This is a genomic window from Stenotrophomonas sp. RIT-551 (assembly GCF_026241915.1).
Lineage (GTDB): Bacteria > Pseudomonadota > Gammaproteobacteria > Xanthomonadales > Xanthomonadaceae > Stenotrophomonas > Stenotrophomonas bentonitica_A.
The window spans coordinates 1-55,504 of the sequence record NZ_JAPJIU010000006.1 but is presented as its reverse complement, the minus strand read 5'-3'; the positions used below and the strand labels follow the sequence as shown (position 1 = coordinate 55,504).

Sequence of the window (55,504 nt, the reverse complement as noted above, 5' to 3'; positions counted from 1 at the left end):
AGGGTGCGTTTCATGTACATCTCCTTGGGAACCTGGGGAAAAACGCCGGCGCGCCCCCAACGGGGTCAGGCCGGCGCCGGGCCGTTCAGTTGCCAGCGGGCAACCAGAGCAGCAAGGCCGCGCCCAGTGCGATGCGGTAGACCGCGAACGCCGTGAACTTGTGCGACTTGATGTAGCCCAGCAACCACTTCACTACGATGAAGCCGGTGACGACCGCGGCAAGGAAGGCCACGCCGACGTCGGTCCAGTTCTCACTGGCGAGCTTGCCGTCCTTGGCCAGTTCCAGGAAGGCATAGCCGCTGGCGGCGAACATGGTCGGGATGCCGACCAGGAACACGAACTCGGTGGCTTTCGCGCGGCGGCTCAGGCCGAACAGCATCGCGATGAAGATCGCCGCCGCCGACCGCGAGGTGCCCGGGAACACACCGGCCACCACCTGCGCCACACCGACCAGGATGGCGACCTTCCAGGTCACCTCATCGCGCTCGGGCAGGCGTGCGGTGTAGGCCTCCACCAGGATCATCCACAGGCCGCCGATGATCAGTGCCCAGGCCACCGGCGTGACCGTCTCCGGCAGTTCCCAGCCGGCCAGGCGGACCGGAAGGCCGACCACGGCGGTGACCAGGAAGGCGGTGCCGAGCTTGAGCACGTAATCGCGGTTGGCGCGCTCATGCAGGCCGGTCGCCAGGGTCCACAGCCGCTGCCGGAACACCAGCGTGATCGCCAGGATCGCGCCGGCCTGGATGATGATGTTGAAGAAGTCCGAGCGTGCGCCCAACCAGTGCTGGGCGATCAGCAGGTGGCCGGTGCTGGAGATCGGCAGGAATTCGGTGAGGCCTTCAAGAATGCCCAGAAGGAGGGCGGAGAGCAGGTCGGACATCGGGGGGGCTGGGGCTCGGAATGGGTGAAATCGGGAGGCAGCATAAAACATCCGCGTCCCGCACCAAATGTGTGCGTGGTGCAGGGCGTGCACTATTTTGGTGCGGATGGGCGTGCACCGCGGGGGCGGGCAGCCCAGTGAAATCAAGGGTTTGTGAAGTCTGAAAAGTTGGCACGGGGATTGCTCTATCCACTCAGGCAATCACCCATCTGAGGTTTCACCGATGTCCGTGGAAAATGTTGAGAAGCTGATCAAGGACAACCAGATCGAGTTCGTCGACCTGCGTTTCGTCGATATGCGTGGTATCGAGCAGCACGTCACCTTCCCGGTCAGCATCGTGGAGCCGTCGCTGTTTGAAGAAGGCAAGATGTTCGATGGCAGCTCGATCGCCGGCTGGAAGGGCATCAACGAGTCGGACATGGTCCTGCTGCCGGACCCGTCCAGCGCCTACATCGACCCGTTCTACGCCGACCCGACCCTGGTCATCAGCTGCGACATCCTCGATCCGGCCACCATGCAGCCGTACGGCCGCTGCCCGCGCGGCATCGCCAAGCGCGCCGAGGCCTACCTGAAGTCCTCCGGCATCGCCGAGCAGGCCTTCTTCGGTCCGGAGCCGGAGTTCTTCATCTTCGATTCGGTCCGCTTCGCCAACGACATGGGCCACACCTTCTTCAAGATCGATTCCGAAGAAGCGGCCTGGAGCACCGGTGACAAGTACGACGGCGCCAACAGCGGCTACCGTCCGGCCGTCAAGGGCGGCTACTTCCCGGTCCCGCCGACCGATTCGCTCCACGACCTGCGTGCGGAAATGTGCAAGACCCTGGAACAGGTCGGCATCGAAGTGGAAGTGCAGCACCACGAAGTGGCGACCGCCGGCCAGTGCGAGATCGGCACCAAGTTCAGCACCCTGGTGCAGAAGGCCGATGAACTGCTGCGCATGAAGCACGTCATCAAGAACGTTGCCCACCGCAATGGCAAGACCGCCACCTTCATGCCCAAGCCGCTGGTCGGCGACAACGGCAGCGGCATGCACGTGCACCAGTCGCTCTCCAAGGGCGGCACCAACCTGTTCTCCGGTGATGGCTACGGCGGCCTGAGCCAGCTGGCGCTGTGGTACATCGGCGGCATCTTCAAGCACGCCAAGGCGATCAATGCCTTCGCCAACTCCGGCACCAACAGCTACAAGCGCCTGGTCCCGGGCTTCGAAGCCCCGGTGATGCTGGCCTACTCGGCCCGCAACCGTTCCGCCTCGTGCCGCATTCCGTGGGTGTCCAACCCGAAGGCGCGCCGCATCGAAATGCGCTTCCCCGATCCGATCCAGTCCGGCTACCTGACCTTCACCGTGCTGATGATGGCCGGCCTGGACGGCATCAAGAACCAGATCGACCCGGGCGCACCGAGCGACAAGGATCTGTACGACCTGCCGCCGGAAGAAGAGAAGCTGATCCCGCAGGTCTGCTCCTCGCTGGACCAGGCCCTGGAAGCGCTGGACAAGGACCGCGAGTTCCTCAAGGCCGGTGGCGTGATGAGCGACGACTTCATCGACGGCTACATCGCGCTGAAGATGCAGGAAGTCACCAAGTTCCGCGCGGCGACCCACCCGCTCGAGTACCAGATGTACTACGCGAACTGAGCAACAGGTGACGATGACGAAGGATTTCCCTCCCACCCTTCGTCATCGTCGCCGCTTTTCCGGCTGGGGAGCCGGCAAGGCGACCATGTTGTAGAGCGGACCGTCGGTCCGCTGAAAAAGGTAGAGCGGACCGTTGGTCCGCTCCACCACCAGGGGCAAGAGAGACCGGACGCGTGTCATGGGCCCTTCCTCCCTCCCGCGTCACCGCTGGCGTCGCCCTTCGGGCGTCGGCAACGGCGTGGCCCATGCAACGTTCGGCGCAACGACCGGCGGCCATGTGCAAGTGGCCGCCGGTTGACCTGACATCGGCCCCACGCGGGCCGGTTCCATCCACCATCGGGATATGCGCATGAAACTGATCTCCGCCATCATCCGGCCGTTCAAGCTCGACGAGGTCCGCGAGGCCCTCTCCGACGCTGGCGTGTCGGGCATCACCGTGACCGAAGTCAAAGGCTTCGGGCGCCAGAAGGGCCACACCGAGTTGTATCGCGGCGCGGAGTACGTCGTGGATTTCCTGCCGAAGATCAAGATCGAGACCGTCGTGACCGACGATCGCCTGGAGGCCGTGGTCGAGGCCATCCAGACCGCGGCCGGCACCGGCAAGATCGGCGACGGCAAGATCTTTGTCACCGCGGTCGAACAGGTCGTCCGCATCCGCACCGGCGAAATCGGCGCTGACGCGCTCTAACCCCACTCGGAGCCCACAATGAAGACCTCTTTGTTCACCGGGTGGCAAGCCCGGTTCCATGCCGTGTGCCTGATGATGCTGCTCAGCGCGCTGGCCGTCGGTGCCTTCTCCAGCAGTGCACACGCCCAGGCCCAGGTCACCCCGGCACCGTCGGAGACGGTCGCGGTCGAGCCGCTGCCGGCCACGCCGGAAGCCACGGCCGCCCCGGTCGCTGAAGCCGCCGCAGCGGCCACGTTCGATCACGGCGATGTCGCCTGGATGCTCACCTCCACCTTGCTGGTGCTGCTGATGGTGGTGCCGGGCCTGGCCCTGTTCTACGGCGGCCTGGTGCGCTCCAAGAACGTGCTGTCCATCCTCAGCCAGATCCTGGTGGTGTTCTCGCTGGTGCTGATGCTGTGGGTGGCCTACGGCTACAGCGCGGTGTTCAGCCAAGGCAACGCCTTCTTCGGCTCGTTCACCGAGTTCGCCTTCCTCAAGGGCTTCGGCCCGGATACCGTCGGCAACACGCCGATCGCCGGCCTGCCGGATTATCTGTTCGTCGCCTTCCAGTCGACCTTCGCCGGCATCACCACCGCGCTGATCGTGGGTGCGTTCGCCGAGCGCATCAAGTTCAAGGCCGTGCTGCTGTTCTCGGCCCTGTGGTTCACCCTGAGCTACATCCCGATGGCGCACATCGTGTGGGGCGGCGGCTATCTGGGTGAGATGGGCGCGATCGACTTCGCCGGTGGCACCGTGGTCCACATCAATGCCGGCGTGGCCGGCCTGGTCGGCGCGTACTTCGTCGGCAAGCGCATCGGCTACGGCCAGACCGCACTGAAGCCGCACAACGTGCCGTTCACCTATATCGGCGCGATGCTGCTGTGGGTGGGCTGGTTCGGCTTCAACGCCGGCTCGGCGGCCGCCGCCGACACCGTCGCCTCGCTGGCCTTCATCAACACCATCCTCGCCACCGCCGCCGCGGTGCTTGGCTGGACCCTGGTCGAAGCGGTCAGCAAGGGCAAGCCGTCCGCGCTGGGCGCTGCCTCCGGCGCCGTCGCCGGCCTGGTCGGCATCACCCCGGCCTGCGGCACCGTCGGCCCGCTGGGTGCGATCGTGATCGGCCTGGTCGCCGGCGTGGTCTGCGTCTGGGGCGTCACCGGCCTCAAGCGCCTGCTCAAGGTCGATGACACCGCCGATGTGTTCGGCGTGCACGGCATCGGCGGCATCGTCGGTGCGCTGCTCACCGGTGTGTTCAGCGCGCAGTCGCTGGGCGGCACCAAGGCCGACCTGGACATCGGCCACCAGGTCTGGGTGCAGCTGGTCAGCGTCGGCTTCACCATCGTCTGGTGTGCCGTAGCCACCGTGCTGATCCTGCTGGTGGTGCGCATGGTGTTCGGCCTGCGCGTCACCGAAGAAGCCGAGCGCACCGGCCTGGACGTCACCTCGCACGGCGAGTCGGCCTACGAGGCCTGATCCGCGCGCGATACCGCATTAGAAACGAGAGAGAGATGTTCTACCTTTGCCGGCGGCCTTCGGGTCGCCGGTTTTTTGTGGGCGCCTGCCGGGCATTACCGTGCTTTGGCAGCTGATCGTGCAATCACGCACAATGCAGGCATGCACGTGACCCGTACTTCCCTCGCACTGCTCGCCCTTCTGCTGCTCGCCGCCTGCGCCAGCACCGAGGTCCGCAGCCCGCTCGCCACCTGGGTGCCGTCGCCGAACCACAACGCGCGCGCGCCGGTGGTGATCGTGCTGCACCACACCGATCAGCATTCCGTGCAGCAGAGCCTGGACACGCTGCGCAGCGCCAACAGCGGCGGCAAGGTCAGTTCGCACTATCTGGTCGGGGCCGATGGCCACATCTACCAACTGGTCGGCGATGACCGGCGCGCCTGGCATGCCGGTCCCGGTCGCTGGGGGACGATCACCGATCTCAACTCGGCCTCGATCGGCATCGAGATCGACAACGATGGCGACACGCCGTTCGCACCGGCACAGATCGCGGCCCTGATCCGCCTGCTGGATGACCTGTGCACGCGCCTGCGCATTCCGCCCAGCCAGATCATCGCGCATGCCGATCTGGCGCCCTCGCGCAAGCAGGATCCCAGCCGTTTCTTCCCGTGGCAGCAGCTGGCCGAAGCCGGTTTCGGCGTATGGCCGCGCGCAGCCGATGGCCCGGCACCGGCCGGCTTTGATGCCTGGATGGCCCTGCAGGCCTTCGGCTACCCGATGGACGACCGGGCGGCCGCGGTCGGCGCCTTCCATCGCCGCTTCCGCGGGCGCGACGATCTTCCCGCAGATCTCGATGCCGAAGACGCCCGCATCCTGCACTCGCTGCTGCTGCAACAGGAACGCCGCCCATGAAGTCCGATTCCCTTCGCCACGCACTCAAGCACGCCGCGCTGTCGGGGGTCGGGTTGGCCATGTTGAGCGCCTGCGCGGTCGCGCCGCAGCGGCCTGCGTCATCGCCATCGACCGTGCCCACCAGCACCTACGCAAAGGCGAGTTGGAACGCATTGCCCGCCGTCGCGGACGCCGATCTGCAGGCCGGCTTCGCCGCCTGGCGCAGTGCCTGCCCGCGCCTGAAGACAGAGGCCAACTGGGCACCCACCTGCGCCGCGGCCGCCAAGGTTGCCACCACGCCGGCCGCCATCCGCCAGTTCCTGCAGGCGAATCTCGACGTCTATGCCCTGCGCGCCGGTGGCAACCGGGCCGATGGCCTGATCACCGGTTACTACGAGCCGATCTATGCGGGCAGCCTCACCCGCACCGCCCAGGCGGCGGTGCCGGTGTACGGCGTGCCCGACGACATGATCAGCGTCCAGCTCGAGAGTCTTTATCCCGAACTCAAGGGCAAGCGCCTGCGCGGACGCGTGGAAGGGCGCGTGCTCAAGCCGTATGACGATGCCGCGCGGATCGCCGCGAACGGCGTCAAGGCACCCGTACTGGCCTGGCTGACCAGCCCGATGGACCTGCAGTTCCTGCAGATCCAGGGATCGGGCCGCGTCCAGCTGGCCGATGGCCGTCAGCTGCGGATCGCCTACGCCGACCAGAACGGCCATCCCTATCGCCCCATCGGCCGCTGGCTGGTGGAGCAGGGTGAGCTGAAGCAGGCCGACGTCAGCATGGCCGCCATCCGCGCCTGGGCCGATGCCCACCCGACCCGCGTGCCCGAACTGCTGGCCAGCAATCCCAGCTATGTGTTCTTCACCCGCGGCCCGGACAGCGACGAAGGCCCGCGCGGCTCGTTGAACGTGCCGCTGACCGCCGGCTACAGCGTCGCGGTGGACCGCAACGTCGTGCCACTGGGCAGCCTGCTGTGGCTGTCCACCACGCGCCCGGACGGCACCGCGCTGGTGCGCCCGGTCGCCGCGCAGGACACCGGCGGTGCCATCACCGGCGAAGTGCGCGCGGACCTGTTCTGGGGCACTGGCGATGCGGCTGGCGAGCTGGCCGGGCACATGAAGCAGAAGGGTACGATCTGGATGCTGTGGCCGAAGGGTGTGGCGTTGCCGAAGGCGCCTGACAAGAGCGAGTGACACCGATGGATGAACTGCAGCGACTCCAGCACTGGTATCGAAGGCAGTGCAACGAGGACTGGGAGCATACGTTCGGGGTCACTATCGACACCCTTGATAACCCCGGCTGGCACGTCTGCATTGATCTCATCGAGACGGAGCTTGAGCAAAAGCCCTTTGCATCGATCAGCCGCGGGGACTCGGAAGATGATGCCGACTGGATTATCTGCACGGTTGAGAAGTCGCAGTTTGTAGCGAGCGGTGGTATCGGGAACCTGACTGAGTTGCTTGGTGTATTTCTCAGCTGGGCTGAGGCCTAGCGATCGATTGCCCGGAGGATTCATGAAGGTCAAACGCATCATCGCCAACATCGCCGCGTCCGATCCGGCCGCCGCGGACAGTTTCTATAGGGACATCCTCGGCCTGGCGCTGGTCATGGATCACGGCTGGATCCGCACCTATGCGGGATCCGCGGATATGACTGTCCAGGTGAGTGTGGCGTCCGAAGGCGGCGCCGGTACCGCCGTGCCCGATCTCTCCATCGAGGTCGACGATCTGGACGAAGTGCTTCGACGGGTGCACGCGGCCAACCTCCCCATCGCCTATGGCCCAGCCAGCGAACCGTGGGGCGTGCGTCGGTTCTACCTCCGCGATCCGTTGGGCCGGCTGGTCAACATCCTGCAGCATGCGTGAGCGAGGCAGGAAACCGGGATCAACAGGCCTGCCGTTTTGCACTACATTGGTGCAATGACCGCCGTGCTCCCGCCTCCCGCCCTCGACGCCCTCGGCACCCCGGTCGCCTGGGCCGACGCCAGCGGCCGTGTGGTGGGCTGCAATCCTGCGTTCGCGCGCTGGCTGGGCGTGAGCGTGCGCCGCCTGCTGGGCCAGCCGCTGGCCTCGCTGGAGGCACAGGGCGATGCCCTGGCCCACTTCCTGGCCCGCGATGAGCGCGACACCCTGCGTCTGCACCGGCTGGCCCTGGCGCTGCCGGGCGATGCGCCCCGTTTTGCCGAGGGGTGGCTGAGCCGCTGGGACGAGGGCGGCTGGCTGCTGGAGGCGCATCCGGTCGATGAGTTCCCGGGGTTGGACCCCACCCAGGCGCTGCCCAGCGCACTCAGTGCCGCGCTCAAGGGCCTGGCGCACGAGCTGCGCAATCCGCTGGCCGGCTTGAAGGGCGCGGCCCAGCTGCTGGCGCGGCGCAACGCGCAGCGCGATCCGGACGAGCGCGAACTGATCGAGCTGATCGGCTCGGAGATCGAGCGCCTCAACGGCCTGCTCGAGCAGCTGCTGTCGCCCGCGCCGGCCGCGCCGCACGCACCGCTCAATATCCATGCCTCGCTGGAGCGCGTGCTGCGGCTGGCCGAAAGCGAAGGTGGCTGGGCGGTCCGGATCCAGCGCGATTACGATCCCAGCATTCCCGAGTTCGATGGCGATGCCGACCGCCTCACCCAGGCCGTGTGGAACCTGGTCCGCAATGCGATCCAGGCCGGTGCGGGCACCGTCACCCTGCGCACGCGCGTGGAGCACGGCGTGCGCATCACCGATCAGCTGCACCCGCTGGCGCTGCGGCTGGAAATCGCCGATGACGGCCGTGGCGTGCCCGAAGACCTGGCCGAGCACCTGTTCCTGCCGCTGGTCAGTGGTCGTGCCGAGGGCACCGGGCTGGGCCTGGCGCTGGCCCAGCAGGTCGCGCGCGAGCACCGCGGCACCCTGACCTACCGCTCGCGCCCGGGCCACACCGTATTCACCGTGCTGCTGCCGATCGGGCAGGGCACCCCCGCCGAGGACACCGCCGCCCATGGCTGACCAGGTCGATACCACCGCCCAGCGCATCTGGGTGGTCGACGATGACCGCGCGGTGCGCTTCGTGCTGTGCACCGCACTGCGTGAGGCCGGGTACCGCGTCGAAGGGTTCGACGGCGCGGCGGCCGCCTTGGCGATGCTGTCCGAACAGCCGCCACCGGATCTGCTGTTCACCGATGTCCGCATGCCCGGCGATGACGGGCTGGTCCTGCTGGACAAGCTCAAGGCGGCGCATCCGCAGCTGCCGGTGATCGTGATGTCGGCCTATACCGATGTGGCGAGCACGGCCGGCGCCTTCCGCGGTGGCGCGCAGGAATTCCTGTCCAAGCCGTTCGATCTGGATGATGCGGTCGCGCTGGCGCAGCGGGTGCTGCCCGCGCCGGATGTCACCCTGGCCGAGCCGAGCGAGACCGCCAGCACGACGCCGCCCGATCAGCGTCCGCAGCTGGTCGGCGATACGCCTGCGATGCGCGCGCTGTTCCGCGCGATTGGACGCTTGGCGCAGGCACCGCTGTCGGTGCTGATCAATGGCGAGACCGGCACCGGCAAGGAGCTGGTCGCGCATGCGCTGCACCATGAGTCGCCGCGCGTGCAGGGCCCGTTCGTCGCACTCAATACCGCGGCCATTCCGTCCGAACTGCTGGAAAGCGAGTTGTTCGGCCACGAGGCGGGCGCGTTCACCGGTGCCCAGCGCCGCCACATCGGCCGTTTCGAACAGGCCAATGGCGGCACGCTGTTCCTGGATGAAATCGGCGACATGCCGTTGCCGCTGCAGACGCGACTGCTGCGCGTGCTGGCCGAGGGCGAGTTCTTCCGCGTCGGCGGGCGTGAGCTGATCCGCGTGGATGTGCGCGTGATCGCCGCGACCCACCAGGACCTGGAAACGCTGGTGGCGCAGGGTCGCTTCCGTGCCGACCTGCTGCACCGGCTGGATGTGGTGCGGCTGCGGTTGCCGCCGCTGCGCGAGCGTCGCGACGACATCGCGCAGCTGGCCGAGACCTTCCTCGCGGCCGCGGCACACAAGCTGGATACGCCGCCCAAGCGGCTCACTGCCGCCGCGCTGCAGGCGCTGCGCGAACACGATTGGCCCGGCAACGTACGGGAGCTGGAAAACGTGTGCTGGCGCATGGCCGCGCTTGCCGCCGCCGACAGCATTGGCGTGGCCGACGTGGACAGCGCGCTGCACCGCAGTGCCGGTGCGCCGCGCGCGCGCAGTGCCGGCGATCCGGGGCAGTGGGAAACGCTGCTCTCGGCGTGGGCGCGCCAGCGACTGGCTGAAGGTGCCGAAGGCCTGCACGCCCAGGTGCGTGACCGGGTCGACCAGGCCCTGCTCGAAGCCGCCCTGCAGATCACCCACGGCCGCCGTGCCGAGGCGGCCGCGCGGCTGGGCATGGGTCGAAACACGCTCACCCGCAAGCTCGGCGCCGGGCGCCGGCGCGGCGGATGAACCGCATGTCCACACCGCGTGTGCGCCATGTCCGGGCCGCTTTCATGGCCTGTGGACGAGCACACGGTTAGTTTGCAATCAAGGAGTCTTCCCATGCGCAGTTCCCATGTCGTCCTCGCTGCGGCGATCGCGGTCGGTCTGGCCGCCTGTGGCAGCACGCCGCCGCCGCGTCCCGCCGCCCCCATCGTGCCGGTGGTCAGCACCGCGCAGATGGCAGAGGCCAATCTGTCGCCCGCCTCGGCCAGCCTGGTCAGTGGGCGCCTTGCGCTGGTTCCCGATGCACGTGGCGTACACATCACCGGTGTCATCGGGGGCCTGCAGCCGCTGCAGGTGGCCGGGTTCCACGTGCATGAGCGCGGCGACTGCAGTGCGGTCGATGCCAGCAGCGCCGGTGCGCATTTCAATCCGGCCGGGCAGCCGCACGGCCGCAACAGTGCCGGCGCGCACCACGCCGGTGACATGGACAACCTGCGTGCCGATGCGCAGGGACGCGTCAACGTCGACATCCGCCTGCCAGCGGTTACCCTTGGCGGCGGCGCAGCCACCGATATCGCCGGGCGTGCACTGATCGTGCATGCCAATGCCGACGATTACCGCAGCCAGCCGGCCGGCAACGCCGGCGCCCGAATTGCCTGCGGCGTCATCCGGGTCGTGCGCTGATCGCGCCGTCCCACGACGCCGTTTCTTCCAACGCTACCCGCAAGGAGATCCACATGCGCCTGATCCACACCACGCTGTTCGCGGCCATTGCCGCGCTCGGCCTGACCGCCTGCAACAAGCCGGCCGACACCACCCCGGAAGCCACGCCGGCTGCCGAAGCCACCGCGTCCCAGCCGACGGCCGAAGCGACCCCCGAGGCACCGCCGGCGATGACCAGTGAGGCCCATGCCAACCACACTGCCAGTGCCGACCTTGCGCCGACCCAGGGCAATGACGTCAAAGGCAACGTGACCTTCAGCATCGTTGACGGCAAGGTTCATGTGAAAGGCCAGGTCAGCGGCCTGAAGCCGAACAGCGAGCACGGCTTCCACATCCATGAGAAGGGCGATTGCAGCGCGCCGGACGGCGCCAGCGCCGGTGGCCACTTCAATCCGGGCAAGGAAGACCATGGCAGCGTCGCCAGCGAACCGCATCACGGTGGCGACATGCCCAACATCAAGGCTGATGCCCAGGGCAACGCCGTGGTCGACGCCCCGGTCTCGACCAACGTCAACATCGGCAAGGGCGATGATTTCGACATCATTGGCCGCGGCCTGATCGTCCATGCCGACGCGGACGACTACAAGACCCAGCCGACCGGCAATGCCGGCGCACGCCTGGCCTGCGCGGTGATCAAAGCGGCCCCGTAACCCGGGCCGTATCTGACGAAAAACGCCGGCGAACGCCGGCGTTTTTTTTGAACGTTGGTCGAGCCACGCCATGCGTGGCTGCCATGAGCGATATCGATTTTCCCGAGGAGCCGGCCAGCGGCCGGCACTACCGTCAGCGGGCCAGCAGCTCGCGCGCGTCCTGCCCGGCTTCGCAATGTACGAACAGCACCGGCAGGCCGTGCGCTTCCAGCACGGCGGCCATCTGCCGCTGGCGGATCAGGTACTGATCGTAGATGCCCTGCAAGCGATCACAGTCGCCGGTGCCGTGGTTGTAGTACGCGCACCAGCCGGCGGGATCGAACAGCGCCATACGCACTTCGCCGTCAGCGTATCGAAGCAGCGGCTCCGGCGCGGCATCCAGCCACTCTTCCACGTGCGGTGCCATCAGTGCGGTTTCGATCAGCGGCCACAGAATCGCCAGGCCCTGGTTGTCGTACTGCATCGACATCATCGCGGCGAGATCATTCACCGTGAAATAGCGCGCGTGTTCGATCTGCGCGCCGAAGGCGTTCTGGGCCTGCAGCGCGGTATCGGCCTGCGCCATGCCCTGGGCCAGCAGCACGTCTTCCAGCGCCTCGGCCACGGCCTGGGTCTGGGCGACTTCAGTGCCCGTCAGCAGGAACGGGACGACCCGCAGGCCGCCGCCGGTGAGGCTGGCATCAGCCTGGAACGGCAGCGGTACGTCGCCATCGGCGCCGGCACCAAAGGCCAGCACGCGCGGGCCCTGGTTGCGGCCCGGGGCGCGCATCTGCAGTTCTTCCAGGCGCCGGTGCACCGGCCAGCCCGGACGCAGGATTTCCGCCGGATCGAAGTGGGCGCCGGCGAACACGAAGTCCAGCCCGCTGACGCCGGGCACCAGCTTGGCCAGATCGCGGCCGACGCGTTCGGCCAGTTCACCAGCCTGTTCGGAGGACAGCGCGGCATGGCGCGGGGCGTCGCCGCCGGCCAGTTCCAATGCCAGTACGCCAATGGCATTCATGCCGTGGTCGGGTTTGCTCATGGTTTCACGGTTGGCCCATCACAGGGCGGCAGCTACACTTGGCCCCATTATGCCTGCTCCTTCGTGCAGGCCATGTTGCAGACACCCCTCCCATGCCAGGTATCTCCATGCCCAACGCCCGTCCCGTCGCCATCCTCGGCGGCGTCCGCATTCCGTTCTGTCGCCAGAACACGGCTTATTCGGACGTCGGCAATCTCGGTATGTCGGTGCGCACACTCGGTGCGCTGGTCGAGCGCTTCGGCCTGCATGGCCAGCAGCTGGGCGAAGTGGCGATGGGCGCGGTGATCAAGCACTCCAGCGACTGGAACCTGGGCCGCGAAGCCACGCTGTCCTCGGGCCTGTCCCCGCTGACCCCGGGCATCACCATGCAGCGTGCCTGCGGCACCTCGCTGGATACCATCATCGCGGTGGCCAACAAGATCGCGCTGGGCCAGATCGACTCGGGCATCGGTGGCGGCTCGGACACCACCTCCGATGTGCCGATCGTCTACGGCAAGAAGCTGCGTGCGCGCCTGCTGGCGGCCAACCGCGCCAAGAGCACCGGCGACAAGCTCAAGGCACTGACCCGCGGCTTCAAGCTGAGTGAACTCAAGCCGGAATTCCCGGGCGTGGCCGAGCCGCGTACCGGCAAGAGCATGGGCGACCACTGCGAAGACATGGCCAAGGAGTGGAACATCTCCCGCGACTCGCAGGATGAGTGGGCGGTGTCCTCGCACAAGAAGCTGGCCGCCGCCTACGAGCGCGGGTTCTTCAACGACCTGATCGCGCCGTTCCGCGGCGTGGAGCGCGACAACATCCTGCGCGCCGATACCTCGCTGGAAAAACTGGCCACGCTGAAGCCGGCCTTCGACAAGGTCTCCGGCCGCGGCACGCTGACCGCCGCCAACTCCACCCCGCTCACCGACGGCGCCTCGGCGGTGCTGCTGGCCAGCGAAGAGTGGGCGCGCGCGCATGGCCATGAGCCGCTGGCGTACCTGCGTGATTCGCAGGTGGCGGCCGTTGATTTCGTACACGGCGAAGGCCTGCTGATGGCGCCGACCATCGCGGTGCCGGAGATGCTCAAGCGCAATGGCCTGACCCTGCAGGATTTCGATCTCTACGAAATCCACGAGGCCTTCGCTGCACAGGTGCTGTGCACGTTGCGCGCGTGGGAAAGCGAAGACTACTGCCGCAACCGGCTGGGCCTGGAGGCGCCGCTGGGCAAGATCGATCCGGCCAAGATAAATCCGCTGGGCTCCTCGCTGGCCACCGGCCACCCGTTCGCCGCCACCGGCGCCCGCGTGATCGCCACGGCGGCCAAGCAGCTGGCCGAACGCGGCGGTGGCCGCGCGCTGGTCTCGATCTGCACCGCCGGCGGCATGGGCGTGGTGGCGATCGTCGAGCGCTGATCGCCCCGCTGCATGGAACGAAGAAGGCCGCCCAAGGGCGGCCTTCTTTTTTGTATCCGGCGGAGGCGTACACCAGTCGGCTCTGGTCGTGCCGGCCGCTGGCCGGCTCCTCCATACCGTTTCGGGGAGCCTGCCTTTGCGGGGAACCCTCATTCTCCGGGACGCCGCATTCTCAGGGACCCCGCGTTGCCGGCCAGCGGCCGGCACCACCGGGAACCACGCCGCTGTTACGGCAGGCGCGGGTTGCCGAACGCGTCGCGTTCCACGTGCAGGCGATCTTCCTCGGCGTGCATGCGGCCCTGCTCCACGTGCAGGCGATCGTGCACCGGCGCCGGTTCACCCATCAGCGATTGCTCTTCGACGGTGGCGCGCTCGGGCACGATCGGGTCCAGCGGCGTCGCGGTCGCGGCACGGGCCAGCGCCACGCTGTCATCGCCGCGCTGCTGGCGCAGCGCATTGGCGAAGCACTGCGAGGCCAGCGCGGTTTCGCCGCGTTCCAGGAACAGCTCGCCCAAGGCTTCCCACGCGGCCGGGCCGGCACCAGCGGCAATCGCGCGGTGCAGGTAATCCTCGGCCAGGGTGTGCTGGCGCTGGCGGGCGGCAATGCGGCCCAGCGCCAGCAGCAAGGCCGGGCTGGAGGGCTGGGTGGTCAACCAGCGCTGCAGGTTGGCCTGGCGCGTGGCCAGCTTCTCCACCGGCATCTGGCCGTAGAGCGTCACCACCGATTCGTCCCAGCGCGTGTCCAGCGCCTGCTCCAGGTTCAGCAGGGCCGGTTCGTCCCAGTCCAGGGCAACCGCCCGCAGGGCATAGGCCGAAACCACGTCCGGATCGCTGCGCAGGGCCTTCGGCGTGGCCTCCCACTGCGCGGCCAGTGCGTTGACATCACCGGCCTCCAGCAGCGACTGGGCCGCCAGGCGGATTTCCAGTTCGGCCACGGCGGTGTCCGGCAGCACCTTCTGCTTGCGCAGCGCGCCCAGCTGCCCGTACGCCTCATGCGCGCGATCGGCACGGGCCAGTGCCTCGGTGCGCAGCCACAGGCCGCGCGGCGGCAGCGGCTGGATCGCGGCGATGTCGAGCACGTTGATCGCATCCACCGGACGCTCCTGTGCCAGCAAACGTTCGGCCTGCAGCAGGGCATGGCTGGTAGCGTCTTCGGCGGCCAGGCGCTGCAGATACTGGTTGACCGCGGCGTCGTCGTCGCGCGCCTGCGCGCTGCGCACCGCAGTGACCAAGGCGACAGCACTCACTTCCTTGTCTTCGGCGGCGCTGGTCAACAGCTTTTCCGCACGCTGCCAGTGGCCTTGTTCATGGGCCTGCAGGCCCTCGGTCAGGCGCGCACGACCCTGCTTGCGGCGGTAGCGGCCCCAGGCGCGGAACGGCGAGGCCAGCAGGCTCCACAGCAGCCACAGCACCAGCAGACCCACCAGCACCATCAGGGCGACCTGCGGCACGGTGGAGCGGTAGTCGGTGCCGCCGTAGCGGTAGATCACTTCGCCGAACTGCCGCAGCTGTTCGGTGCCGAGCCACTGTGAGGCGATCACGCCCAGGGCGACGGCCAAGAGCAGGACCACCAGAGATTGAAAGGGCTTCATCGATTACCTCCCGTTACGCATCGAGCGCAGTTGCTGCAGGGTGCTGCCCAGTTCGGGCAGCGATGGACGCAGCTCGCAGGCGCGTAGTTGATGCAGTTCAGCACGTTGCTCGCGCAGAGCAGGTGAATCCGGCCACAGCCGCGGCAGCCACAGCGCCACGCGGTCCAGCGCCTGCACGTAGCCGGGTTGATCGCCGCGCTCCACCGCGGCCCGCGCCAGGGTCAGTTCCAGCTGCAGCGAGTCCCACGCGGCCACCCGCTCGGCCTCGGTCAACGGGCCCTGCAGGCGGGTGGGGGTGATGGTCACGAACGGTGCCAGCACCTGGTGCCACCAGGGGCCGCCAACGGCGGTATCGGCCGGGGCGTCGATCTGCTCGGGCAGCGCGGTCAGCGCCTGGGCAAACCGACCCAGCCGTGCCTGGGTCTGCGCGCGCACCCCGGGGCCCAGTGCATCCACGGCATTGCGCTCCTGCATCAGCGCCTGCCGCAGGTTCAGATACTCGCTGCCCTGCACATCGTCCAACGAGGCGGCCGCCAAGGCGTACAGGCGTTTGGCGCCGTCGGCGTCATCGGCATAGGCCAGCCGCTGGCCGGCCTGGCTCAGCAACAGCTCGGCCTCTTCCAGCTGCAGCGCCTGGGCACCGTGGCGGGTGCTGTCGGCCAGCTTGGCCAGGTTCTCTTCAAGCAGGGCGTTGCGCTGGCTCAGGCCGAGCATTTCATCGCGCAGCACCCGGTTGGTCGCGGCGGCGTCCTGCACGCGCTGGGAGGTCGAGCGCTGATCGCGGCGCAGCGCCTCGACACTGTCCACCAAGCCCTGCACCTGCAACTGGGCATTCTCCTCGCGCACACGCTCCTGCGCCTGTCGCGACTGCCACTGCGTCCAGCCCCAGGCACCGCCGCCGGCCAGCACGGCCAACGCCGTGACCGGCACGATCCAGCGCAGGGGGCGGCGCGGAGAGGAAGGCGAAACAGGGTCATTCATACGGGCATCCTTGTCGCGCGCGCCGGGCAATCCGCTTGGCTGGCGAGCGACGTGGCGCACAGCATCGCCCGCCGCCCGAGCCGCCTGCAAGGCCGCTCCGGCGCCCTGTTCAGGAAGATGCGGGCGGGATGAGCGCGGCGTGTGCAGCGGCAACCAGCTGCGAAGGCAACGGCCCTGCCGCCAGCTGCACCTGCCCGAAGCCGACCGCGCGCGCCTGCGCGGCCAGCCGCTCGCTGGCGGCCACCACGAGGGCCTCGCGCAGGGGGGCCTGCAGATCGTCCGGCAACTGCGCCAGCAGCAGGGTCAGTGCCTCGCCGCTGCTCAGTGCCAGCACCCACGGCGTGGCCGCGTGCCGCAGCCGCTGCAGCATGCGCGGCGCAAGGGGCAGCGCACGGCGGACATAGACGTTGGCCCGCAGCAGCCGGGCACCGCGTTGCTCCAGGGTCTGCGCGATCACCCCGCGCCCGCCGGGCGCGGTCACCAGGCCGGCGCGCAGGCCATGCAGATCCGCCAGGGCCGGCAACGCGAGCAGGCCCTCGCTGTCCATTCGCGCCGGCGCGGCGACGCCCTGTGCGCCCTGCCGGTCCAACGCCGCCGCCGTGCCGGCGCCCACCGCAAGCCACTGCCCCGGGTGGGGCGCGGCCAGGTCCACCAGGCGCGCGGCCGCCTTAACCGCCGCCGGGCTGCTGAAGACCACCCGCTCGGCCGCCAGCGCGGCCTCCAGCGCGGCGCGCGTGGCCGTATCAGCGCAGGCCTGCAGCGCCCACGGCGAGAGCGCGATGACGCGCGCCCCGGCGGCAGCGGCCGCACGCCGCAGCGGCGCATGCTGGCCACGCGGGCGCAGCGAGATCAGGGTCCAGGGCGCGACTTTCGTTTCGGTGTTCATTGCGGGCATTATGCGAGCCCTTCGATGTGACGTGATCAACCAGATGTCCGCAACCGATTCCCTGCCGGCGCAGTTGTCCGCGCTGCAGCATGTCCTGGATGCCATGCCGCCGGTGGCGGCCATGCAGATCCGTGTCCACGACTATCGCGACGGCGTCCTGCACATCCATGCCCCGCTGGCGGCCAACGTCAATGACAAGGGCAACGCCTTCGGTGGCAGCCTGGCCTCGGCGCTGACCCTGTCCGGCTGGGCCCTGGTGACGCTGCGGCTGCGCCTGGCCGGGTTCGATGCCGATGTCTACGTGGCCGACAGCCACATCCGCTACCTGGCGCCGGTCTACGGCGATCTGCATGCGCAGGCCCAGGCCGATGCGGAAACCGACTGGGACAGCTTCCTGGCCACCTTCGCCCAGCGCGGCAAGGCCCGCATCAGCCTCACCGCCCGGCAGCCGGGCGAGGGCGACAAGGCCGCCGCTGAACTGAGCGGCCGTTTCGTGGCCTTCGCCAGGCGGTAGGATGGGCGCCTTGCCTATTGGGGAATTCGCATGCGTCGTACGCTTCAGATCCTGCTGCTGGCATTGCTCGCGCTGACCAGCGTGAGTGCCCTGGCCGCCGAGCAGAAAACCACCCGGAAGCAGCGCAAGGATCTGGAGGAAACCCAGATCAAGTACGACGCCACGATGCGCTGGGGCACCGTTGAAGACGCGTTGCCGTACCTGGACCCGGAATACACCCGGGTCCACCCGCTGACCGACCTGGAACTGCGCCGCTTCGAGCAGGTGAAGATCTCCAGCTATCGCGCCAGCGACAACGTGCCCATGCCCGATGGCCGGGTGGGGCGCACCGCCGAGGTGCGGGTGATCAACAACAACACACAGGCCGAGCGCACGGTGCGGGTGCGGGAGATCTGGCGCTGGGACGCCGAAGACAAGCGCTGGCTCCAGGCCAACGGGCTGCCCGACCTCTGGCAGGACCGCTGACGCCCGCCCACACGGGGCTGGACGCCGATTCGCCCGCATGTGCGACAATCGGCGCCCGCTTATCGACCCGTGATCTTAGTGAATTACGAAGAGTTGCTGGCCTTTGCCGGCCGAAACCCGATGTTGTCGATGGCCCTGGTCGGCCTGACCGTGGCCATCATCGTGACCGAAGTCCGCCGTCTGTTCCGTGGCTTCAAATCGCTCAAGCCGGCGGAACTGACCCAGCTGATGAACGCCGGTGGCGCCATCGTGGTCGATCTGTCCTCGAGCAGCGATTTCGAGAAGGGCCATATCGCCGGCAGCCGCAATGTGCAGCCGAGCCAGTTCGGTCCGGAGCACAAACTGGTCGCCAAGGCCCAGCAGAGCCCGGTCGTGCTGGTCTGCCGCAGCGGCAACGCCTCCGAGACGGCCGCCAAGGCCTTGAAGAAGGCGGGTTTCACCCAGGTCAACGTGCTCGATGGCGGCATCCCGGCGTGGCAGCAGGCCGAGCTGCCGCTGGTCAAGGGCCGCAACTGATCCCGTCGGATTGCAGCGCACGCCTTGTACGCGGCGCACAGCGCCCCCATCGCAGGGCATGTAACAATCCGTTTTTACAGCATTCATTTTTGGAGCAACAGGAAATGTCCGAAGAGAACACCAACGGCGCCGTCGCGCCGGTCGACGCCGCCACCGGTCCCTCGTTCACCGTCGAGAAGATCTACGTCAAGGACGTTTCGTTCGAATCGCCGAACGCTCCGGCCGTCTTCAATGACGCCGTGCAGCCGGAACTGCAGCTCAACCTGAACCAGCGCGTGCAGCGCCTGGGCGAGAGCGCCTTCGAAGTCGTGCTGGCCGTGACCCTGACCTGCAAGGCCGGCGAGAAGACCGCCTATGTGGCCGAAGTGCAGCAGGCCGGCGTGTTCGGCCTGGTGGGCCTGGACCCGCAGTCGATCGACGTGCTGCTCGGCACCCAGTGCCCGAACATCCTGTTCCCGTACGTGCGTTCGCTGGTGAGCGAGCTGATCCAGGCCGGTGGCTTCCCGCCGTTCTTCCTGCAGCCGATCAACTTCGAAGGCCTCTACGCCGAAACCCTGCGCCAGCGCCAGGAACAGGGCGAGACCTCGCTCGCCGATTCCGAGCCGGCCGGCAACGCCTGATCGGCGCTGCAGTCGTACGGATGAGCAACCACGCAGACAAAATCGCGGTTCTCGGCGCCGGCTCCTGGGGCACTGCCCTGGCCAGCCTGCTCGCGCGGCACGGTCACCCGACCGTGCTGTGGGGGCGCGATGCGGCGATGGTCGAGGCCATCGACCAGCGCCACGAGAACACCCGTTATCTGCCGGGCATTCCGCTGCCCGAGTCGCTGCGCGCGACCACCGACCTGGCCGCTGCCGTCAAGGACGCCGCCTGGATCCTGGTGGTGGTGCCGTCGCACGCCTTCGGTGAAACCGTGCGTGCACTGGCGCCGCTGCGCCCGGCTGATGCCGGCGTGGCGTGGGCGACCAAGGGCTTCGAACCCGGCTCCGGTCGGTTCCTGCACGAAGTGGCGCGTGAGGTCCTCGGGCCGGACGTGCCGCTGGCCGTGGTGACCGGCCCGTCGTTCGCCAAGGAAGTCACCCAGGGCCTGCCGACCGCGATCACCGTCCACGGTGACGCGTCGGACTTCGCCCAGCAGGTGGCCGATGCCATGCACGGCCCGGCGTTCCGCGCCTACACCGGCGATGACATGGTCGGTGCCGAGCTCGGCGGCGCGATGAAGAACGTGCTGGCCGTGGCCACCGGCGTTGCCGATGGCATGCAGCTGGGCCTCAACGCCCGTGCCGGCCTGATCACCCGTGGCCTCAACGAAATGCTGCGGCTCGCCGCGGCGATCGGTGCCAAGCCGGAGACCCTGATGGGGCTGGCCGGCCTGGGCGATCTGGTGCTGACCTGCACCGGCGACCTCTCGCGCAACCGTCGGCTGGGCCTGGCCCTGGGCCGTGGGCAGACGCTGCAGGATGCGGTGCGCGAGATCGGCCAGGTGGTGGAATCGGTGCAGACCGCCGATGAAGTGATGCGCCAGGCGCGGCGTCATGGCATCGACCTGCCCATCTCCGACCGGGTGCGCGCCGTGCTGCACGGTGAGCAGACCCCCGAAGAAGGATTGCGTGCGTTGTTGGCACGCGAGCAGAAGCCGGAGTATCCGGACACGCTGTTCAAGTGAGGCACCCAGAACCCCGGCAGATGCCGGGGTTTTTTTTGGGTCTTCGTCCATCCTTTTCAGGCGCGACGGCGGACGGGTCCGGCGCTGGGACAGCCAGAACGAAACAACCCGGCACGTGGCCGGGTTGTTTCGTGGCGTACCGACGAGGGTGTCGCCATGCCAACCGCAAAAAAAATCGCGACGGCCGTGCAGGTAGAGCCGACCGCTGGTCGGCTGCTGTAAAAGTGAAGCCCGGCGTGAGCCGGGCTTCATGGCGCAGGGGAGAGAGACCGCGCCATCCAACAACGTACCGCGGTGTTGCGTAACGCGTATTACCAGGTGAAGCGCGGACCAACGAACCATTCCTTGTCGCCGCCCTTGGCCAGCTTCACTTCGCCGGCCAGGCCCCAGTTCTGGTTGAGCTTGGCCTGGGCGCCGACGCGGCCGTAGAACTCGCCGTCCGGATTGATGCCGTGCTTCTTGCTGTAATCCTCGTAACCGGCCATTACGTAGCCTTCGAAGTTCGGGGTGAACGCGCTGCGCACGCCGACTTCGGTGGAGTAGCCGTTGAAGTCCGGGCCGTGCTTCGGGTCGAACTTCTGGTAAGCAACGCGGGCGACCAGATCGGTGGTCGGGGCGATGCCGTAGTTGTAGCCCACACCGACGCGCCACTGGTCGACGTCGTTGCTGCCGCGCTTGGTTTCCTGCGCGTTGTAGTCACCGAAGACATGGAAGTTCGGCGCCACGGCGACCGAGCCCTTCACCGCCCAGCCATCGGCGTCGCCGCCCTTGGCATCGGTGTTCACGTAGCCGCCTTCGACGTAGTTGTACGACAGGCCGTCGGTTGCCGACGCAGCGAACGGCAGTGCAGCGAGCAGACCCAGAGCAAGCAGGGAAGTCTTCATTTTCGGGAACACCTTTTTATTTTTTGGTTTTGTCCGCCAGCAGAGGGAGGGGGAATCGCTGCTGGCGACAGGTGTGAATTATCCGTTAGTCACCCGAATTAGCCCTGAATATCAAACTGAGCAGTACATAAATGAAGCGGCGATATCGGGAACTCTTCGTTCGCTATCTGCTACGCACGCGCACTCCGTCTCATGCGTAACGCGCACACACGACAGGACACCATCGCGATGACGTGCATCGCATGCGTATCGAAGAAAAAAGAGCGCGCGTCCGCAGGCGGACCGGGATCAGCGTTCGCCGTCGCGAAGGTAGTCGAACAGCTCGGCGTCGCCCTTCAGCCCGAGCTTCAACATCGCATCGCCTTTCTGGCGGCTGATGGTGCTGACGCTCTTGTGCAGATGGAGGGCGATCTCCTTGACCGTCATGCCGCTGCCGAGCAGCCGCAGCACTTCCACTTCGCGTGGCGACAAGGGACGGGCTCCGCCTTCCTCGACACTCTCCGTGCCGATTGCGTCAATGCGTTCCTTCAGCGACAGGCTGACGTAGGGCACGCCGCGCTGCACGGTCTGGATCGCCAGCGGCAGCTCATCCATCGAGGAGGTCTTGTCGACCAGGCCAAGCACGCCGGTCGCGACCACCATGCGCAGGATCGCCAGGTTGTTGGACACGCTGAGCATCAGCACCGGCAGCTCGGGAAAACGCCGGCGGATCATGGCGATCATCGCGAAGCCATCGGCCTGCGCGCCGCCGGGCATGGAGTAATCGGTGACCAGCACATCGCACTCGTGGTCGCCCAGTACGGTCATCAGCTCGGCCACGGTACTGGCCTCGGCCACCACCTGGCCAACGCCGCTGGACTCGATCACGGCCTTCGTGCCGATCCGTACGACCGGATGGTCATCGGCGATGATAATGCGCAGGGTCATGGACTAGTATTGCCTGTGAGGCAGCCGTCGGGCCGTGCCGGGATGGGGATGTCATTCTACGGAGATCAGGCAGCATGCGTACCCACGTCATTCGCTGGCTGGTTCTGTTCGTGCTCGCGATGGCGACGGGCATGCAGGTATCCGCAGCTGCGTCACCTCCCTTGCCCCCCCACCAGAGCGAGTGGCTTGGCAGGCACCCTACCATCATCCTGGGCATGTACGACAGCGGTTGGCCGCCGTTCGAGTCCATGCAGAACGGCAAGCCGGTCGGCCTCGGCTACGACTACCTCAGCCTGCTGACCCGGCAGCTGGGAGTGCAGGTGCAGGTGCGGATGTATCGCGACTGGACCGAGGTCCTGGAGGCGGCATGCCGGGGCGAAGTCGATGTGGTGATGAACATCACGCTCACTGCCGATCGCACGCGCTGCATGGTCTACACCCGCCCCTACGCCCGGGCGCCACTGGCGCTGGTGGGCCGCCCCGGCGAAACCCGGGCATCGTCTGATCCTGACCTGCGCGGCCTGCGCGTGGTCACCGAGCGTGAGTTCGTCACCAGCGACGAAGTACGCTCGCGCTTTCCCGGCGCCCGGCGCGTGACCGCGGCCAGCACCACCGCCGCATTGGCCATGGTCGGCAGCGGCGAGGCCGACGTCTACATCGGCAACGCGTATGTGGCCACGACCCTGATCGCCGAGCGACGGCTGACCGATGTCAGCCTGCTGCGCCCCAGCGACCTGCCACCGGAGCGGCTGCACTTTGGTGTGCCCAACGCCAAGCAGCCCTTGGCTGAAGCGCTGGACATGGGCCTGGCCGCGCTCAACGAGGCCGAGCGCGAGCGCCTGGAACGGCGCTGGCTCCCGACCCCGCGATGGTCGGTGCAGTCGCAGGTGATCCTGGGCAATGCGGAGAGGCGTGTCCTGGCCACCCCCCTGCGCCTGGCCTTCGCGCCGAACGCGGCACCGCTGGCCTTCATCGACAGTGCCGACCGGCCCAGCGGTGTCTCGGCCGAGTACCTGCGCCTGCTGCGCACGGTAGGGGCGCAGCTCACGCGGGTGCCGGCGCACGACTGGTTCGATGTGCGCGAGCAGCTGCGCCGTGGCGAGGTCGACGCGATCATGGGCATCCCCAACGATTCGAACTACCTGGGCGACGGCTGGGTGTTCAGCCAGCCCTTCATCACCGTTCCCAACGTCGTGGTGACGGCCAGTGGCAGTGCGTCGGTGCTGGGCGTGCCCGATCTGGATGGCCGCAGCATCCTGCTGTCCGATCCGGAACGGTTGCGCGGGTATGTCCTGCAGCAGGCCCCCAATGCGCGCATCGTGCCCGCGCGCAGCGCCGAACTGGCGCTGTCACGGCTGGCCAAGGGAGACGCCGATGCGTACATCGGCAACCTGGCCGTCATCGATCGCATCGTGCGTGATCACTATCCCGCGCAGCTGCACGTGGCAGCGCCGGCGGGATTCAGCGATCGCCTGTCGTTGGCGGTCAAGCGCCAGTACGCCCCCCTGGCCACCACGTTCGACCGCCTGCTGGTGAACATGAGCGCGCGCGAGCACGAAGCGATCCGCAGCGACTGGTTGTCGGCCGAGTACCGCAGCGATCTGGACTGGCGCGCGACCGCGCGCTGGGCGGTGCCGCTGGCCCTGGTGCTGCTGACCGCACTGCTCGTCCATGGGTGGGGGCACTGGCGCCTGCGCAGTGAGGTAGCGATGCGCCGCCGTGCCGAGCAGCGCCTGGCCGACGTCACCGACAACCTGCCGGCGATCGTCTACCAGGGCCGTCGCGAACGGGATGGCCGGTTGTCGCTGCCGTACATCGCCGGTGACACCGAAGCGCTGTTCGGGCTCACCGCGGCCGAGGCGATGGCCGATGAAAGCGCGCTGATCGCGCGCATCGACGAGCGTGATCGCGCCAATGTGCGCCAGGCCCTGGAAAGCGCCACGCGGGACTTCGCCCCGGTGGACATGGAATTCCGCACCCGCCCAGGGGGCATGCTGCGCTGGGTGCGTTCGCGCGCGCTGCCCTACGACGCCGAGGACGGGGTGCTGCTGTGGAGCGGCTACTGGATCGATGTGACCGAGGCGCGCGCACAGGCCGACGCGCTGGCGCTGGCCAAGGCGGCCGCCGAGCGCGCCACCGCCGCCAAATCCGAATTCCTGGCCACGATGAGCCACGAGATCCGCACGCCGATGTCCGGCGTGCTGGGCATGGTGGAGGTGCTCTCGCACACCTCGCTGGATGGCGAGCAGCGCCGCATCATCAGCGTGATCGAAGACTCGGCGCAGATGCTGCGGCAGATCCTCGATGACCTGCTGGACTACTCCAAGATCGAGGCCGGCGCGCTGTCCCTGCAACCGCATCCGGTCGCGCTGCGCGCATTGGTTGGCAACGTGCAGCAGCTGCTTGCCCCGCAGGCGGTGGCCAAGGGGCTGGAGCTGCAGATCCAGATCGACGACGCGCTCGCGGCCATGCACCTGGTCGACGGCATGCGCCTGCGGCAGATCGCATTCAACCTGCTCAGCAATGCCATCAAGTTCACGCGCGCCGGCGAAGTCGGCATCGCGCTGGAGGTGCTCGACGGTGATGCCGACGGCGCGCAGCAGCTGCGCCTGACCGTTCGCGATACAGGCATCGGCATCTCGCCCGAGCAGCGCGAACGGCTGTTCGCGCCGTTTGTACAGGCCGACGCGGCGACCAGCCGCCAGTACGGTGGCACGGGGCTGGGGCTGAGCATCTGCCAGCGCCTGGTGGCGATGATGCACGGCACGCTGACGCTGCACAGCGTCCCCGGCGAGGGCACGCGCGTGGAGGTGCTGCTGACCGTACCGGTGGTGCCGGTGGACGAACAGCCCAGTGCCGCCGAAGAACACACGCAGGCGGTGCCGTTGCCGGCCGCATTGCAGCAGCGGCGCATCCTGATCGTGGAGGACCATCCCACCAACCAGGCGCTGATGGGGTGGCGCATGCAACAGCTGGGCCTGCCACACGTGCTGGCCGAGAACGGCGAACAGGCACTGGCGCTGCTGGCGCGCACCCGATTCGACCTGGTGCTGACCGACTGCCGGATGCCGGTCATGGACGGCTATGCCATGACCCGCCGCATCCGCGAGCAGGAGCGTGACCGCGGCGGTGCCCGGCTGCCGGTGATCGCGCTGACCGCCAGCGCGATGGAGGGCGATCTGCAGCGCTGCCGCGAGGCCGGCATGGACGATCTGCTGGCCAAACCGGTGGCACTGGGCGCCTTGCGCCAGGCACTGCTGCAGTGGCTGCCGGACGGGGATGGCCCCCTGGCCGGCGCGGAGCAGGCACCGGGTGCGGATGACGCGCCGCCGGACCGGGCCGCGCTGGTGCGCCGGTTTGGCTCGGAGCACGTGGCCGGCGTGCTGATCGAGAGCCTGTGCACGGCCTCGGCCGAAGATCTGGTGAAGCTGCAGGCAGCCCTGGATGCGCAGGCCGGGCCGGCACTGGTGAATGTGCTGCATCGGCTGGTGGGGGGGCTGGCAACGCTGGGCGCCGACGCGCTGGCGCTGCAGGCGCGCAGCCTGATGGAACGCGTCGACGACGAAGGCGTGGCGGCGCACGCCGAGGCGGTCAGCGCATTCGATGCGGCGTTGCGCGCTTATCTGGTGCAGCTGCAGGCGTCCTGACCGGCGCCCTGCCGGTCAGCGCTGCTGCTGCAGATATTCGATCACCTGCCGCCGGCGCTCCGGGTCAGCGGTGGAGTTGACCATGCGCGTGCCCGGCACCGCCTGCGTGGGCGAGCGCAGGAACGCATCGAGGGTCTGTTCGTTCCAGGTCAACCCTGCATCGCGCATCGCGTTGGAATACGGATAGCCGGCGACGCTGCCGGCACGGCGGCCGATCACGCCATGCAGGTTCGGGCCGAACCGATGCACGCCACCCGGACTGACGGTGTGGCAACCGGCACAGATCGCAAAGGCGCGCTGCAGGTCCTGCTGATGGGCCTGCTCCGGCGTCTGCGGGGTGCGCGAACACGCCGCCAGCAGCAGGCAGGCCAGTAACGGCAACGTCGATCGGAAAGCAGGGGCCATGGCGCCACGGTCACGTCCAACAGGACGCTCAGGATAGCCAGCGCGGCGATGCCTGCCGCGCCTGATCGCCTGCGACCGGTGGTCGCAGGCCATGCCGATCACATGCCCGAGTAGTTCGGGCCGCCGCCACCCTGGGGGGTCACCCACACGATGTTCTGGGTCGGGTCCTTGATGTCGCAGGTCTTGCAGTGCACGCAGTTCTGCGCGTTGATCTGCAGCTGTTCGTGTCCATCGCTGCCGACGAACTCGTACACGCCAGCCGGGCAGTAGCGCGCTTCGGGACCGGCGTACTCGGCCAGGTTGATCCGCACCGGCACGCTGGCGTCCTTGAGGGTCAGGTGGCTGGGCTGGTCTTCGGCGTGGTTGGTGCTGCTCAGGAACACCGAGCTGAGCCGGTCGAAGGTGAGCACGCCATCCGGCTTGGGATAGTTGATTTTCGCATGCTTGGAGGCTGGCTCCAGGCAGGCATGGTCGGGGGTGCTGTGGCGCAGCGTCCACGGCGGATTGCGGATGCCCAGCTTGGGCAGCAGCCACTGCTCGATGCCGGTCATCAACGTGGCCACGGTCTGGCCCTTCTTGAACCACTGCTTGAAGTTCTTGGCCTGCTGCAGCTCGGCATGCAGCCAGCTGGTCTCGAACGCCTGCGGATAGGCGCTCAACTCATCGTGCTGGCGATCGGCTACCAGCGCATCGAAGGCGGCATCGGCGGCGAGCATGCCGGTCTTGATCGCGGCATGGCTGCCCTTGATCCGGCTGACGTTGAGATAGCCGGCCTCGCAGCCGACCAGCGCGCCACCGGGGAACACCGTCCTGGGCAGCGACATCAGCCCACCGGCGGTGATCGCGCGGGCGCCGTAGCCGATGCGCTTGCCCCCTTCCAGGTGCTTGCGGATGTCCGGGTGTGTCTTGAAGCGCTGGAACTCTTCGAACGGGCTCAGCCACGGGTTCTTGTAATCCAGGCCGACCACATAACCGATCGAGACCTTGCCGCCCTCGGCGTGATACAGGAACGCGCCGCCGTAGGTGTCGTTGTCCAGCGGCCAGCCGGCGGCGTGCACCACCAGGCCCGGCTCATGCTTGGCCGGATCGATCTGCCACAGCTCCTTGATGCCGATGCCATAGGCCTGCGGATCCTTGCCGGCATCGAGCTGGAAGCGTGCGATCAACTGGCGGCCGAGATGGCCGCGCGAGCCTTCGGCGAAGATCGTGTATTTGGCGTGCAGCGCCATGCCGCGCTCGAACGCGGGGCCGGGCTGACCGTTCTTCTCGATGCCCATGTCGCCGGTGGCCACGCCGATCACCGCACCGTCCTCGCTGTACAGCACCTCCGCCGCGGGGAAGCCGGGGAAGATCGCCACTTCCAGCGCCTCGGCCTGCTGCGCCAGCCAGCGGGTGACCTCGCCGAGGCTGACGATGTAGTTGCCTTCGTTGTGGAAGCACTCCGGCAGCAGCGCGTTGGGCGTGCTGCGCGAGCCGGTTTCATTGAGGAACAGGAATTCGTCGCGGGTGACCTTCTGCTTCAGCGGTGCGCCGCGCTCGGCCCAGTCCGGGAACAGTTCGCTCAGTGCCCGCGGATCCATCACCGCACCGGAGAGGATGTGCGCACCGGGTTCAGAGCCTTTCTCCAGGATGCACACCGACAGCTCGCGGCCGGCCTCGATGGCGCGCTGGCGCAGCCGGATCGCCGTGGCCAGGCCAGCGGGACCGCCACCGACGATCACCACATCGAATTCCATCACTTCACGCGGGGGCAGGACGTTGATTTCTTCGCTCATGGGGCTGCGTAACTCGTGGGTAGTGCCGCGGGTTGAACGGCGGCGGTTGCCTGGGAATCGCGCGTGTCACACCACGGCGAAACGGTGGATCAGTGCGCCAGAGTACCGGCACGGCGCATTTAAGCCTAGATCGCCGACGATGACAGCGGTGTCGCCGCGCGTTCGATACCAGGATGCTGCGGCGCAGCATCCGCGCTGCCCCGCCGTCCCTTGGCCGCTTCGCGCACAACGACCACAATGGGGGCCTGTTCCACCGCCACCTGCCGGGATGCCATGTCACTGAATCCGTTCGATCTGTTCGATATCCGTTCGCTGCTCAGCGAGGAGGAGCGCGCGGTGCAGGCGACGGTGGCGCGATTCACCGATACGCGGGTGCTGCCGATCATCGGCGATGCGTTCGACGACGGGCGCTTCCCGGACGAATTGATTCCCGAGATCGCCGCGCTGGGCCTGCTCGGCTCCAGCCTGCCCGAGCAGTACGGCGGCGGCGGGCTCAATGCGGTGAGCTACGGCTTGATCTGCCAGGAGCTGGAGCGCGGCGATTCGGGCCTGCGCAGTTTCGTTTCGGTGCAGAGCTCGCTGTGCATGTACCCCATCCATGCCTACGGCAGCGAAGAGCAGCGCCTGCGCTGGTTGCCGGACATGGCCACCGGCAAGGTGATCGGCTGCTTCGGGCTTACCGAGGCGCATGGCGGCTCCGATCCGGCGGCGATGAAGACCCGCGCGGTGCGCGATGGCGGTGACTGGCTGATCAACGGCAGCAAGATGTGGATCACCAGCGGACCGGTGGCCGACATCGCGATCGTGTGGGCGCATACCGACGATGGCATCCAGGGCTTCGTGCTGGAAAAGGGCATGGCCGGGTTCACCACGCAGGAGATCAAGCACAAGATGAGCCTGCGCGCCTCGCTGACCGGTGCGCTGTTCTTCGACAACGTGCGCGTGCCCGACCGCAACCGCCTGCCGAACGTGCAGGGGCTGAAGGGGCCGCTGGGCTGCTTGAACCAGGCGCGCTACGGGATCAGCTGGGGTCCGATCGGCGCTGCGCTGGCCTGCCTGGATGAAGCCCTGGGCTATACCAAGCAGCGGGTGCTGTTCGGCCGGCCGGTGGCGGCCACGCAGAGTGCGCAGATCAAGCTGGCCGACATGGCGCGGCGGATCACCACCGCACAGCTGCTGGCCCTGCAGCTGGGGCGCCTGAAGGACGCCGGCCAACTGCAGCCGCAGCAGGTCAGCCTGGCCAAGTGGAACAACTGCCGCATGGCCATCGACATCGCGCGCGAATGTCGCGACCTGCTCGGCGGCGCGGGCATCACCACCGAGCACGTGGCGATCCGGCATGCACTCAATCTGGAATCGGTGATCACCTACGAGGGCACTGAGACGGTGCACCAGCTGGTGATCGGCCGCGAGCTGACCGGGATCAATGCGTTCTGAGGTCACCTGACCAACGGTCAGGTGCTACACAACGGTCAGGTGCTACACCAACGGTCAAGTGCTACACCAACGGTCAGGTGCTACACGGCCGGCAGGTGCCTGTGTCTCCGGTAGGTGCCGACCGTTGGTCGGCACGGCATCTTATTCCCCGCCGGCAAACCCGTTCTGGCGCCATGCCTCGTACATCACCACGGCGACCGTGTTGGACAGGTTGAGGCTGCGGTTGTCCGGTCGCATCGGCAGGCGCAGGCGGCGGCCGTGGGGCAGGCTGTCGAGCAGGTCCTGGGGCAGGCCGCGGGTTTCCGGGCCGAACAGGAAGGCATCGCCGTCTTCGAACTGCTGGGTGTCGTAACGCACGCTGCCGCGGGTACTCAGCGCGAACAGGCGCTTGGGCGCAATGACCTGCAGGGCGGTGTCCAGATCAGGATGGACCTGCAGCCGAGCGTATTCGTGATAGTCCAGGCCGGCGCGCTTGAGCTGCTTGTCGCTCAGGTCGAAACCGAGCGGCTCGATCAGGTGCAGCCGCGCGCCGGTGTTGGCGCAGAGGCGGATCACATTGCCGGTGTTCGGCGGGATTTCGGGTTGGAACAGGACGACATGGAACGTGGGCGTGGCAGTCATCGGCGAAGTGTACGCCGTGGCTGCGGAAGACCGCAGCTGCGGCTTACTGGCGGATCAGGGTCGTGGCGGCGGCGGCGGCGGTTTCCAGGGCCAGGGCCTGCAGGTCGGCAGCCGACGGACGCACCTGCAGGGTCGGCAGGTTGATGATCACTTCGTTGGCCACGGCAGTGGCGGCAGCGGTGAAGGTGGCGACGTAGCCGCGGTCGTTGGTCTGTTCGGCAGCCAGGGCCTGGCGCTGTTCGGCGGTCGGACGCACTTCCACGGCGGCCAGGGTGGTGACGCGGCGGTTGGCGGCCAGTTCGGCGCGGTACTCGGCGATCAGGCCAGCGGTCGGACGGACTTCCACGACGGCCAGGGTCGGGATGTCGCTGGTGCGCTCAACCTCGGCCTGGGCGATCTGGTCGGCCGAGGGGCGGACCTGCACGGTGTCCAGGGTGACGATGGCGGGGGCGGCCTGCACCGACGAAGCAAACGCGGAACCGGCGGCAAAGGCGATGGCGATGGCGAGAGTCTTGGTGTTCATGGCGAGGTCCTGTTTAGTGTTGGTGATCAGTGGTGTGGTAGTAGGGTAGTACACCGATTCGGGGCGTGCAAGAACAATTTCACTATTCTTGTTTTTGTTCAGCATCCAGTCAGTTTCGGTTTGATCCTTGTTTCCCTTGCCATGTACCAAGCAGGTCGCGTGCCAACTTTTACGCATTGATTTCAAAGGTTTTTTTGCGAAGTAGCGGTGTCCGATGTCCGGACACGTGTCCGCCGCAGGGCCGCGGACCGTCCGCCCGGCCGCGTGCGGCCACGCTCGGATGTGCGGTTCGTGGCGGATCCGCCGCCATCGGCAGGTCAATGACTGTTGGCCGATGCCTTTTGCCCGGGCGGCGCGCTAGCATCCGGCTTCACTTTCATGACCAAGGAACCGGAATGACCGTCCAACTTCGACCGCGTGCCGCGCTGCTGGCTGTAGCGCTTTCCGCCGCCCTGGGCTCGTTCGCGCCGGCACCGGTCCTGGCCAAGCCGGCCACGGCGGCCAAGGTCGACATTCCGTTCGAACAGTTCACCCTGCCCAATGGCCTGCGCGTGGTGGTGCACACCGACCGCAAGGCGCCGATCGTGGCGGTGAACATCTGGTACCACGTGGGCAGCAAGGACGAACCCGCCGGCCGCACCGGCTTCGCGCACCTGTTCGAACACCTGATGTTCCAGGGCAGCGAGAACCACGACGGCGAATACTTCGAGCCCTTCAAGCAGGTTGGCGTGACCGGCCAGAACGGCACCACCAATACCGACCGCACCAATTACTTCGAGAACGTGCCAACCACCGCGCTGGACATGGCGCTGTGGATGGAGTCCGACCGCATGGGGCATCTGCTCGGGGCGATCGACCAGGCGGCGCTGGACGAGCAGCGCGGCGTGGTCCAGAACGAGAAGCGCCAGGGCGAGAACCAGCCCTATGGCCAGGTCTGGGAAAAGCTGACCCGCGCGATGTATCCGGCCGGACACCCGTACCACCACAGCGTGATCGGCTCGATGAACGATCTCAACGCCGCCTCGCTGGACGACGTGAAGACCTGGTTCCGCACCTGGTACGGCCCGAACAATGCGGTGCTGGTGCTGGCCGGTGACATCGACGTGGCCACCGCGAAGGAAAAGGTCGCCAAGTACTTCGGCGACATCCCGGCCGGCCCGAGCATGGCCCAGCCCAAGGTGGACGTGGCCAAGCGCGAGAAGAGCACGCGCGAAGTGATGACCGACAAGGTGCCGCAGGCGCGCATCTACCGCGCCTGGAACGTCGCCCAGGTCGGCACCACCGACATCGACCAGCTGCAGCTGTTCGCGCAGGTCCTTGGCGGTGCGAAGTCCTCGCGCCTGGACCAGCGCCTGCTGCACCAGGACAAGCTGGTGGACAACATCAGCGCCGGCGCCTACAGCTCGCAGCTGGGCTCGAACTTCGTGATCATGGCCAGCGTCAAGCAGGGCGTGGACCCGGCCAAGGTCGAGGCGATCATCGATGAGGAAGTGAAGCGCCTGGCCAAGGACGGTCCGACCGCCGACGAGCTGAGCCGCGGCAAGACCGCCTTCCGCGCCGGCTTCATCCGCGGCATCGAGCGCATCGGTGGCTTCGGCGGCAAGGCCGACGCGCTGGCCGAGTGCACCGTGTACGAAGGTGACCCGGGCTGCTTCCGCAAGTCGCTGGCCACCATCGATGGGGCCACGGCCGCGCAGGTGCGCGATGTCGGCGCCAAGTGGCTGGGCGTTGGCGATCACACCATCGTGGTCGAGCCGGGCGCGCGCGTTGCCCTGGCCGAACTGCCGTCGGAAACGCCCAAGCCGTTCACCGTGCCCGCCGTGGATCCGCGCTTCACCACGCTGCCCAAGCAGGTCGACCGCAGCACCGGCGTGCCGCAGACCAAGACCTTCCCGGACCTGAAATTCCCCGAACTGCGCCGCGCCACGCTCAAGAACGGCACCCAGGTGATCCTGGCCGAGCGCCATGACATCCCGGTCGTGCAGTTCAGCTATGAATTCCCGGGTGGCTTCACCGCCGACCAGGGCCGCAAGTCCGGCACGGCCAACTTCACCATGGGCCTGCTCACCGAAGGGGCCGGCAAGCTCGGCGCGCTGCCGTTCGCCGATGCGGCCGATGCACTGGGCGCCAAGCTCGATGCCTCCGCCTCGCTGGACAGCACCAGCGTGTACCTGTCCGCATTGAAGGAAAACCTGGCCCCGTCGCTGGCCCTGTATGCGGACATGCTGCGCCAGCCGCGCTTCGACCAGACCGAGATCGACCGGGTCAAGGCGACCTGGATCGCCGGCATCCAGCAGGAGAAGGTCAACCCCAGCGCGGTGGCGATGCGGGTGATGCCGACCCTGCTGTACGGCGCGGGCCATCCGTATGCGATCCCGTTCACCGGCAGTGGCAATGAAGTGGACATCCAGTCCATGACCCGCGAAGACCTGGTCGACTTCCACCGTGACTGGCTGCGCCCGGAGCAGGGCACGCTGATCGTGGTGGGTGACACCACGCTGAAGGAAATCGTGCCGCTGCTGGAGCGCCAGCTCGGCAACTGGAAGGCCGAAGGTCCGGCGCCGGAGGTCAAGGCGCCGGTGGATGTGGCCCGTCCGGCGCATGCCCGCGTGTACCTGATCGACCAGCCGGGCGCGGTGCAGGCCAATCTGTTCGCCAGCCAGGTGGTGCCCTCGTCCAGGGACCCGGGTTCGACCCGCTTCGATATCGCCAACGGCGTGCTCGGCGGCGACTTCACCTCGCGCCTGAACATGAACCTGCGTGAGCAGAAGCACTGGTCCTACGGGGCCGGCAGCAGCGCCAGCAACACCCTGGGCCAGCGCCCGTGGGGCGCCCGCGCGCCGGTGCAGATCGACAAGACCGCCGAGGCCATGCAGGAGATGCAGAAGGAAATCGCCGAGTTCGCCAGCGGCGCCAAGCCGGCCACCCCGTCCGAAGTGGCGCGTATCCGCAACATCCAGAACCTGAGCCTGCCCGGCGCCTATGAGACCGCCAGCGCGGTGATGGGCACCATCAGCGGGATCGTGCGTTACCAGCGCCCGGACGATTACGTGGTCCAGCGCAAGGCCGAGATCGAAGCGATGACCCCGGCCCAGGTGCAGCAGGCCGCGGCCACGCTGGACCCGAACGCGCTGACCTGGGTAGTGGTGGGCGACCTCAAGCAGACCGAGGCCCCGGTGCGTGCGCTCAAGCTTGGCCAGGTGCAGGTCATCGATGCCGAAGGCAAGGTGGTCGACGCCCCGGCCACTCCGGCCACGCCGGCTGCCGCGGCACCAAAGGCCCGGTGACGCCCAACGCTGGCCGGCCACCGCGCCCGCCAGCCGCTCAGGTGCCGGGGACCCACCCGGCACCTGATCACCCCCGATTCAGTTGTTTCCCGCACACTCCCTTACGTATTCCAGCCAGGCCTTGCCCATGCGCATTCTGCTTCTGTCCGCCCTGATCCTCAGCGTTTCCGCCTGCACCTGGGTGCCGATCGAATCCTCCGGCAAGACGGTCCGCGTGCTGCCGGCCGGTGCGGTTCCCAGCGGCTGCCAGAGCAAGGGCGAAGTGGTGGTGACCGTGAAGAGCAAGGTGGGCTTCTACAACCGCAACCCGCTGCGCGTGCAGGAAGAGCTGGAAACCCTGGCCCGCAACGAGGCGCCCAGCGCCGGTGCCAATGCCGTGCAGGCCTCGGGCCTGCCCGCCGATGGCAGCCAGCGTTTCCTGGCCTTCCAATGCCCGCCACGCTGAACCCTTCACCCCACGCCCGGACCATACGCCCGGGCGTGAATTCGTAAAGGTGCGGTGAAACCCGTGCCGGCTTACAATAGCGCCCCCTTCGCCTGAGCCTTGGCGCTAACTGATGCTCTTCAAGAATGTCTCGATCGCCGGCCTGGCGCACATCGACGCGCCGCACACGCTGACGTCCAAGGAAATCAACGAACGGCTGAAGCCGACGCTGGATCGCCTTGGCATCCGTACCGACGTGCTCGGCGATATCGCGGGCATCCACGCCCGCCGTCTGTGGGATGCCGACATGCTGGCCTCCGACGCCGCCACGCTGGCCGCCCGCAAAGCCCTGGAAGACGCCGGGATCGGCGCCGACAAGATCGGCCTGCTGGTCAACACCTCGGTCAGCCGCGATTACCTGGAGCCGTCCACGGCCAGCATCGTCTCGGGCAACCTGGGGGTCGGCGACGAATGCATGACCTTCGACGTCGCCAATGCCTGCCTGGCCTTCATCAACGGCATGGACATCGCCGCCCGCATGCTCGAACGCGGCGAGATCGACTACGCGCTGATCGTCGACGGTGAAACCGCCAACCTGGTGTACGAGAAGACCCTCGAGCGCATGGCCCTGCCGGGCGTGACCGCCGATGACTTCCGCAACGAGATGGCCGCCCTGACGCTGGGCTGCGGTGCCGCGGCGATGGTCATGGCGCGCACCGAGCTGGTGCCCGATGCCCCGCGTTACCGCGGTGGCGTGACCCGCTCGGCGACCGAGTGGAACCAGCTGTGCCGCGGCAACCTGGATCGCATGGTCACCGACACCCGCATGCTGCTGATCGAAGGCATCAAGCTGGCGCAGAAGACCTTCGTCGCCGCCCGCGAAGCACTGGGCTGGGCCGTGGAGGAACTGGACCAGTTCGTGATCCACCAGGTCAGCCAGCCGCACACCGCCGCCTTCATCAAGAACTTCGGGATCGACCCGAAGAAGGTGATGACGATCTTCGGCGAGCACGGCAACATCGGCCCGGCCTCGGTGCCGATCGTGCTGAGCAAGCTCAAGCAGCTGGGCAAGCTGAAGAAGGGCGATCGCATCGCGCTGCTCGGCATCGGCTCGGGCCTGAACTGCTCGATGGCCGAAGTGGTCTGGTAATCCATTGGCCGCAGCCTGCTGCGGCGTTGCTTCCGGGGCCGTGTCTGCCGCGCCGGAATTGAACATCAAGGGCCGGTTCTGCCGGCCCTTTTCACAGGTGCGATTGAATGCCCCAGCTGCCCGGTTACCCCGCCCATCCGCACCGCTTCCAGGTGCGCCCCGGCCTGTCGATGAGCTATCTCGACGAAGGCCCGCGCGATGGCGAGGTAGTGGTGATGGTCCACGGCAACCCGTCGTGGAGCTATTACTGGCGCACCCTGGTGGCCGGCCTGTCGGACAAGTACCGCTGCATCGTGCCGGACCATATCGGCATGGGCCTGTCGGACAAGCCCGATGATGCGCACTACGACTACACCCTGCAGTCGCGCGTGGATGACCTGGACGCGCTGCTCGCGCACCTGGGCATCACCGGCCCGGTGACCCTGGCCGTGCACGACTGGGGCGGCATGATCGGCTTCGGCTGGGCGCTGTCGCACCACGCGCAGGTCAAGCGCCTGGTGGTGCTCAACACCGCCGCCTTCCCGATGCCGGCCGCGAAGAAGATGCCGTGGCAGATCGCGCTGGGTCGCCACTGGAAGATCGGCGAGTGGCTCATCCGCACCTTCAACGCCTTCTCCTCCGGTGCTTCGTGGCTGGGCGTGGAACGGAAGATGCCGGCGGACGTACGCCGCGCGTACGTGTCGCCGTACAACAGCTACGCCAACCGCATCAGCACCATCCGCTTCATGCAGGACATCCCGCTGTCACCGGCCGACAAGGCCTGGTCGCTGCTGGAGCGTTCCGGCCAGACCCTGCCCAGCTACGCCGACCGTCCGGCGTTCATCGGCTGGGGCCTGCGCGACTTCGTATTCGACCATCACTTCCTGAAGGGCTTCCAGGCCGCGCTGCCGCAGGCGCAGGTGCACGCCTTCGAGGATGCCGGGCATTACGTGCTGGAGGACAAGCACGAGGTCCTGGTGCCGAAGATCCGCGCCTTCCTGGACGCGAATCCGATCTGATCGGCTGCCCCATCCCCGGTAGAGCCGACCGTTGGTCGGCTGCTTCCGCCCCCGCGCCCTGACCCCGGCGCCCCCAACTACGCCGCGATCGGTGCCTGCGGCGCCGGCGAATTGCCGTTGTCATCGGGATGATCATCATCATTGCCCGCCTCGTCCCGCCAGCGCCAGTCGGCCAGGGTCAGCGCCGGCATGCCGTGCGCGATGCGCGCCTTGTCGCACTGCGGGCTGGCCTTGCCGTACTCCCACGAGGCGTCCACCTCACGGCACACGCTCGGGCGGTTGGGGTGGATGCTGCAGCGCGAATACACCCCGATCTCCGCATCCAGCGCCACGCAGTAGACCGGCTTGGACAGGGTGCCGCGCATGCACAGCCGGTGCGGGTCCAGCACCTGGGTGAGCTCGTGCGGGACGCCCCCCGGGGTGACCTCGTCCGATTCCATCCAGTGGAAGGCCACACGGTACTGGGTGCAGCAGGCGCCGCAGGTGAGGCAGGGATGGGGCATGGGGCACCGGCCTTGGGCGGCAGCGAAGCAGGAGGGAAGGGCGCGAATTTTCCACGCCAACGGCCGGCGCGCAAGATTTTTCTGCAGCGGCGACAATGAACGGATGAACAGCGCCATCAATATCGCCGCGCGCCTGCCCGAGCTGGCCCGTGAACGCCCCGACCAGATCGCCATCCGCTGCCCCGGCACGCCCGGGCCCGGCGGCATGGCGCGCTACGACGTCACCCTGGATTACCGCACCCTCAACGCCCGCAGCGACGCGATGGCGGCCGGTCTGGCCGCGCACGGCATCGGCCGCGGCGTGCGCGCGGTGGTGATGGTGCGGCCCTCGCCGGAGTTCTTCCTGCTGATGTTCGCGCTGTTCAAGAACGGCGCGGTGCCGGTGCTGGTCGACCCGGGCATCGACAAGCGCGCGCTGAAACAATGCCTGGACGAGGCCCAGCCGGAGGCCTTCATCGGGATCGGCCTGGCCCACGTGGCGCGCCTTGCGCTGCGCTGGTGCCGCTCTGCACGCCTGCTGGTGACCGTTGGCCGCCGCTGGGGCTGGGGTGGCACCACCCTGGCCCGGCTGGAAGCCCAGGGCGCCACGGTGGCGCCTGCGCTGGCCCCAACCGATGGCGAGGACGTCGCGGCGATCCTGTTCACCAGCGGCTCCACCGGCGTGCCCAAGGGCGTGGTCTACCGCCACCGTCATTTCGTGGGCCAGGTCGAACTGCTGCGCGCCGCCTTCGGGATGGAGCCGGGTGGGGTCGACCTGCCGACCTTCCCGCCGTTCGCGCTGTTCGATCCGGCACTGGGGCTGACCTCGGTGATCCCGGACATGGACCCGACCCGGCCGGCCCAGGCCGATCCGCGCAAGCTGCATGACGCGATCAACCGCTTCGGTGTCACCCAGCTGTTCGGCTCGCCGGCGCTGATGCGGGTCCTGGCCGATCACGGCCAGCCGCTGCCGAGCGTGCGCCGGGTCACCTCGGCCGGCGCACCGGTGCCGCCGGACGTGGTCGCGCGGATCCGACGCCTGCTGCCCGACGACGCCCAGTTCTGGACCCCCTACGGCGCCACCGAGTGCCTGCCGGTGGCGGTGATCGAAGGTCGCGAGCTGGAGAACACCCGCCAGGCCACCGAGGCCGGCGCCGGTACCTGCGTCGGCCGCGTGGTCGCGCCGAACCAGGTGCGCATCATCGCCATCGATGACGCGCCGCTGCCGGGCTGGTCGCAGGCCCGCGAGCTGGCCGCCGGCGAGGTCGGCGAGATCACCGTGGCCGGTCCGACTGCCACCGACAGCTACTTCAACCGCCCGCAGGCCACCGCGGCGGCGAAGATCACCGAGACCCTCGCCGACGGCAGCACGCGCGTCGTACACCGGATGGGCGACGTCGGCTATTTCGATGCGCAGGGCCGGCTGTGGTTCTGCGGGCGCAAGACCCAGCGCGTGGAAACCGCGCACGGCCCGCTGTACACCGAACAGGTCGAGCCGGTGTTCAACGCACTGGACGGCATCGCCCGCACCGCGCTGGTCGGCGTCGGCCCGCCGGGCCGCCAGCGGCCGGTGCTGTGCTACGAACTGCAGCCCGGCACCGTCGATTCGCCCGCCCTGGTCGAGCGCCTGCGCCGGGAAGTGGCGGCACACGCACACACCGCGCGCATCGCCCATTTCCTGCTGCACCCGGCCTTCCCGGTCGACATCCGCCATAACGCCAAGATCGGCCGCGAGAAGCTCGCGGTCTGGGCCACCGCGCAACTGGAGCAGCACGCATGAAGATCCTCGTTACCGGTGGCGGCGGCTTCCTTGGCCAGGCCCTGTGCAAGGGGTTGGTCGCGCGCGGCCACCAGGTGCTGGCGTTCAACCGCGGCCATTACCCTGCGCTGCAGGCGATGGGCGTGGGCCAGATCCGCGGCGACCTGGCCGATGCGCAGGCGGTGATGCACGCGGTGGCCGGGGTCGATGCGGTCTTCCACAATGGCGCCAAGGCCGGTGCCTGGGGCAGCTATGACAGCTACCACCAGGCCAACGTGGTCGGCACCGACAACGTCATCGCGGCCTGCCGCGCGCACGGCGTGGGCAAGCTGGTCTACACCTCCACGCCCAGCGTGACCCATCGCGCCACCCATCCGGTCGAGGGCCTGGGCGCCGATGAGGTGCCCTATGGCGAGAACTTCCAGGCGCCGTATGCGGCCACCAAGGCCATCGCCGAGCAACGCGTGCTGGCCGCCAACGATGCGCAGCTGGCTACCGTGGCGTTGCGGCCCCGGCTGATCTGGGGCCCGGGCGACCAGCAGCTGGTGCCGCGCCTGGCCGAGCGCGCCCGTGCCGGCCGCCTGCGCTTCGTCGGCGATGGGCAGAACAAGGTCGATACCACCTACATCGACAACGCCGCACTGGCCCACTTCCTCGCCCTGGAGCACCTGGCCCCGGGCGCGGCCTGCGCCGGCAAGGCGTACTTCATCTCCAACGGCGAGCCGCTGCCGATGCGCGAGCTGCTCAACAAGCTGCTGGCCGCCGTGGACGCCCCGCCGGTGACCCGGTCGATCAGCTTCAGGACCGCCTACCGGATCGGTGCGGTCTGCGAGCGGTTGTGGCCGCTGCTGCGCCTGCGCGGCGAACCGCCGATGACCCGCTTCCTGGCCGAGCAGCTGTGCACGCCGCACTGGTACAGCATGGAACCGGCGCGCCGGGACTTCGGCTATGTGCCCCGGGTCAGCATCGAAGAAGGGCTGCTGCGGCTGGCATCTTCATCGAACGCACAGGAATCCATCACTCCCTGAACACCGCGGGTTGGTGAACATGGACCCACGCCAACTCCGGCACGCATCAACGCGAGGGTCGACATGCTGCATTACGCCGTCATCTTTTTTGTCATCGCCATCATCGCGGCGGTACTTGGTTTCTCGGGCATTGCCGGCGCTGCCAGCAACGTCGCCTGGATCCTGTTCGTCGTCTTCCTGATCCTGGCGGTGGTGTCGATGTTCCGCAAGCGGACCTAGTGTCTGGCGCGTCCCACGCCACCTCTCTCCGGCGTGGGACGCGCTGCGGAAACCACGACGGCCTGACATCGGCGACGATGATCAGGCCGTCGTTGCGATGGAGCTGCGCAGATCGCGCTCGTGGGCATGCCGGGCCATCGCCAGTTCCAGCAGCCGCGTGATCAATGCGGTGTAATCCAGCCCGCTGGCGGCCCACAACTTCGGGTACATGCTGATGCGGGTGAAGCCGGGCAGCGTGTTGATCTCATTGATCACCACTTCCCCAGCCGGGGTCAGGAATACATCCACCCGGGCCAGGCCCGCACAGTCCAGCGCCTGGTAGGCCCGCACCGCGATCTCCCGGATACGGGACTGCTCGGCATCGGTGATGGCCGCCGGCACCACGATGTCCGCACCGCTTTCGCTGATGTACTTGGTGTCGTAGGAATAGAAATCATCGTGCACGACCACCTCGCCGCAGACACTGGCCTCGGGGTGTTCATTGCCCAGCACGGCGCACTCGATCTCGCGGCCGGTGATCGCTGATTCCACCAGCGCCTTGTGATCGAACGACAGCGCCAGCGCGAGTGCGGTGTGGAACTCCGCCTCGCTGCGGACCTTGCTCACGCCCACCGAGGAGCCCTGATTGGCCGGCTTCACGAACAGCGGTGTGCCCAGCTCGGCGACCAGCGTGGCGTAATCGGCCCCGGCCGCGCTGACCCGGTTGAAGCAGGCGAACGGCGCCACCGCCAGCCCGGCATCGCGCAGCAGGCGCTTGGCCACGTCCTTGTCCATCGCCACTGCCGAGCCCAGCACGCCGGAGCCGACGAAGGGCAGGTTGGCCATGCGCAGCAGGCCCTGCAGCGAGCCATCCTCGCCCAGCGTGCCGTGCACGATCGGGAACACCACGTCGATCTGCTCCAGCGCGGTGGCCGGATCGGTCGGGACCAGCTGCTGCCGCTCCAGGCCGGGCCGCACCGCCACCGCATTGCCCGAGCGGTGCAGCGCGATCCGTGCCGGGTCGCTGGCGTTGAGCAGGAAGTCGCGCGGGTCGCTCACGTGCCACTGGCCCTGCTTGTCGATCCCGATCAGGCTGACCTCGAACCGGTCCCTGTCCAGCGCATCGAGAATGTTCTTCGCCGATTGCAGCGAAACCTCGTGCTCGGCCGACCGGCCGCCGAAGATGATGCCTACCCGGGTCTTGCCCATGCCTGTTGCCGCTCCTGTCGCTGTGTTGGGGAGCCATAGCATGAACCGAGTCGGCTCCCGCGAAAACGCGTGTCCGGTGTCGATGTGGTGGGCACCTGGCGCATGGCCAGGCGTGATGCCAGCGGACGCCCGCCGTTCAAGGGCGCGCGGTAGAATGCGGTGATGGCCCGTTCCCTGCTCTCTTCCCTCAAGCCGCTGGCTGGCAATGCGCTGCAGCTCACGCTCAACCGCGCACTGGCGCTGGACCCGGACACCCGCAGCGCGCTGGCCGCGCTGGATGGCCGCCACATCGCCCTGACCCTGGAATCGCCCGCGCTGGCGATGCGGATCGGGGTGGACGGTGAGCGGCTCACGGTCGGCCCGGTCGATCCGCAGCAGGAGCCGGACCTGGCCGTGCGCAGCACGCTGGGCGGGGTGCTGGCCCAGCTGCCGTTCCTGGCCAACGCCCGCCGTGGCGGTGATGCGCCGGCCGGGCGGGTCAAGGTCTCCGGTGATGCCGAACTGGCCCGCCGCCTGCAGCAGCTGGCGACCCGTTTCGATCCGGACTGGCAGCAGCCGTTCGTGCGCGTGTTCGGCGAGGTGATGGGCGTGCAGATCGCCAACACCCTGCGCTCGGCACTGCAGCACGCGCGCCGCGGCGCGTCCGACCTGGCGCACAGCGCCGCTGAATTTGTCACCGAGGAGTCGCGCGACGTGGTACCCCGAGCAGAACTGGATGCCTTCCACGACGATGTGGACGTGATGCGCGACGACGTTGAACGCATGGCCGTGCGCGTCCAGCGCCTGCGGCAGGTGGGCGCATGAAGGCGATCTTCCGGGCCAGCCGCATCGGCCGCATCATCCTGCGCTACCGCCTCGACGATCTGCTCCAGGGCACCCCGGCCGAACGCTGGCTGCGCCTGGCAAAACCGTTCGTGCCACGCGCCTCGGCCGACATCGCCGCACAGTCGCGCGGCGCGCGCCTGCGCCTGGCGCTGCAGGACCTCGGCCCGATCTTCGTCAAGTTCGGCCAGATCCTCTCCACCCGCCGCGACCTGATCCCGGCCGATGTCGCCAACGAGCTCACCCTGCTGCAGGACCGGGTCAAGCCGTTCGATGGCGCCACCGCGCAGGCGATCGTCGAACGTGCGCTCGGCCGCCCGGTCAGCGAAGCGTTCGCCAGCTTCGATCTGCAGCCGCTGGCTTCGGCCTCGATCGCGCAGGTGCACGCGGCCACGCTGGCCGATGGACGCCAGGTGGTGGTCAAGGTGCTGCGCCCGGACATCGAAAAGCAGATCGACGCGGACATCGCGCTGCTGAAATCGGCCGCCGCGCTGATCGAACGCGCGCACCCGCGCGCCGACAAGATCCGCCCGCGCGAAGTGGTCGCCGAAGTCGAAAACACCCTGGCCGCCGAGCTGGATCTGCAGCGCGAAGGCGCCAATGCCAGCGTGCTGCGCCGCAACTGGATCGACTCGGACGATCTGTACGTGCCCGAGGTGATCTGGAGCCACACCGCCGAACGCGCGCTGACCCTGGAGCGCGTGTGGGGCATCCCGTCCGATGACATCGTCGCGCTGGACAAGGCCGGCATCGATCGCAAGGCCCTGGCCGCCAAGGGCGTGCGGGTGTTCTACACCCAGGTGTTCCGCGACAATTTCTTCCACGCCGATGCGCACGCCGGCAACATCTGGGTCGACACCGATCCGGCGCGCCGGGACAACCCGCGCTTCATCGCGCTGGATTTCGGCATCATGGGCCAGCTCTCCGAAGAAGATCAGTACTACCTGGCCGAGAACTTCATGGCCATCTTCAACAAGGATTACCGGCGCATGGCCGCGCTGCATGTCGAAGCCGGCTGGATGCCCAACAACGTGCGCATCGATGAGCTGGAAGCGGCCGCGCGCTCGGTGTGCGAACCCTATTTCACCCGCCCGCTGTCGCAGATCTCGCTGGCCGAGGTGCTGATCAAGCTGTTCCGGGTGGCCCAGCGTTACGAGCTCACGTTGCAGCCGCAGCTGATCCTGCTGCAGAAGACCCTGCTCAACATCGAAGGCGTCGGCCGTCAGCTCGATCCGGAACTGGATATCTGGGCGGTCGCACGGCCGGTGCTCGAACGCATCCTGCGCGAGCGCTACAGCCCGCGCCGCGTGCTCAAGGAAGTGCGCAAGCGCCTGCCTGAAATCATGACGCATACCCCGGACATGCCGCGCCTGGTCCATGCCTGGCTGCGCCAGCAGGTGGAAGGCGACCACGAACTGTCGATGCGCTCGCGCGATCTGGCGGCGTTGAACGTCAGCGTGCAGAAGCTGCAGAAGCGCGCGGTGGCCGCAATCGCCGGTGTCGGCCTGATGATCGTCGCTGCGGTGCTGTATGGCCTGCAGCCGGGCGGCTGGTACTTCGGCGATGCCCCGGTGTGGAGCTGGGTGACCGGCGCGGCGGGCGTGTTCTCGCTGGCCAGTGCCTGGTGGCGCCGATGAGCGCGATCGAGCTGCAGGCCGAGGCCATCGCCGAGGCGCCTGTTGCGCTTCCGCCCCTGCAACTGCTGCACCTGGACGACCAGCTTGCCGTGGTCAACAAGCCCGCCGGGCTGATGGTCCACGACAGCAAGCTCGCCCGCGGCGAAGACGACTTCCTCGCCGACCGCCTGCGCGAACAGCTCGGCAAGCCGATCTTCCTCGTCCACCGCCTGGACCGCGCCACCAGCGGCTGCCTGCTGCTCGCCTTTGATCGCGAAAGCGCCAGCGTGCTCGGCAAATCGCTGATGGGTGGCGACGTCACCAAGGATTATCTGGCGATCTGCCGTGGCTGGCCGGCCGACGAGGCCTTCACCGTCGACCATGACCTGGATGGCGGCCCCGGCAAGCCGGTCAAGAAGCAGGCGATCACCCACTTCCAGCGCGTGGCCGTGGGCGAGATCGCCATTCCGATGGGCGGGTTCGAGACCTCACGTTACGCCCTGCTGCGCTGCCAGCCGCAGACCGGCCGGTTCCGTCAGATCCGCCGCCACCTCAAGCACCTCTCGCATCACCTGATCGGCGACACCAGCCACGGCGACGGTCGCCACAACCGCAGCTTCCGCATGCAGGGCATCCACCGCATGCTCCTGCACGCCGAGCGCCTGCGCTTCCCGCATCCGGACGGCACGCCGATGGACATCAGCGCGCCGGTGGACGGGGAGTTCCGCAAGGCGATGGATCTGTTTGGCTGGGACGTGCGATAGCCGACCCACGGTCGGCTCTACTTCACGACAGCCGACCAACGGTCGGCTCTACTTCACGACAGCCGACCAACGGTCGGCTCTACCGGTTATTTTTTTGCCGGCGCCGGCTCATTGACGATCGCTTCCAGGTCCTTCTGCAGATCCACGAACAGCGGCTGCATCTTGGCCTGGATCGCCACCATCACGTTCTGCATCAGCGCCGGGGTCTTGTCCAACAGGCTCTGCCCGGCCGAGCTCTCATAGAACTCGGCCATCGCCAGCACGTCTTCCTTGCTGAAGGTCTGCTTGTACAGATCCACGTACATCGGCCGCAGTTCCTTCCACGACAACGCCTGGCGCACCGTCTGGCTGGTCCGCTGCTCGATCCGCTGCAGCTGGGCCTGCTGTGTCGCATCCAGCTGACGCTGCTGGGCCACCTGCTGGAACTGCTGGCGCTGCATCGCCTCGATCTGCGGCAGCATCGTATCGAGCATGCTCTGCGCGCGCGAGGCGGCCAGCAGGCGGTTGATGTCGGCATCCGACGGCGGCGCGGCCAGGGCCGGCGCGATCGCGGCCAGGCCCAGCGCGAGGGCCAGGGTGAAGCGGGTCAGGCCGCGGCGGGCCAGCGGGCGGATCAGTGACATGGCGGAGCATCCTGCGTTGCGTGGACTCCGGAGAATACCTGCGATGGCGTCATCAGGCCGTAATTGAGGACGTTATCGGCGACATCCGCGCACGTTGCAGTCACCCGGCCGACGGGTCCTCCCCTTACAATGCCGCCCATGGGCAACGGGCCAGTCACCATCAGCGCGCACCTGACGATTCCGGAGACGGAACTCGTCGAGCGCTTCGTGCGCGCCAGCGGTGCCGGTGGCCAGAACGTCAACAAGGTCTCCACCGCCGTCGAACTGCGCTTCGACGTGGCCGGCTCGCCTTCGTTGCCCGAGCCGTTGCGCGCGCGCCTGCTGGCCCGCCGCGACCGGCGCATGACCGGCGAAGGCGTGCTGGTCATCGATGCACAGCGTTTCCGTACCCAGGACCGTAACCGCGAGGACGCGCGCGATCGACTGGCCGCCTTCATCCAGGCGGGGCTGAGCGTGCCCAAGGCGCGCGTGGCCACCAAGCCGACCTACGGGTCGAAACTGCGTCGTCTGGACGCCAAAAAGGGGCGCGCGCAGATCAAGCGCGGGCGCACCACACGCAATTGGGAGTGATTGCTTGAACAACCGAAGTCCGCTGTTGCCGGTGGTTCCGCCGAACATGCCGCAGGTCAAACCGAACCGCTTCCTCCGCTGGCTGGCCCGCTGCACGCTGCGCCTGGGCGGCTGGAAAGTGACCGGCACCCTGCCGGACGTACCCAAGCTGGTCTTCATCATCGCCCCGCATTCGTCCAACTGGGACGGCTTCTGGGGCATGGCGGCGAAGATCGCACTGGGCATGCAGGTCAAGGTGCTGGGCAAAGCCTCGCTGTTCTGGTGGCCGCTGGGGCCGCTGCTGCGCAAGCTGGGCGTCATCCCGCTGGACCGCAGCTCGCCGCAGGGCACCGTGGAACAGGCGGTCAGCCTGATCCGGGGCTCGGACCGCCTGTGGTACGCGATCACCCCGGAAGGCACGCGCAAAGCGGTGCAGCACTGGAAGGCCGGCTTCCTCAAGATCGCGCGCATGGCCGACGTGCCGGTGCTGGCCGCGTACTTCCACTACCCCGAGAAGACCATCGGCATCGGCCCGTTGTTCCATCCCACCGGCAACGACGTGGCCGACATGGCTGCGATCCGCGAGTACTACCGCCCCTGGCAGGGCAAGACCCGCGGCACCGTCTGAACGCCGCCGGGCGGGCCGGACGGGGTAGCCCCCACGGCCCGCACAGCCACGCGCCACGACCGGCACATGCCGCCTGCGGGCTTTGGGAGTAGGGTGACCGGCTGTGGGATTTTCCGTCCCGCGCCCTCATCCAAGGAGCCCGTTTCATGTCGCGTACCGTAGTTTTGGCCGCTGCCATCAGCCTGGCGCTGGCGGCCTGTTCCGGCAAGGAGTCCACCCCCGTGACCGATACCCAGCCCGCCCCGACCCAGCAGCCGGCCGATGCGTCCGCCAACCCGCTGTTGAGCGCCAGCACGCTGCCGTTCCAGGCGCCGCCGTTCGACAGGATCAAGGACAGCGACTACCTGCCGGCTTTCAACGAAGGCATGAAGCAGCACCTGGCCGAAGTCCGCAAAATCGCCGACAACCCCGAGCCGGCCACCTTCGACAACACCATCGAAGCGCTGGAGCGCAGCGGCGAGACCCTGACCCGCGTGTCGCGCATCTTCTTCGGCCTGGTCCAGGCCGACACCAACGATGCACGCCAGAAGGTGCAGGAAGAAGTCGCCCCGAAGCTGGCCGAGCACCAGGACGAGATCAACCTCGACCCGAAGCTGTTCGCCCGCATCAAGACCATCTACGACCAGCGCGATGCGCTGGGCCTGGACCCGGTGCAGAAGCGCCTGGTCGAGCGTGACTACCAGGAGTTCGTGCGCGCCGGCGCGCAGTTGAACGATGCCGACAAGGCCTCGCTGCGCAAGCTCAACGTGGAAGAAACCACGCTGGCCACGCAGTTCCACACCCGTCTGGTGGCTGCGACCGCCGCCGGTGCCGTGGTGATCGATGACAAGGCCAAGCTGGCCGGCCTGGACGAGGATGCGATCAACACCGCCGCCGCCGATGCCAAGGCCCGCAACCTCGATGGCAAGTACCTGCTGCCGCTGCAGAACACCACCCAGCAGCCGGTGCTCGGCTCGCTGAGCGACCGCGAGCAGCGCGCCGCCGTGCTCAAGGCGTCGGAAACCCGTGCTGAAAAGGGCGACGCCAACGACACGCGCGAGACCATCCAGCGCCTGGCCCAGCTGCGCGCGCAGAAGGCCAAACTGCTCGGCTTCGAGAACTACGCCGCCTACAGCCTGGCCGACCAGATGGCCAAGACCCCGGCCGCCGCGCTCAAGCTGCTGACCGACACCGTGCCGGCCGCGACCGCCAAGGCGCGTGGCGAGATCAGCGAAATGCAGAAGGTGATCGACGCACAGAAGGGCGGTTTCAAGCTTGCTGCCTCCGATTGGGACTTCTACGCCGAACAGGTGCGCAAGGCGCAGTACGACCTGGACGAATCGCAGATCAAGCCGTACTTCGAGATGGACAACGTGCTGCAGAACGGCGTCTTCTACGCCGCCACGCAGCTGTACGGCATCACCTTCAAGCCGCGTACCGATATCCCCACCTACCATCCGGACATGAAGGTCTATGAAGTGTTCGACAAGGACGGCACCTCGCTGGCCCTGTTCTACACCGACTACTTCAAGCGTGACAGCAAGTCCGGCGGCGCCTGGATGGACGTGTTCGTCGAACAGGACGGCCTGACCGGTGCCAAGCCGGTGGTCTACAACGTGTGCAACTTCACCAAGCCCGCCGCCGGCCAGCCCGCGCTGCTGAGCTTCGATGACGTGACCACGATGTTCCATGAGTTCGGGCACGCGCTGCACGGCATGTTCTCGAAGGTGAAGTACCCGTCCATCGCCGGTACCAGCACCTCGCGCGACTTCGTCGAGTTCCCCTCGCAGTTCAACGAGCATTGGGCGCTGGACCCGAAGGTCTTCGCCAACTACGCCAAGAACTACAAGACCGGCGAGCCGATGCCGCAGGCGCTGGTCGACAAGATCCTCAAGGCCCGCACCTTCAACCAGGGCTATGCGACCACCGAGTACCTCTCGGCGGCCCTGCTCGACCTGGCCTGGCACACCCAGCCGGCCGACGCCAAGCTGCAGGACGTGGCGCCGTTTGAAGCGGCCGCGTTGAAGAAGTTCAAGGTCGACCTGCCGCAGGTGCCGCCGCGCTACCGCACCAGCTACTTCGACCACATCTGGGGCGGCGGTTATTCGTCCGGCTACTACGCCTACTTCTGGGCCGAAGTGCTCGACCATGACGCCTTCGAGTGGTTCAAGGAGAACGGCGGCCTGACCCCGGAGAACGGCCAGGTGTTCCGCGACAAGATCCTCTCGCGCGGCAACAGCGTGGAGCTGGCGGATCTGTACCGCGAGTTCCGCGGCAAGGATCCGTCGGTGGAGCCGCTGCTGGTCAATCGTGGCCTGAAGTAATCGCGGCATCCCGGTAGGTACCGACCGTTGGTCGGTACGCTTGCCACCGGTACACGCTGAAACGAAAACGGCAGGGGAAAACCCTGCCGTTTTTTTTGGGTTGCTGCTCCGCTGGGCCGGGTCGGTGGGGCGGGCACTGGGCCCCTATACCCTTTCCGGCGAATGTCCTCCGGCGTCGGCCTGCGGCCGCCCCCTCCCCCTTTATTTCGCCTCCAAGGGCATAGGGGCCCAGCGCCCGCCCCACCGACCCCGCGCATCACGTCCCCACGTGCACGCCTTCGGCGATCTCACTGCACCCCAGGTGATCCAGCGCGATCTCCAGCGCGTGCATGTAACTCTGCGCGCAGTAGCCGCGCGCCACGCCGATGCGCTGGCCCACATCCGCTGGCAGGCACGCCTCCGGTGCGCGCGCATCGTCGTCGTGCACTTCCACGTAGGCGTTGTGCAGATGCGGCAGCAGGCGCTGCAGGCGCGCGCTGTCCACGCATGCACCGGGATCGAGCAGGGTGACTTCGCCACGGCTGTGATCGGCCACGCGCAGGGCGTCCAGCAACTCCTGCTCCGAGCCGCACGCGCGGATCGCCACCGTGGTGCCCGCATCGATCGCGCGGTGCACCAGGGATTTCAGGACCAGCGCCGGCAGCGGCTGCGCGGTACGGATCAGCTGCCCGGCCGCTTCCGGCCCGCGGATGATGAAGATCGACATGGCTCAGCCCTCCACGGCCTGCAGGCGATGGGCGGCGATCGCCAGCGACAGGCGGCACGCGTCCTGGCGGCCGCTGCTGCACACCACCCGCGCGGCCGGGGCGTGCTGCGGATGCAGGTGCTCGTCCAGCGCGTCGTCGTCGTTGCTGGCCATCTCGATGTACGGCGCCGGCAGGTCCTCCAGCGCGGTGCGCAGCGCCTGGCCATAACGAGCCCACTGCGGTGCATCGACCGCTGCGGTGGCGATCAGGACCAGCGCCGGGCGGCTGCGCTGGGCACGCTGCAGACAGCGCACCAGCGCCGGCAGGGAGTCGCAGTCGCGGCAGGCCAGGCGGTGCCCGGCAACCCGCGCAGGCAGCGGCGACGCGTCCGGCACGGCGTTCGACGGTGTGTGCCGGATCAGCAGGATGGTCATGGAGCGTCTCTTCGGAGCGCCCTTCGGCGCGGTGTCGCCACGATGCGGCCGCGCCCCGTAAAACCGCGATGCCGACCGGGCGGCCCCTGCGTAAACAGTGCGTAGCTTTTTCAGCGCGGGGCAGGGAACTTGCCCGCCGTCCATTCGGTCACAGCCACACACTTCCTGGAGCGCCCGTATGGACACCCCCGCCGCCGCTGCCCCCACCGACCACCGCCTGCTGCGCTGGCTCAAGAAAGAAGCGCTGCCGCTGCTGGTCATGCTCGGCCTGCTCGCCGCGGCGCGCGACACCCTGGCCAACCACTACCAGGTGCCCAGCGGCTCGATGCAGCACACGCTGATGCCGGGCGACCGGGTGGTGGTGGACATGCGCGCCTACGGCGTGCGCCTGCCGTTCACCTCGGTGGAGCTGCTGCACACCGGCCAGCCGCAGCGCGGTGACGTGGCGGTGTTTGATTCCCCGCAGGACGGCACCCGGCTGATCAAGCGCATTGCGGCGGTCGGCGGGGATCGGGTCGAGCTGCACGACGGTCACCTGAGCATCAACGGCCGTCCGCTGGCCCAGGCCGGGGTGGGTGAGATCGAGGACTTCGGCCAGCATCTGGCGCAGCTGGATCTGGGCCAGGGCGGTGGCCCGGACATCACCGGCCTGACCGTACCCGCCGGGCAGGTGCTGATGCTCGGCGACCACCGCGGCAACAGTGCCGACGGCCGCTTCTTCGGCCTGGTCCAGGCCAGCGCGCTGTACGGCAAGGCCTCGCATGTTTACTACCGGCGCGGCGAAGGCTTGACCTGGCAGACGCTGTAATCCGGGTCGCGAACTGAATCGATATCTGCAACGTCTCGATTCAGACCTATCAGGTTATGGATCGACCTGCCGGTGCTGCCTATCCTGAGCGCTGACTCCTCGCTCCGGCCCACGTACGCGGGCCTTACCGGCATGAATGGCGACACCGCAGCGGTCCCCGACCGCAGCCCCCCGGCCACCACCAGCGCAGCGGCGGCCGGCGATCAGATCCAGCAGGGCACCCCGGCCTTCCGGCGCACGGCGGCCGCGCTGTTCCTGGCCGGCTTCTCCACCTTCGGGCTGCTCTACACGGTGCAGCCGCTGCTGCCCGAATTCAGTCGCCACTTCGGCGTCTCCGCGGCCAACAGCGCGCTGACCCTGTCGCTGAGCACCGGTCTGCTGGCGGTCTCGATGCTGATCGCAGGATTGATCTCCGACCGCATCGGCCGCCGCAGCGTGATGGTCGCGGCGTTGCTGGCGTCGAGCGTATTGTCTGTCGCCACCGCGATGGTGGATGACTGGACCACGTTGCTGGTGCTGCGCACGCTGCTCGGCATCGCGCTCAGTGGCGTACCGGCGGTGGGCATGACCTACCTGGCCGAGGAAATGGACAGCCGCGCGCTGGGCTTGGCGATGGGCCTGTACATCGGCGGCAACGCGATCGGCGGCATGAGCGGTCGTCTCATCGCGGGTATCGTGGCCGACCATTGGGGCTGGCGCTGGGGCATCGGCGTGGTGTCGCTGATCGCGCTGCTCAGTACCGTGCTGCTATGGATCCAGCTGCCGCCATCGCGCCACTTCCAGAGCCGCCGTGGCGGCCTGCGCGAACTGCCCGCGCGCTGGCGCAGTCTGTTCGGCGATCCCGGTCTGCCGTGGTTGTTCGCCACCGCCTTCGTGTTGATGGGCGTGTTCGTCACCCTCTACAACTACCTCGGTTTCCACCTGCTGGCACCCCCGTATGGCCTCAGCCAGACCGTGGTCGGTTTGATCTTCAGCGTGTATCTGGTCGGCACCTTCAGCTCGGCCTGGATGGGGCAGCAGGCCAACCGCCATGGCCGCAGCCGCGTGCTGGCGATCTGCTACGGATTGATCGCGCTGGGCATCGTGCTGCTGGCGATGCCGTGGCTGGGCTGCATGGCGGCCGGCATCGCGCTGGTGACGTTCGGCTTCTTCGGCGGCCACTCGGTGGCCAGCAGCTGGGTCGGCAGCCGCGCCGGTGCGATGCGCGCCGAAGCGTCCGCGCTGTACTTGTTCGCCTACTACCTGGGCTCCAGCGTGGCCGGCGTGCTCGGCGGCGTGTTCTACACCCGCTGGGACTGGCTGGGCGTGTGCGGCTTCGTCGGCGTACTGACCGTGGCCGGTGGCGCGATTGCCTGGCGCCTGGGCCAGCGCGTGCAACCGGGTGCCGCGACGCTCGCGCTCAGCCGCTGACACCCTGCAGCAGCCGGGTGAAGTGACCGATCAGCGGCGACGCCGCACCGCGTCGGCAGGCGACGTGCACTTCGGAACTGGCCGCGCGATCACTGAGTGCGACGAAGCGCGCGCCGTCCACCTGGATATGGCAGCACGAGGCAGGCAGTACCGTTACCCCCAGCCCCGAGGCCGCCAGGCTGATGAGTGTCGAGGCTTCCCCTGCCTCCTGCACGATGCGTGGGGTGAACCCCGCGCTGCGGCACAGCGCGATGACATGATCGTGGATGCCCGCACCCACCTCGCGCAGGAAACCGACGAACGGCTCATGCGCGAACAGCCGCAGCGCCACCGCCGCATCGGCCGGCAACCCACGCACCAGCGGATGCTGATCGTGCACTACCAGCGCAAGTGGATCACTGAACAGCTTGCGTGACATCAGCGGCGCGGGCAGGGCACGTTTGCGGATCAACCCGACATCCAGCTCGCCGGCCATCAGCGCATCGATCTGCTGCAGGGTATTCATCTCGCGCAGTTTCAACTGCACCTGCGGGAATTGCTGGCGGTAGGCGAAGATCGCGCGCGGAATCTGCGTGGACAGCGGTGTGGCCCGGGTCAGCCCGATGCGCAGCTCACCGGTTTCCCCGCGCTGCGCGCGCTGGGTCAGATCGATCGCGGTATCCACCCGCGCCAGCACCTCACGCGCCTGCTCCTGCAGCACGCGACCGGCGTCGGTCAGTTCCACCCGGCGGTTCGCGCGCAGGAACAACCGCGCGCCGAGCAGTGTTTCCAGCTGGCGGATCTGTTGGCTGAGCGGCGGCTGCGACATCCCCAGCCGCTCGGCCGCGCGGCCGAAGTGCAGCGTCTCGGCGACGGCCAGGAAGTAGCGCAGGTGGCGGAGTTCGATGGACATGGGGGGATTATGGCGTTCGGTTTGCCAATTGTCTGATTGCCTGGCCGACGATGGATGTCGGTCTCGTCGTATGAGGCGTCTCGGGAAACATGATGTTGTCGGCCCTATGCATAACCGGGAGCGTGACGTACCAGGGGCATTGCACGAGACTATTTGCTAGGTTGCTAGAAGGATGCTGAGTAATAGTGGAGGATCGTCAAACCCTGTCAGTCGACGAAATAAACTCAGGTCTTGGGTGCTTGACCATGTGGTAGAGAATTGATGCGCTGCCCTGGAGCGCTTAAAACCCAGATTGGTACATATAGTAGAATCTGGCGGAGAAATGACGCTGTCAGTCACTATCGTCAGTAACGACATGTCTCATTTCCACCTCCCGGAGCCGTTGCTGGATCGAGTGAGTTCGCTTGGCTTGGGTTTGGAGTTCAGCCTGTATGCTGGAGATAAAGCCATGGATCAGCCTCCATAGGCTGTTCGGTTGCGCATGATGTCTTCGAATGCACTGCGCGCGCAGCCTTAGCCCCGTATGTGGAAGGAGGAGCCTGGTTCCCTGGAAATCCGGCATGCCAGTTTAGGGGCGATCCATGAGCGAATGGTTTTTCACTGCGTTGATTTACCTGGTTGGCTTCGTTGGCCTTGCTTCGATCGGCATACTTCCACTCCGGGCTTGGAAAGCTGTGAGAAGCGCGTTTGAGGGCAGCCTAGCTCCAACCGCAAGAACGACATCGCTTGTTTTCATTGCGCTGATGGCAGCAGTAGCCCTCTGGGCTGACATGCAGATCACGATCCGAATTTTCAAGTGTCTTACTGAAGCTACTGTGGTCCAGGTGTTGCAGGTGGCTGGACCTATCTGGCGACGCTTGGCGCGGTGTGCATTGCTAGCGCCGGAACGGCCGGATTTTCGTAGGATCCTGGCGTATTGATGCACTCGGAGGCAGCCAGCTTCTTAGTTGACTGCGGGAGGCAGGGCTGGAAAGGTGGTGATGGTAAATTCATTTGAGAAGGGTGGGTGATATGACGCCAAAAACCTTGGGGCGGGTTACGATGCTCGCCAAAGTGCTGTCTGTAGTCTTGGTGGTTCACTTCCAGAGCAAGGCTTCAAGTAGTTACAAGCAGCTTAGACAGTGCGTTTCGGAGTCGGCTGATTTGAAGATGGCTGAAATGTGTCAAAACTATCCAGAGTCAATTGATTTCTACTTGAATATGATGCTTGCTTCATTTATTGCAACCCTGCTTTTTTATTACTTGATTGACAGGGTAGAAGCGAAATATGTTCTCCGTAAATGATTTCACAAGCGATGAAGGAGTGATTTGATCTATATGGAATGGGTTCTTCCTTCTTTGGCTGGGGCGGGGTCCACACGTTGGAATAGAGATGGCGAATGCGTCTGCTCAGGACGCCCCAAATCGTAGGGGTCATCCGGCTGCGGCAGTCATCGGGCTGTCGCAGAAATAGGCTGATCAATGTGTTCGCTGGGTAATTCAGAACGTGATATTTGGAGGCCGGTCCCGGTAGAGCGCTCGGCCTCGCGTGAGAGGGTCTGCGCCCGCCTGGGGAATCCACTTTGTCCCAATGCACATGCCATTGTCCTGTGGGCGTGGATGGCATGCCTGATTCCTGGAATGACGCTTGTCGTCTTAAAAGAATAAAAATAGCGCACTGGCATCGAAATGTTAGGTGTGCCCTGTCACAGAGGTCCAAGGCGCTAAGAAGTCATGGGATTGCCGTGCTGAGGCGTGAGCGAAATGCACGTGAGAGCCATTGAGCGCTCAATGAGCGAGTTATGGAACTGGTTCAGGAAGTAAGAGCCTTTGCACTCTGCTTGGGACATCGACAATCGCCTCACCGCTCCGAATGCCCACTCTCGTCATAGCTGCGCGGACTGAACAGGTCCGGCTGGATCAGTTCGATGAACGCCCGCGCCTGCGGTGACAGAAACCGCCCGCGCCGCACGATCACGCCATAACTCCGCTCCGGGAACCACGCACTCATCGAGCGCGTCACCAGCTTCTCGCGGTCGGCATCGTGCAGGCAGAGCGCCGGCACGATCGAGATGCCCATGCCCATCGCCACGTATTGCTTGATCACTTCCCAGCCGCCGACCTCGAGCGCGACGGTGTAGGGCAGCCGATGCCGCTGGAACACCTGGTCCACCAGCCGGTACGTGATCTGGCGTTTGGGCGGCAGCACCAGCGGGTACTGCGAGATCGCCTCCAGGCTCAGCTCGCCATGCGCCAGCGGGTGTTCGGGCGGGGCGATCAGCACCTGTTCGAAGCGGTAGGCCGGGGCGTAGCTGAGGTCGGCCGGCACGTCGGTCATCGAGCCCACCGCCAGGTCGGCCGCATCGCTGCGCAGCAGGTCGGTGCCGTCGGCGCTGATCGCGTTGTGCAGGGTCAGGCGGACATCCGGGTGGCGCTGGCGGAAGCGCTCCACGATGCGCGGCAGCAGGTACAGGATGGTCGAGCTGTTGGCCGCGATGTTGAGCTCGCCGGCATCCAGCCCCTTCACCTTGTCGCGGAAGCTGGCCTCGAGCCCGTCCAGGTTCTCCACCAGCGGCAGCGCCATTTCATACAGCAGCTGCCCTTCGCGGCTGGGCACCAGGCGGCGGCCGCTGCGCTCGAACAGGCTGACGCCCAACTCGCGCTCCAACGCCTGCAGCTGCTGGCTGATGGCCGGCTGACTGACGAACAGCGCCTCAGCTGCCCGTGAGACTGAGCCGAGGCGGACCGTCTGGCAGAACGCCCGCAGCGGTTTGAGCCGGTCGGATTTGTAGGAAAACCGGGGACTTGGCGTGCGCGGCGTGGTCATGGCGTCATGAGTATAAGCACGCCTTATGTAAGCCATTGCAATAACTGCTTTGTCAAATATCGGCACGGCGGCGCACGGTGGAG

54 protein-coding genes (1 of these 54 cut by a window edge) are annotated in these 55,504 nt (G+C 67.3%); 35 read left to right on the top strand and 19 right to left on the bottom strand.

Annotated elements, in window-relative coordinates; genetic code table 11:
* Positions 1-14, bottom strand: partial view of an META and DUF4377 domain-containing protein gene (locus tag ORK51_RS09295; RefSeq protein WP_266084776.1) — the start only. The gene continues 811 nt to the left of window position 1, outside the view; only the first 14 of its 825 coding nucleotides appear in the window; it begins with the start codon at positions 12-14; its stop codon lies off the left edge, out of view.
* A 71-nt stretch (positions 15-85) separates the two neighbouring features.
* The gene (locus tag ORK51_RS09290; protein WP_026070060.1) at positions 86-880 is read right to left on the bottom strand and encodes an undecaprenyl-diphosphate phosphatase; all 795 of its coding nucleotides are present in this window, start codon (positions 878-880) and stop codon (positions 86-88) included.
* A gap of 223 nt (positions 881-1,103) precedes the next feature.
* Here ORK51_RS09290 and glnA point away from each other — a divergent pair, with 223 nt between their 5' ends.
* From glnA to ORK51_RS09235, 11 genes are all read left to right on the top strand, one after another.
* The gene (glnA, locus tag ORK51_RS09285; protein WP_019184908.1) at positions 1,104-2,513 is read left to right on the top strand and encodes a type I glutamate--ammonia ligase; all 1,410 of its coding nucleotides are present in this window, start codon (positions 1,104-1,106) and stop codon (positions 2,511-2,513) included.
* A 349-nt stretch (positions 2,514-2,862) separates the two neighbouring features.
* Positions 2,863-3,201, top strand: a complete 339-nt coding sequence (locus ORK51_RS09280; protein ID WP_019184907.1) for a P-II family nitrogen regulator — start codon at positions 2,863-2,865, stop codon at positions 3,199-3,201.
* An 18-nt stretch (positions 3,202-3,219) separates the two neighbouring features.
* The gene (locus ORK51_RS09275; RefSeq protein ID WP_266084775.1) at positions 3,220-4,653 is read left to right on the top strand and encodes an ammonium transporter; all 1,434 of its coding nucleotides are present in this window, start codon (positions 3,220-3,222) and stop codon (positions 4,651-4,653) included.
* Positions 4,654-4,794: 141 nt separating this feature from the next.
* Entirely contained in the window at positions 4,795-5,544 is a 750-nt protein-coding gene (locus ORK51_RS09270) for an N-acetylmuramoyl-L-alanine amidase (protein WP_070473812.1), read from the top strand.
* Positions 5,541-6,719, top strand: coding sequence for a murein transglycosylase A (gene mltA / locus ORK51_RS09265; protein ID WP_429000649.1), 1,179 nt, complete (start codon positions 5,541-5,543; stop codon positions 6,717-6,719). The genes ORK51_RS09270 and mltA overlap by 4 nt, the downstream gene beginning before the upstream one ends.
* Before the next feature lie 5 nt (positions 6,720-6,724).
* Complete coding sequence (locus tag ORK51_RS09260; protein WP_070426363.1) at positions 6,725-7,018, top strand: immunity 53 family protein; 294 nt, start codon at positions 6,725-6,727, stop codon at positions 7,016-7,018.
* 22 nt (positions 7,019-7,040) lie between these two features.
* Complete coding sequence (locus ORK51_RS09255; RefSeq protein ID WP_070426364.1) at positions 7,041-7,391, top strand: VOC family protein; 351 nt, start codon at positions 7,041-7,043, stop codon at positions 7,389-7,391.
* 54 nt (positions 7,392-7,445) lie between these two features.
* Positions 7,446-8,504, top strand: a complete 1,059-nt coding sequence (locus tag ORK51_RS09250) for a two-component system sensor histidine kinase NtrB (protein ID WP_266084774.1) — start codon at positions 7,446-7,448, stop codon at positions 8,502-8,504.
* Positions 8,497-9,948: a nitrogen regulation protein NR(I) gene (gene ntrC, locus ORK51_RS09245; protein ID WP_266084773.1), complete on the top strand. Its 1,452-nt coding sequence runs from the start codon at positions 8,497-8,499 to the stop codon at positions 9,946-9,948. Before ORK51_RS09250 ends, ntrC begins: the two co-directional genes overlap by 8 nt.
* A 93-nt stretch (positions 9,949-10,041) precedes the next feature.
* Positions 10,042-10,608, top strand: coding sequence for a superoxide dismutase family protein (locus tag ORK51_RS09240; RefSeq protein ID WP_266084772.1), 567 nt, complete (start codon positions 10,042-10,044; stop codon positions 10,606-10,608).
* Positions 10,609-10,661: 53 nt separating this feature from the next.
* The gene (locus ORK51_RS09235) at positions 10,662-11,297 is read left to right on the top strand and encodes a superoxide dismutase family protein (protein WP_046273863.1); all 636 of its coding nucleotides are present in this window, start codon (positions 10,662-10,664) and stop codon (positions 11,295-11,297) included.
* Positions 11,298-11,430: 133 nt separating this feature from the next.
* On the opposite strand, the gene ORK51_RS09230 is transcribed toward ORK51_RS09235, so the two are convergent.
* Positions 11,431-12,318: a hypothetical protein gene (locus tag ORK51_RS09230; protein ID WP_019184899.1), complete on the bottom strand. Its 888-nt coding sequence runs from the start codon at positions 12,316-12,318 to the stop codon at positions 11,431-11,433.
* Positions 12,319-12,410: 92 nt separating this feature from the next.
* Between ORK51_RS09230 and ORK51_RS09225 the strand changes: the two genes are divergently transcribed.
* Positions 12,411-13,706 (top strand): acetyl-CoA C-acetyltransferase, encoded by a 1,296-nt coding sequence (locus ORK51_RS09225; protein ID WP_026070059.1) that lies wholly within the window; start codon positions 12,411-12,413, stop codon positions 13,704-13,706.
* Positions 13,707-13,933: 227 nt separating this feature from the next.
* Here ORK51_RS09225 and ORK51_RS09220 read toward each other — a convergent pair whose 3' ends face one another.
* The 3 genes from ORK51_RS09220 to ORK51_RS09210 all read right to left on the bottom strand — a co-directional run bounded on the left by ORK51_RS09220 (position 13,934) and on the right by ORK51_RS09210 (position 17,165).
* Positions 13,934-15,298: a heme biosynthesis protein HemY gene (locus tag ORK51_RS09220; RefSeq protein ID WP_046273862.1), complete on the bottom strand. Its 1,365-nt coding sequence runs from the start codon at positions 15,296-15,298 to the stop codon at positions 13,934-13,936.
* 3 nt (positions 15,299-15,301) lie between these two features.
* On the bottom strand, positions 15,302-16,279 hold the full coding sequence (locus tag ORK51_RS09215) for a hypothetical protein (protein ID WP_266084771.1): 978 nt from the start codon (positions 16,277-16,279) through the stop codon (positions 15,302-15,304).
* Positions 16,280-16,388: 109 nt separating this feature from the next.
* Entirely contained in the window at positions 16,389-17,165 is a 777-nt protein-coding gene (locus ORK51_RS09210) for a uroporphyrinogen-III synthase (protein ID WP_083279836.1), read from the bottom strand.
* A gap of 43 nt (positions 17,166-17,208) precedes the next feature.
* Between ORK51_RS09210 and ORK51_RS09205 the strand changes: the two genes are divergently transcribed.
* From ORK51_RS09205 to ORK51_RS09185, 5 genes are all read left to right on the top strand, one after another.
* Positions 17,209-17,679 carry a YiiD C-terminal domain-containing protein gene (locus ORK51_RS09205; protein ID WP_026070058.1) on the top strand — a complete coding sequence of 157 codons (471 nt, stop codon included), beginning with the start codon at positions 17,209-17,211 and terminating at the stop codon, positions 17,677-17,679.
* Between the two features lie 30 nt (positions 17,680-17,709).
* Complete coding sequence (locus ORK51_RS09200) at positions 17,710-18,144, top strand: hypothetical protein (protein WP_019184893.1); 435 nt, start codon at positions 17,710-17,712, stop codon at positions 18,142-18,144.
* Between the two features lie 78 nt (positions 18,145-18,222).
* Entirely contained in the window at positions 18,223-18,660 is a 438-nt protein-coding gene (locus ORK51_RS09195) for a rhodanese-like domain-containing protein (RefSeq protein WP_019184892.1), read from the top strand.
* 104 nt (positions 18,661-18,764) lie between these two features.
* Positions 18,765-19,280: a protein-export chaperone SecB gene (secB, locus tag ORK51_RS09190; RefSeq protein ID WP_019184891.1), complete on the top strand. Its 516-nt coding sequence runs from the start codon at positions 18,765-18,767 to the stop codon at positions 19,278-19,280.
* A 20-nt stretch (positions 19,281-19,300) separates the two neighbouring features.
* Positions 19,301-20,326 carry an NAD(P)H-dependent glycerol-3-phosphate dehydrogenase gene (locus ORK51_RS09185; protein WP_266084770.1) on the top strand — a complete coding sequence of 342 codons (1,026 nt, stop codon included), beginning with the start codon at positions 19,301-19,303 and terminating at the stop codon, positions 20,324-20,326.
* 311 nt (positions 20,327-20,637) lie between these two features.
* Here the strand turns inward: ORK51_RS09185 and ORK51_RS09180 are convergent, their stop codons facing one another.
* On the bottom strand, positions 20,638-21,210 hold the full coding sequence (locus tag ORK51_RS09180; RefSeq protein ID WP_019184889.1) for an OmpO family porin: 573 nt from the start codon (positions 21,208-21,210) through the stop codon (positions 20,638-20,640).
* A gap of 288 nt (positions 21,211-21,498) precedes the next feature.
* Entirely contained in the window at positions 21,499-22,137 is a 639-nt protein-coding gene (locus ORK51_RS09175; RefSeq protein ID WP_019184888.1) for a response regulator, read from the bottom strand.
* A gap of 74 nt (positions 22,138-22,211) precedes the next feature.
* Here ORK51_RS09175 and ORK51_RS09170 point away from each other — a divergent pair, with 74 nt between their 5' ends.
* Positions 22,212-25,784: an ATP-binding protein gene (locus ORK51_RS09170; protein WP_266084769.1), complete on the top strand. Its 3,573-nt coding sequence runs from the start codon at positions 22,212-22,214 to the stop codon at positions 25,782-25,784.
* Positions 25,785-25,799: 15 nt separating this feature from the next.
* Here the strand turns inward: ORK51_RS09170 and ORK51_RS09165 are convergent, their stop codons facing one another.
* Positions 25,800-26,189: a c-type cytochrome gene (locus tag ORK51_RS09165; protein WP_070474236.1), complete on the bottom strand. Its 390-nt coding sequence runs from the start codon at positions 26,187-26,189 to the stop codon at positions 25,800-25,802.
* Between the two features lie 98 nt (positions 26,190-26,287).
* Positions 26,288-27,964: an electron transfer flavoprotein-ubiquinone oxidoreductase gene (locus ORK51_RS09160; protein WP_070426377.1), complete on the bottom strand. Its 1,677-nt coding sequence runs from the start codon at positions 27,962-27,964 to the stop codon at positions 26,288-26,290.
* A 273-nt stretch (positions 27,965-28,237) separates the two neighbouring features.
* Here ORK51_RS09160 and ORK51_RS09155 point away from each other — a divergent pair, with 273 nt between their 5' ends.
* Positions 28,238-29,401: an acyl-CoA dehydrogenase family protein gene (locus tag ORK51_RS09155; protein ID WP_266084768.1), complete on the top strand. Its 1,164-nt coding sequence runs from the start codon at positions 28,238-28,240 to the stop codon at positions 29,399-29,401.
* A gap of 141 nt (positions 29,402-29,542) precedes the next feature.
* On the opposite strand, the gene trmL is transcribed toward ORK51_RS09155, so the two are convergent.
* On the bottom strand, positions 29,543-30,022 hold the full coding sequence (trmL, locus tag ORK51_RS09150) for a tRNA (uridine(34)/cytosine(34)/5-carboxymethylaminomethyluridine(34)-2'-O)-methyltransferase TrmL (protein ID WP_070426379.1): 480 nt from the start codon (positions 30,020-30,022) through the stop codon (positions 29,543-29,545).
* A gap of 43 nt (positions 30,023-30,065) precedes the next feature.
* On the bottom strand, positions 30,066-30,545 hold the full coding sequence (locus ORK51_RS09145) for an XAC0231 family protein (protein WP_102788813.1): 480 nt from the start codon (positions 30,543-30,545) through the stop codon (positions 30,066-30,068).
* Between the two features lie 395 nt (positions 30,546-30,940).
* Between ORK51_RS09145 and ORK51_RS09140 the strand changes: the two genes are divergently transcribed.
* From ORK51_RS09140 to ORK51_RS09125, 4 genes are all read left to right on the top strand, one after another.
* Positions 30,941-33,832 carry a M16 family metallopeptidase gene (locus ORK51_RS09140; protein WP_266084767.1) on the top strand — a complete coding sequence of 964 codons (2,892 nt, stop codon included), beginning with the start codon at positions 30,941-30,943 and terminating at the stop codon, positions 33,830-33,832.
* 127 nt (positions 33,833-33,959) lie between these two features.
* Entirely contained in the window at positions 33,960-34,277 is a 318-nt protein-coding gene (locus ORK51_RS09135) for a DUF4156 domain-containing protein (RefSeq protein WP_046272272.1), read from the top strand.
* A gap of 112 nt (positions 34,278-34,389) precedes the next feature.
* The gene (locus tag ORK51_RS09130) at positions 34,390-35,406 is read left to right on the top strand and encodes a 3-oxoacyl-ACP synthase III (protein ID WP_019184878.1); all 1,017 of its coding nucleotides are present in this window, start codon (positions 34,390-34,392) and stop codon (positions 35,404-35,406) included.
* 107 nt (positions 35,407-35,513) lie between these two features.
* Entirely contained in the window at positions 35,514-36,404 is an 891-nt protein-coding gene (locus tag ORK51_RS09125) for an alpha/beta fold hydrolase (RefSeq protein ID WP_070426382.1), read from the top strand.
* A gap of 77 nt (positions 36,405-36,481) precedes the next feature.
* Here the strand turns inward: ORK51_RS09125 and ORK51_RS09120 are convergent, their stop codons facing one another.
* On the bottom strand, positions 36,482-36,907 hold the full coding sequence (locus ORK51_RS09120; RefSeq protein WP_019184876.1) for a YkgJ family cysteine cluster protein: 426 nt from the start codon (positions 36,905-36,907) through the stop codon (positions 36,482-36,484).
* 103 nt (positions 36,908-37,010) lie between these two features.
* Between ORK51_RS09120 and oleC the strand changes: the two genes are divergently transcribed.
* From oleC to ORK51_RS09105, 3 genes are all read left to right on the top strand, one after another.
* Complete coding sequence (gene oleC / locus ORK51_RS09115) at positions 37,011-38,666, top strand: olefin beta-lactone synthetase (RefSeq protein WP_266084766.1); 1,656 nt, start codon at positions 37,011-37,013, stop codon at positions 38,664-38,666.
* Positions 38,663-39,673 carry a 2-alkyl-3-oxoalkanoate reductase gene (gene oleD / locus ORK51_RS09110; RefSeq protein ID WP_070426384.1) on the top strand — a complete coding sequence of 337 codons (1,011 nt, stop codon included), beginning with the start codon at positions 38,663-38,665 and terminating at the stop codon, positions 39,671-39,673. The genes oleC and oleD overlap by 4 nt, the downstream gene beginning before the upstream one ends.
* Positions 39,674-39,736: 63 nt before the next feature.
* On the top strand, positions 39,737-39,892 hold the full coding sequence (locus ORK51_RS09105; protein WP_019184873.1) for a DUF1328 domain-containing protein: 156 nt from the start codon (positions 39,737-39,739) through the stop codon (positions 39,890-39,892).
* 81 nt (positions 39,893-39,973) lie between these two features.
* Here ORK51_RS09105 and ddlA read toward each other — a convergent pair whose 3' ends face one another.
* The gene (gene ddlA, locus ORK51_RS09100; protein ID WP_266084765.1) at positions 39,974-41,080 is read right to left on the bottom strand and encodes a D-alanine--D-alanine ligase; all 1,107 of its coding nucleotides are present in this window, start codon (positions 41,078-41,080) and stop codon (positions 39,974-39,976) included.
* A gap of 162 nt (positions 41,081-41,242) precedes the next feature.
* On the opposite strand from ddlA, the gene ORK51_RS09095 reads away from it, so the two are divergent.
* The 3 genes from ORK51_RS09095 to ORK51_RS09085 are packed head-to-tail and all read left to right on the top strand — an operon-like array spanning position 41,243 to position 44,282.
* On the top strand, positions 41,243-41,884 hold the full coding sequence (locus tag ORK51_RS09095) for a ubiquinone biosynthesis accessory factor UbiJ (protein ID WP_019184871.1): 642 nt from the start codon (positions 41,243-41,245) through the stop codon (positions 41,882-41,884).
* A complete protein-coding gene (gene ubiB / locus ORK51_RS09090; RefSeq protein WP_019184870.1) occupies positions 41,881-43,539 on the top strand; it encodes a ubiquinone biosynthesis regulatory protein kinase UbiB in 1,659 nt (552 codons plus the stop codon). The genes ORK51_RS09095 and ubiB overlap by 4 nt, the downstream gene beginning before the upstream one ends.
* Positions 43,536-44,282 (top strand): pseudouridine synthase, encoded by a 747-nt coding sequence (locus ORK51_RS09085; protein WP_266084764.1) that lies wholly within the window; start codon positions 43,536-43,538, stop codon positions 44,280-44,282. The genes ubiB and ORK51_RS09085 overlap by 4 nt, the downstream gene beginning before the upstream one ends.
* Before the next feature lie 86 nt (positions 44,283-44,368).
* On the opposite strand, the gene ORK51_RS09080 is transcribed toward ORK51_RS09085, so the two are convergent.
* Positions 44,369-44,905 carry a DUF2059 domain-containing protein gene (locus tag ORK51_RS09080; RefSeq protein ID WP_019184868.1) on the bottom strand — a complete coding sequence of 179 codons (537 nt, stop codon included), beginning with the start codon at positions 44,903-44,905 and terminating at the stop codon, positions 44,369-44,371.
* 138 nt (positions 44,906-45,043) lie between these two features.
* Here ORK51_RS09080 and arfB point away from each other — a divergent pair, with 138 nt between their 5' ends.
* The 3 genes from arfB (at position 45,044) to dcp (ending at position 48,385) form a co-directional block, all read left to right on the top strand.
* Positions 45,044-45,475: an alternative ribosome rescue aminoacyl-tRNA hydrolase ArfB gene (gene arfB / locus ORK51_RS09075; RefSeq protein WP_019184867.1), complete on the top strand. Its 432-nt coding sequence runs from the start codon at positions 45,044-45,046 to the stop codon at positions 45,473-45,475.
* Between the two features lie 46 nt (positions 45,476-45,521).
* A complete protein-coding gene (locus ORK51_RS09070) occupies positions 45,522-46,082 on the top strand; it encodes a lysophospholipid acyltransferase family protein (RefSeq protein ID WP_235318846.1) in 561 nt (186 codons plus the stop codon).
* Between the two features lie 146 nt (positions 46,083-46,228).
* Positions 46,229-48,385, top strand: coding sequence for a peptidyl-dipeptidase Dcp (dcp, locus tag ORK51_RS09065; protein ID WP_266084763.1), 2,157 nt, complete (start codon positions 46,229-46,231; stop codon positions 48,383-48,385).
* A gap of 256 nt (positions 48,386-48,641) precedes the next feature.
* Here the strand turns inward: dcp and ORK51_RS09060 are convergent, their stop codons facing one another.
* Both ORK51_RS09060 and ORK51_RS09055 read right to left on the bottom strand, forming a co-directional pair.
* Entirely contained in the window at positions 48,642-49,091 is a 450-nt protein-coding gene (locus ORK51_RS09060) for a 3-dehydroquinate dehydratase (RefSeq protein ID WP_046272278.1), read from the bottom strand.
* Between the two features lie 3 nt (positions 49,092-49,094).
* On the bottom strand, positions 49,095-49,505 hold the full coding sequence (locus tag ORK51_RS09055; RefSeq protein ID WP_046272279.1) for a hypothetical protein: 411 nt from the start codon (positions 49,503-49,505) through the stop codon (positions 49,095-49,097).
* 178 nt (positions 49,506-49,683) lie between these two features.
* Between ORK51_RS09055 and lepB the strand changes: the two genes are divergently transcribed.
* Both lepB and ORK51_RS09045 read left to right on the top strand, forming a co-directional pair.
* On the top strand, positions 49,684-50,313 hold the full coding sequence (gene lepB / locus ORK51_RS09050; RefSeq protein ID WP_261997879.1) for a signal peptidase I: 630 nt from the start codon (positions 49,684-49,686) through the stop codon (positions 50,311-50,313).
* A 132-nt stretch (positions 50,314-50,445) separates the two neighbouring features.
* On the top strand, positions 50,446-51,723 hold the full coding sequence (locus ORK51_RS09045) for an MFS transporter (RefSeq protein ID WP_070426388.1): 1,278 nt from the start codon (positions 50,446-50,448) through the stop codon (positions 51,721-51,723).
* On the opposite strand, the gene ORK51_RS09040 is transcribed toward ORK51_RS09045, so the two are convergent.
* Complete coding sequence (locus ORK51_RS09040) at positions 51,713-52,615, bottom strand: LysR substrate-binding domain-containing protein (RefSeq protein WP_019184860.1); 903 nt, start codon at positions 52,613-52,615, stop codon at positions 51,713-51,715. The genes ORK51_RS09045 and ORK51_RS09040 overlap by 11 nt on opposite strands.
* 1,011 nt (positions 52,616-53,626) lie before the next feature.
* On the opposite strand from ORK51_RS09040, the gene ORK51_RS09035 reads away from it, so the two are divergent.
* Positions 53,627-53,899 carry a hypothetical protein gene (locus ORK51_RS09035; RefSeq protein ID WP_266084762.1) on the top strand — a complete coding sequence of 91 codons (273 nt, stop codon included), beginning with the start codon at positions 53,627-53,629 and terminating at the stop codon, positions 53,897-53,899.
* 556 nt (positions 53,900-54,455) lie between these two features.
* On the opposite strand, the gene ORK51_RS09030 is transcribed toward ORK51_RS09035, so the two are convergent.
* Entirely contained in the window at positions 54,456-55,421 is a 966-nt protein-coding gene (locus ORK51_RS09030) for a LysR family transcriptional regulator (protein ID WP_046272285.1), read from the bottom strand.
* Positions 55,422-55,504: the final 83 nt, after the last annotated feature.

Coding starts and splice junctions, on each gene's coding strand:
- ORK51_RS09200 (WP_019184893.1), top strand. CDS start 17,710: ATGCGTCGTACGCTTCAGATCCTGCTGCTGGCATTGCTCGCGCTGACC.
- ORK51_RS09255 (WP_070426364.1), top strand. CDS start 7,041: ATGAAGGTCAAACGCATCATCGCCAACATCGCCGCGTCCGATCCGGCC.
- ORK51_RS09045 (WP_070426388.1), top strand. CDS start 50,446: ATGAATGGCGACACCGCAGCGGTCCCCGACCGCAGCCCCCCGGCCACC.
- ORK51_RS09035 (WP_266084762.1), top strand. CDS start 53,627: ATGACGCCAAAAACCTTGGGGCGGGTTACGATGCTCGCCAAAGTGCTG.
- dcp (WP_266084763.1), top strand. CDS start 46,229: ATGTCGCGTACCGTAGTTTTGGCCGCTGCCATCAGCCTGGCGCTGGCG.
- ORK51_RS09040 (WP_019184860.1), bottom strand. CDS start 52,615: ATGTCCATCGAACTCCGCCACCTGCGCTACTTCCTGGCCGTCGCCGAG.
- secB (WP_019184891.1), top strand. CDS start 18,765: ATGTCCGAAGAGAACACCAACGGCGCCGTCGCGCCGGTCGACGCCGCC.
- ORK51_RS09060 (WP_046272278.1), bottom strand. CDS start 49,091: ATGTCGATCTTCATCATCCGCGGGCCGGAAGCGGCCGGGCAGCTGATC.
- ORK51_RS09140 (WP_266084767.1), top strand. CDS start 30,941: ATGACCGTCCAACTTCGACCGCGTGCCGCGCTGCTGGCTGTAGCGCTT.
- ORK51_RS09085 (WP_266084764.1), top strand. CDS start 43,536: ATGAGCGCGATCGAGCTGCAGGCCGAGGCCATCGCCGAGGCGCCTGTT.
- ORK51_RS09130 (WP_019184878.1), top strand. CDS start 34,390: ATGCTCTTCAAGAATGTCTCGATCGCCGGCCTGGCGCACATCGACGCG.
- ORK51_RS09080 (WP_019184868.1), bottom strand. CDS start 44,905: ATGTCACTGATCCGCCCGCTGGCCCGCCGCGGCCTGACCCGCTTCACC.
- ORK51_RS09210 (WP_083279836.1), bottom strand. CDS start 17,165: ATGAACACCGAAACGAAAGTCGCGCCCTGGACCCTGATCTCGCTGCGC.
- ORK51_RS09225 (WP_026070059.1), top strand. CDS start 12,411: ATGCCAGGTATCTCCATGCCCAACGCCCGTCCCGTCGCCATCCTCGGC.
- ORK51_RS09055 (WP_046272279.1), bottom strand. CDS start 49,505: ATGACCATCCTGCTGATCCGGCACACACCGTCGAACGCCGTGCCGGAC.
- ORK51_RS09240 (WP_266084772.1), top strand. CDS start 10,042: ATGCGCAGTTCCCATGTCGTCCTCGCTGCGGCGATCGCGGTCGGTCTG.
- ORK51_RS09205 (WP_026070058.1), top strand. CDS start 17,209: ATGTCCGCAACCGATTCCCTGCCGGCGCAGTTGTCCGCGCTGCAGCAT.
- ORK51_RS09105 (WP_019184873.1), top strand. CDS start 39,737: ATGCTGCATTACGCCGTCATCTTTTTTGTCATCGCCATCATCGCGGCG.
- arfB (WP_019184867.1), top strand. CDS start 45,044: ATGGGCAACGGGCCAGTCACCATCAGCGCGCACCTGACGATTCCGGAG.
- ubiB (WP_019184870.1), top strand. CDS start 41,881: ATGAAGGCGATCTTCCGGGCCAGCCGCATCGGCCGCATCATCCTGCGC.
- ORK51_RS09145 (WP_102788813.1), bottom strand. CDS start 30,545: ATGAACACCAAGACTCTCGCCATCGCCATCGCCTTTGCCGCCGGTTCC.
- ORK51_RS09275 (WP_266084775.1), top strand. CDS start 3,220: ATGAAGACCTCTTTGTTCACCGGGTGGCAAGCCCGGTTCCATGCCGTG.
- ORK51_RS09185 (WP_266084770.1), top strand. CDS start 19,301: ATGAGCAACCACGCAGACAAAATCGCGGTTCTCGGCGCCGGCTCCTGG.
- ORK51_RS09235 (WP_046273863.1), top strand. CDS start 10,662: ATGCGCCTGATCCACACCACGCTGTTCGCGGCCATTGCCGCGCTCGGC.
- ORK51_RS09250 (WP_266084774.1), top strand. CDS start 7,446: ATGACCGCCGTGCTCCCGCCTCCCGCCCTCGACGCCCTCGGCACCCCG.
- ORK51_RS09175 (WP_019184888.1), bottom strand. CDS start 22,137: ATGACCCTGCGCATTATCATCGCCGATGACCATCCGGTCGTACGGATC.
- ORK51_RS09180 (WP_019184889.1), bottom strand. CDS start 21,210: ATGAAGACTTCCCTGCTTGCTCTGGGTCTGCTCGCTGCACTGCCGTTC.
- ORK51_RS09270 (WP_070473812.1), top strand. CDS start 4,795: ATGCACGTGACCCGTACTTCCCTCGCACTGCTCGCCCTTCTGCTGCTC.
- ORK51_RS09030 (WP_046272285.1), bottom strand. CDS start 55,421: ATGACCACGCCGCGCACGCCAAGTCCCCGGTTTTCCTACAAATCCGAC.
- glnA (WP_019184908.1), top strand. CDS start 1,104: ATGTCCGTGGAAAATGTTGAGAAGCTGATCAAGGACAACCAGATCGAG.
- ORK51_RS09290 (WP_026070060.1), bottom strand. CDS start 880: ATGTCCGACCTGCTCTCCGCCCTCCTTCTGGGCATTCTTGAAGGCCTC.
- ORK51_RS09280 (WP_019184907.1), top strand. CDS start 2,863: ATGAAACTGATCTCCGCCATCATCCGGCCGTTCAAGCTCGACGAGGTC.
- ORK51_RS09215 (WP_266084771.1), bottom strand. CDS start 16,279: ATGAATGACCCTGTTTCGCCTTCCTCTCCGCGCCGCCCCCTGCGCTGG.
- ORK51_RS09095 (WP_019184871.1), top strand. CDS start 41,243: ATGGCCCGTTCCCTGCTCTCTTCCCTCAAGCCGCTGGCTGGCAATGCG.
- ORK51_RS09230 (WP_019184899.1), bottom strand. CDS start 12,318: ATGAGCAAACCCGACCACGGCATGAATGCCATTGGCGTACTGGCATTG.
- lepB (WP_261997879.1), top strand. CDS start 49,684: ATGGACACCCCCGCCGCCGCTGCCCCCACCGACCACCGCCTGCTGCGC.
- ORK51_RS09125 (WP_070426382.1), top strand. CDS start 35,514: ATGCCCCAGCTGCCCGGTTACCCCGCCCATCCGCACCGCTTCCAGGTG.
- ORK51_RS09135 (WP_046272272.1), top strand. CDS start 33,960: ATGCGCATTCTGCTTCTGTCCGCCCTGATCCTCAGCGTTTCCGCCTGC.
- ORK51_RS09220 (WP_046273862.1), bottom strand. CDS start 15,298: ATGAAGCCCTTTCAATCTCTGGTGGTCCTGCTCTTGGCCGTCGCCCTG.
- ORK51_RS09155 (WP_266084768.1), top strand. CDS start 28,238: ATGTCACTGAATCCGTTCGATCTGTTCGATATCCGTTCGCTGCTCAGC.
- oleD (WP_070426384.1), top strand. CDS start 38,663: ATGAAGATCCTCGTTACCGGTGGCGGCGGCTTCCTTGGCCAGGCCCTG.
- ORK51_RS09120 (WP_019184876.1), bottom strand. CDS start 36,907: ATGCCCCATCCCTGCCTCACCTGCGGCGCCTGCTGCACCCAGTACCGT.
- mltA (WP_429000649.1), top strand. CDS start 5,541: ATGAAGTCCGATTCCCTTCGCCACGCACTCAAGCACGCCGCGCTGTCG.
- ntrC (WP_266084773.1), top strand. CDS start 8,497: ATGGCTGACCAGGTCGATACCACCGCCCAGCGCATCTGGGTGGTCGAC.
- oleC (WP_266084766.1), top strand. CDS start 37,011: ATGAACAGCGCCATCAATATCGCCGCGCGCCTGCCCGAGCTGGCCCGT.
- trmL (WP_070426379.1), bottom strand. CDS start 30,022: ATGACTGCCACGCCCACGTTCCATGTCGTCCTGTTCCAACCCGAAATC.
- ORK51_RS09260 (WP_070426363.1), top strand. CDS start 6,725: ATGGATGAACTGCAGCGACTCCAGCACTGGTATCGAAGGCAGTGCAAC.
- ORK51_RS09070 (WP_235318846.1), top strand. CDS start 45,522: ATGCCGCAGGTCAAACCGAACCGCTTCCTCCGCTGGCTGGCCCGCTGC.
- ORK51_RS09160 (WP_070426377.1), bottom strand. CDS start 27,964: ATGAGCGAAGAAATCAACGTCCTGCCCCCGCGTGAAGTGATGGAATTC.
- ORK51_RS09165 (WP_070474236.1), bottom strand. CDS start 26,189: ATGGCCCCTGCTTTCCGATCGACGTTGCCGTTACTGGCCTGCCTGCTG.
- ORK51_RS09170 (WP_266084769.1), top strand. CDS start 22,212: ATGCGTACCCACGTCATTCGCTGGCTGGTTCTGTTCGTGCTCGCGATG.
- ddlA (WP_266084765.1), bottom strand. CDS start 41,080: ATGGGCAAGACCCGGGTAGGCATCATCTTCGGCGGCCGGTCGGCCGAG.